This window comes from Roseateles toxinivorans (assembly GCF_004362525.1).
Classification (GTDB): Bacteria; Pseudomonadota; Gammaproteobacteria; order Burkholderiales; family Burkholderiaceae_C; genus Paucibacter; species Paucibacter toxinivorans.
The window spans coordinates 1,196,125-1,252,686 of sequence record NZ_SNXS01000001.1 but is presented as its reverse complement, the minus strand read 5'-3'; the positions used below and the strand labels follow the sequence as shown (position 1 = coordinate 1,252,686).

At 66.0% G+C, this 56,562-nt stretch carries 52 protein-coding genes and 6 tRNA genes (2 of these 58 cut by a window edge); 33 read left to right on the top strand and 25 right to left on the bottom strand.

Features of this window, described 5'->3' with window-relative positions; all coding sequences use genetic code 11:
• The 6 genes from DES47_RS05610 to DES47_RS05585 all read right to left on the bottom strand — a co-directional run.
• On the bottom strand, positions 1–467 hold the 5' portion of the coding sequence (locus tag DES47_RS05610; protein WP_133699627.1) for a pectate lyase family protein. The gene continues 841 nt to the left of window position 1, outside the view; 467 of the gene's 1,308 nt are visible here — the first part of the coding sequence; its start codon is at positions 465–467; its stop codon lies off the left edge, out of view.
• Positions 464–1,417 carry a sugar kinase gene (locus tag DES47_RS05605; RefSeq protein WP_133699626.1) on the bottom strand — a complete coding sequence of 318 codons (954 nt, stop codon included), beginning with the start codon at positions 1,415–1,417 and terminating at the stop codon, positions 464–466. Before DES47_RS05605 ends, DES47_RS05610 begins: the two co-directional genes overlap by 4 nt.
• Before the next feature lie 85 nt (positions 1,418–1,502).
• The gene (gene glxR, locus DES47_RS05600; RefSeq protein WP_243748187.1) at positions 1,503–2,399 is read right to left on the bottom strand and encodes a 2-hydroxy-3-oxopropionate reductase; all 897 of its coding nucleotides are present in this window, start codon (positions 2,397–2,399) and stop codon (positions 1,503–1,505) included.
• A 17-nt stretch (positions 2,400–2,416) separates the two neighbouring features.
• Positions 2,417–3,199, bottom strand: a complete 783-nt coding sequence (gene garL, locus DES47_RS05595) for a 2-dehydro-3-deoxyglucarate aldolase (protein WP_133699624.1) — start codon at positions 3,197–3,199, stop codon at positions 2,417–2,419.
• Positions 3,200–3,212: 13 nt separating this feature from the next.
• Positions 3,213–4,187, bottom strand: coding sequence for a Bug family tripartite tricarboxylate transporter substrate binding protein (locus tag DES47_RS05590; RefSeq protein WP_133699623.1), 975 nt, complete (start codon positions 4,185–4,187; stop codon positions 3,213–3,215).
• A 99-nt stretch (positions 4,188–4,286) separates the two neighbouring features.
• Complete coding sequence (locus tag DES47_RS05585; protein ID WP_133699622.1) at positions 4,287–5,054, bottom strand: FadR/GntR family transcriptional regulator; 768 nt, start codon at positions 5,052–5,054, stop codon at positions 4,287–4,289.
• 165 nt (positions 5,055–5,219) lie between these two features.
• On the opposite strand from DES47_RS05585, the gene DES47_RS05580 reads away from it, so the two are divergent.
• The 27 genes from DES47_RS05580 to DES47_RS05450 all read left to right on the top strand — a co-directional run bounded on the left by DES47_RS05580 (position 5,220) and on the right by DES47_RS05450 (position 29,481).
• The gene (locus DES47_RS05580) at positions 5,220–6,053 is read left to right on the top strand and encodes an NAD-dependent epimerase/dehydratase family protein (RefSeq protein WP_133699621.1); all 834 of its coding nucleotides are present in this window, start codon (positions 5,220–5,222) and stop codon (positions 6,051–6,053) included.
• An 11-nt stretch (positions 6,054–6,064) separates the two neighbouring features.
• Positions 6,065–6,961, top strand: coding sequence for an SMP-30/gluconolactonase/LRE family protein (locus DES47_RS05575; RefSeq protein WP_133699620.1), 897 nt, complete (start codon positions 6,065–6,067; stop codon positions 6,959–6,961).
• Positions 6,962–7,020: 59 nt separating this feature from the next.
• A complete protein-coding gene (locus tag DES47_RS05570) occupies positions 7,021–7,986 on the top strand; it encodes a TRAP transporter substrate-binding protein (RefSeq protein ID WP_133699619.1) in 966 nt (321 codons plus the stop codon).
• Positions 7,987–8,093: 107 nt separating this feature from the next.
• The gene (locus tag DES47_RS05565; RefSeq protein WP_133699618.1) at positions 8,094–8,582 is read left to right on the top strand and encodes a TRAP transporter small permease; all 489 of its coding nucleotides are present in this window, start codon (positions 8,094–8,096) and stop codon (positions 8,580–8,582) included.
• On the top strand, positions 8,573–9,856 hold the full coding sequence (locus DES47_RS05560; RefSeq protein ID WP_133699617.1) for a TRAP transporter large permease: 1,284 nt from the start codon (positions 8,573–8,575) through the stop codon (positions 9,854–9,856). Before DES47_RS05565 ends, DES47_RS05560 begins: the two co-directional genes overlap by 10 nt.
• 169 nt (positions 9,857–10,025) lie before the next feature.
• A complete protein-coding gene (locus DES47_RS05555; RefSeq protein WP_133699616.1) occupies positions 10,026–10,985 on the top strand; it encodes a LysR family transcriptional regulator in 960 nt (319 codons plus the stop codon).
• Positions 10,982–12,394 (top strand): 3-isopropylmalate dehydratase large subunit, encoded by a 1,413-nt coding sequence (gene leuC / locus DES47_RS05550; RefSeq protein WP_133699615.1) that lies wholly within the window; start codon positions 10,982–10,984, stop codon positions 12,392–12,394. Before DES47_RS05555 ends, leuC begins: the two co-directional genes overlap by 4 nt.
• A 12-nt stretch (positions 12,395–12,406) precedes the next feature.
• Positions 12,407–13,057, top strand: a complete 651-nt coding sequence (leuD, locus tag DES47_RS05545) for a 3-isopropylmalate dehydratase small subunit (RefSeq protein ID WP_133699614.1) — start codon at positions 12,407–12,409, stop codon at positions 13,055–13,057.
• A gap of 81 nt (positions 13,058–13,138) precedes the next feature.
• Positions 13,139–14,254, top strand: a complete 1,116-nt coding sequence (leuB, locus tag DES47_RS05540; RefSeq protein ID WP_133699613.1) for a 3-isopropylmalate dehydrogenase — start codon at positions 13,139–13,141, stop codon at positions 14,252–14,254.
• Between the two features lie 90 nt (positions 14,255–14,344).
• Positions 14,345–15,472, top strand: coding sequence for an aspartate-semialdehyde dehydrogenase (asd, locus tag DES47_RS05535; protein WP_133699612.1), 1,128 nt, complete (start codon positions 14,345–14,347; stop codon positions 15,470–15,472).
• Between the two features lie 226 nt (positions 15,473–15,698).
• Positions 15,699–18,278, top strand: coding sequence for a FimV/HubP family polar landmark protein (locus DES47_RS05530; protein ID WP_243748168.1), 2,580 nt, complete (start codon positions 15,699–15,701; stop codon positions 18,276–18,278).
• 38 nt (positions 18,279–18,316) lie between these two features.
• Positions 18,317–19,114, top strand: a complete 798-nt coding sequence (truA, locus tag DES47_RS05525) for a tRNA pseudouridine(38-40) synthase TruA (protein ID WP_133699611.1) — start codon at positions 18,317–18,319, stop codon at positions 19,112–19,114.
• A gap of 12 nt (positions 19,115–19,126) precedes the next feature.
• On the top strand, positions 19,127–19,774 hold the full coding sequence (locus DES47_RS05520; RefSeq protein WP_133699610.1) for a phosphoribosylanthranilate isomerase: 648 nt from the start codon (positions 19,127–19,129) through the stop codon (positions 19,772–19,774).
• Between the two features lie 15 nt (positions 19,775–19,789).
• Positions 19,790–21,076 carry a tryptophan synthase subunit beta gene (trpB, locus tag DES47_RS05515; RefSeq protein WP_133699609.1) on the top strand — a complete coding sequence of 429 codons (1,287 nt, stop codon included), beginning with the start codon at positions 19,790–19,792 and terminating at the stop codon, positions 21,074–21,076.
• Positions 21,073–21,894: a tryptophan synthase subunit alpha gene (gene trpA, locus DES47_RS05510; RefSeq protein ID WP_133699608.1), complete on the top strand. Its 822-nt coding sequence runs from the start codon at positions 21,073–21,075 to the stop codon at positions 21,892–21,894. The genes trpB and trpA overlap by 4 nt, the downstream gene beginning before the upstream one ends.
• Complete coding sequence (gene accD, locus DES47_RS05505; RefSeq protein WP_133699607.1) at positions 21,891–22,763, top strand: acetyl-CoA carboxylase, carboxyltransferase subunit beta; 873 nt, start codon at positions 21,891–21,893, stop codon at positions 22,761–22,763. The genes trpA and accD overlap by 4 nt, the downstream gene beginning before the upstream one ends.
• Before the next feature lie 64 nt (positions 22,764–22,827).
• Entirely contained in the window at positions 22,828–24,117 is a 1,290-nt protein-coding gene (folC, locus tag DES47_RS05500; protein WP_133699606.1) for a bifunctional tetrahydrofolate synthase/dihydrofolate synthase, read from the top strand.
• 104 nt (positions 24,118–24,221) lie between these two features.
• A complete protein-coding gene (locus DES47_RS05495) occupies positions 24,222–24,989 on the top strand; it encodes an SPOR domain-containing protein (RefSeq protein ID WP_133699605.1) in 768 nt (255 codons plus the stop codon).
• A gap of 7 nt (positions 24,990–24,996) precedes the next feature.
• A complete protein-coding gene (locus DES47_RS05490) occupies positions 24,997–25,491 on the top strand; it encodes a CvpA family protein (protein WP_243748167.1) in 495 nt (164 codons plus the stop codon).
• Between the two features lie 51 nt (positions 25,492–25,542).
• Positions 25,543–27,060, top strand: coding sequence for an amidophosphoribosyltransferase (gene purF, locus DES47_RS05485; RefSeq protein ID WP_133699603.1), 1,518 nt, complete (start codon positions 25,543–25,545; stop codon positions 27,058–27,060).
• Between the two features lie 50 nt (positions 27,061–27,110).
• The gene (gltX, locus tag DES47_RS05480) at positions 27,111–28,508 is read left to right on the top strand and encodes a glutamate--tRNA ligase (protein WP_133699740.1); all 1,398 of its coding nucleotides are present in this window, start codon (positions 27,111–27,113) and stop codon (positions 28,506–28,508) included.
• 86 nt (positions 28,509–28,594) lie between these two features.
• Positions 28,595–28,670, top strand: a tRNA-Ala gene (locus DES47_RS05475).
• Between the two features lie 51 nt (positions 28,671–28,721).
• Positions 28,722–28,797 (top strand) — tRNA-Glu (locus DES47_RS05470).
• Positions 28,798–28,879: 82 nt separating this feature from the next.
• Positions 28,880–28,956 (top strand) — tRNA-Asp (locus tag DES47_RS05465).
• Positions 28,957–29,075: 119 nt separating this feature from the next.
• Positions 29,076–29,151 (top strand) — tRNA-Ala (locus DES47_RS05460).
• 95 nt (positions 29,152–29,246) lie between these two features.
• A tRNA-Glu gene (locus DES47_RS05455) sits at positions 29,247–29,322 on the top strand.
• An 82-nt stretch (positions 29,323–29,404) separates the two neighbouring features.
• Positions 29,405–29,481: transfer RNA gene (locus tag DES47_RS05450), tRNA-Asp, on the top strand.
• Between the two features lie 77 nt (positions 29,482–29,558).
• Here DES47_RS05450 and DES47_RS05445 read toward each other — a convergent pair.
• Both DES47_RS05445 and lexA read right to left on the bottom strand, forming a co-directional pair.
• Complete coding sequence (locus tag DES47_RS05445; protein ID WP_133699602.1) at positions 29,559–29,852, bottom strand: helix-hairpin-helix domain-containing protein; 294 nt, start codon at positions 29,850–29,852, stop codon at positions 29,559–29,561.
• Between the two features lie 16 nt (positions 29,853–29,868).
• Positions 29,869–30,546, bottom strand: a complete 678-nt coding sequence (lexA, locus tag DES47_RS05440) for a transcriptional repressor LexA (protein WP_133699601.1) — start codon at positions 30,544–30,546, stop codon at positions 29,869–29,871.
• Between the two features lie 96 nt (positions 30,547–30,642).
• Between lexA and DES47_RS05435 the strand changes: the two genes are divergently transcribed.
• The gene (locus tag DES47_RS05435; RefSeq protein WP_133699600.1) at positions 30,643–31,581 is read left to right on the top strand and encodes an asparaginase; all 939 of its coding nucleotides are present in this window, start codon (positions 30,643–30,645) and stop codon (positions 31,579–31,581) included.
• A gap of 172 nt (positions 31,582–31,753) precedes the next feature.
• On the opposite strand, the gene DES47_RS05430 is transcribed toward DES47_RS05435, so the two are convergent.
• From DES47_RS05430 to queF, 10 genes are all read right to left on the bottom strand, one after another.
• Positions 31,754–32,179, bottom strand: coding sequence for an organic hydroperoxide resistance protein (locus DES47_RS05430; RefSeq protein ID WP_133699599.1), 426 nt, complete (start codon positions 32,177–32,179; stop codon positions 31,754–31,756).
• 60 nt (positions 32,180–32,239) lie between these two features.
• Positions 32,240–32,722, bottom strand: coding sequence for a MarR family winged helix-turn-helix transcriptional regulator (locus tag DES47_RS05425; protein WP_133699598.1), 483 nt, complete (start codon positions 32,720–32,722; stop codon positions 32,240–32,242).
• 138 nt (positions 32,723–32,860) lie between these two features.
• Positions 32,861–34,816: an ATP-binding cassette domain-containing protein gene (locus DES47_RS05420; protein ID WP_133699597.1), complete on the bottom strand. Its 1,956-nt coding sequence runs from the start codon at positions 34,814–34,816 to the stop codon at positions 32,861–32,863.
• Positions 34,813–35,682: a 50S ribosomal protein L3 N(5)-glutamine methyltransferase gene (prmB, locus tag DES47_RS05415; protein WP_133699596.1), complete on the bottom strand. Its 870-nt coding sequence runs from the start codon at positions 35,680–35,682 to the stop codon at positions 34,813–34,815. Before prmB ends, DES47_RS05420 begins: the two co-directional genes overlap by 4 nt.
• Entirely contained in the window at positions 35,676–36,824 is a 1,149-nt protein-coding gene (gene dapE, locus DES47_RS05410; RefSeq protein WP_133699595.1) for a succinyl-diaminopimelate desuccinylase, read from the bottom strand. Before dapE ends, prmB begins: the two co-directional genes overlap by 7 nt.
• 5 nt (positions 36,825–36,829) lie before the next feature.
• Complete coding sequence (locus DES47_RS05405; protein WP_133699594.1) at positions 36,830–38,011, bottom strand: PilT/PilU family type 4a pilus ATPase; 1,182 nt, start codon at positions 38,009–38,011, stop codon at positions 36,830–36,832.
• A gap of 26 nt (positions 38,012–38,037) precedes the next feature.
• Entirely contained in the window at positions 38,038–38,859 is an 822-nt protein-coding gene (gene dapD / locus DES47_RS05400) for a 2,3,4,5-tetrahydropyridine-2,6-dicarboxylate N-succinyltransferase (RefSeq protein ID WP_133699593.1), read from the bottom strand.
• A 40-nt stretch (positions 38,860–38,899) separates the two neighbouring features.
• A complete protein-coding gene (dapC, locus tag DES47_RS05395) occupies positions 38,900–40,120 on the bottom strand; it encodes a succinyldiaminopimelate transaminase (protein WP_133699592.1) in 1,221 nt (406 codons plus the stop codon).
• A gap of 20 nt (positions 40,121–40,140) precedes the next feature.
• Positions 40,141–40,566 (bottom strand): SET domain-containing protein, encoded by a 426-nt coding sequence (locus DES47_RS05390; protein ID WP_243748165.1) that lies wholly within the window; start codon positions 40,564–40,566, stop codon positions 40,141–40,143.
• Between the two features lie 7 nt (positions 40,567–40,573).
• Positions 40,574–41,005, bottom strand: a complete 432-nt coding sequence (gene queF, locus DES47_RS05385) for a preQ(1) synthase (RefSeq protein WP_425057407.1) — start codon at positions 41,003–41,005, stop codon at positions 40,574–40,576.
• A gap of 175 nt (positions 41,006–41,180) precedes the next feature.
• Between queF and smc the strand changes: the two genes are divergently transcribed.
• Positions 41,181–44,696, top strand: coding sequence for a chromosome segregation protein SMC (smc, locus tag DES47_RS05380; protein ID WP_133699589.1), 3,516 nt, complete (start codon positions 41,181–41,183; stop codon positions 44,694–44,696).
• A gap of 31 nt (positions 44,697–44,727) precedes the next feature.
• On the top strand, positions 44,728–45,789 hold the full coding sequence (locus tag DES47_RS05375; protein WP_133699588.1) for a cell division protein ZipA C-terminal FtsZ-binding domain-containing protein: 1,062 nt from the start codon (positions 44,728–44,730) through the stop codon (positions 45,787–45,789).
• Here DES47_RS05375 and DES47_RS05370 read toward each other — a convergent pair whose 3' ends face one another.
• Positions 45,790–46,551, bottom strand: coding sequence for an SDR family NAD(P)-dependent oxidoreductase (locus tag DES47_RS05370; protein WP_133699587.1), 762 nt, complete (start codon positions 46,549–46,551; stop codon positions 45,790–45,792). It lies immediately after the preceding gene.
• A 104-nt stretch (positions 46,552–46,655) separates the two neighbouring features.
• Here DES47_RS05370 and DES47_RS05365 point away from each other — a divergent pair, with 104 nt between their 5' ends.
• Entirely contained in the window at positions 46,656–47,567 is a 912-nt protein-coding gene (locus tag DES47_RS05365; protein ID WP_133699586.1) for a LysR family transcriptional regulator, read from the top strand.
• Here the strand turns inward: DES47_RS05365 and DES47_RS05360 are convergent.
• Entirely contained in the window at positions 47,564–48,769 is a 1,206-nt protein-coding gene (locus DES47_RS05360) for a multidrug effflux MFS transporter (RefSeq protein ID WP_425057406.1), read from the bottom strand. The two genes, DES47_RS05365 and DES47_RS05360, sit on opposite strands and share 4 nt — an antisense overlap.
• Before the next feature lie 162 nt (positions 48,770–48,931).
• Here DES47_RS05360 and DES47_RS05355 point away from each other — a divergent pair, with 162 nt between their 5' ends.
• The gene (locus DES47_RS05355; protein ID WP_133699584.1) at positions 48,932–49,738 is read left to right on the top strand and encodes a phytanoyl-CoA dioxygenase family protein; all 807 of its coding nucleotides are present in this window, start codon (positions 48,932–48,934) and stop codon (positions 49,736–49,738) included.
• Positions 49,739–49,844: 106 nt separating this feature from the next.
• Positions 49,845–51,896 (top strand): NAD-dependent DNA ligase LigA, encoded by a 2,052-nt coding sequence (gene ligA / locus DES47_RS05350; RefSeq protein WP_243748164.1) that lies wholly within the window; start codon positions 49,845–49,847, stop codon positions 51,894–51,896.
• A gap of 3 nt (positions 51,897–51,899) precedes the next feature.
• On the opposite strand, the gene DES47_RS05345 is transcribed toward ligA, so the two are convergent.
• The 5 genes from DES47_RS05345 to DES47_RS05325 form a co-directional block, all read right to left on the bottom strand.
• Entirely contained in the window at positions 51,900–52,781 is an 882-nt protein-coding gene (locus DES47_RS05345; RefSeq protein WP_133699582.1) for a DMT family transporter, read from the bottom strand.
• On the bottom strand, positions 52,778–53,284 hold the full coding sequence (locus DES47_RS05340; protein ID WP_133699581.1) for a methylated-DNA--[protein]-cysteine S-methyltransferase: 507 nt from the start codon (positions 53,282–53,284) through the stop codon (positions 52,778–52,780). The genes DES47_RS05345 and DES47_RS05340 overlap by 4 nt, the downstream gene beginning before the upstream one ends.
• A complete protein-coding gene (locus tag DES47_RS05335; RefSeq protein WP_133699580.1) occupies positions 53,281–54,816 on the bottom strand; it encodes an AlkA N-terminal domain-containing protein in 1,536 nt (511 codons plus the stop codon). Before DES47_RS05335 ends, DES47_RS05340 begins: the two co-directional genes overlap by 4 nt.
• A 103-nt stretch (positions 54,817–54,919) precedes the next feature.
• Positions 54,920–55,675 carry a LytR/AlgR family response regulator transcription factor gene (locus DES47_RS05330; protein ID WP_133699579.1) on the bottom strand — a complete coding sequence of 252 codons (756 nt, stop codon included), beginning with the start codon at positions 55,673–55,675 and terminating at the stop codon, positions 54,920–54,922.
• Positions 55,676–55,679: 4 nt separating this feature from the next.
• Positions 55,680–56,562 carry the 3' portion of a sensor histidine kinase gene (locus DES47_RS05325; RefSeq protein ID WP_133699578.1) on the bottom strand. The gene runs 245 nt beyond the window's last position, so 883 of the gene's 1,128 nt are visible here — the last part of the coding sequence; its start codon lies beyond the right edge, outside the window; its stop codon occupies positions 55,680–55,682.

Sequence of the window (56,562 nt, the reverse complement as noted above, 5' to 3'; positions counted from 1 at the left end):
CAGTGATCGACGATCACCCGGTGCGCACCCCCTATGGTGGAGATGCCGTCCTGGTCGGCGCCGCTCCTCTTGGCGCGGCCAAACTCGCCGGGGCGGAACATCAGGTGCTGGATGATCACATCGTGGGCGGCGATATTTGTCTCGGCCTTGATCACCGTGATGCCGGGGTCGGGCGCGGTCTGGCCGGCAATGGTCAGGAAGGGGTGCCTGATCGTCATGTTTCGGCCGCCCATGTCGATCACGCCGCCGACCTCGAACACGACGATGCGCGGGCCCTCGGCTTCGATTGCCTCGCGGTAGGAGCCCGGGCCAATGGCGTTCAGGTTCGTCACCTTGATGATGCGGCCGCCGCGCCCGCCGCGGGTCTCGGCGGCCCAGCCGGAGTGATCGTAGGTGGCGCGGTTCAACTGGGCATCGGCCGGGCCGAACAGCAGCAGGGTGGCGCACAGCGCCAGGCGCCTGCTCATTGCGGGCTTGCGATCAGGTCGCGCATCAGCTCGGGGGCGATCAGCGCGCCGCGGTGTTGTATGACGCGAGCCGCCAGCCGGTTGCCGAAGGTGGCGGCCTCGAGCGCGCTGGCGCCTTGCAGCCGGCGACTCAGATAGCCGGCCGCAAAGGAATCGCCGGCCGCGGTGGTGTCCACGACGCGCCGCACGGTCTCGGTGGGTGCCAGGCGCCAGCCATCACCTTGGCCTCGCACCAGGGTGGCCAGGGCGCCGCGCTTGATCAGCAGCTCGGCCGGGGCCAGGTCTTGCGCCGCGGCCACGCCCTCGTCCAGTGTGCGAAGGCTCAGCAGGGCCTGATGGTCATCGGCGGTCACCAGCGCGATATTGGCCAGCTGATAGGCGCGGGCATAGCAGCGCCGGGCTTCGGCGATATCGGGCCACAGGCGAGGGCGGTAGTTGTTGTCGAACACGACGGCGGCACCGCGTTCGCGCAGCTGCTGCATCAGCGCGAACAGGCGCTCGCGGCCGGCGTGCGGCAGTATGGCCAGGCTGATGCCGCTGAGGTACAGCGCGTCCCATTGCCCGGCCGTGGCTTCCAGCGGCGTGCTCTCGACCTCGAAGTAGGCCTTGGCGGCGCTGGTGTCGCGCCAGTAGCTGAAGCTGCGCTCGCCTTCGGGGTCGACCTCGATCAGGTACAGGCCCGGCATGCGGCCCGGGATGCGCCGCACCAGGCTCAGGTCAAGCCCCTCGGCGGCCCAGCGCTGCATCAGGCCGGTGCTAAGCGAATCTTCACCGAGGCCGGTGGCATAGGCCACCTGCAGGCCCGCGGCTGCGCCGCAGCGGTCCAGATAGACTGCGGTGTTGAGCGTGTCGCCGCCGTAGCTCTGCTGCATGGCCCCGAAGGACTGGCCCTGCAATTCCAGCATGCACTCGCCGATCAGCGCGACCTTTTTCCCTGCCTGCCCAGTCATGAAGTCCCTATCTTGAAACGCTGTTTCGATATTCTATCGATGGCTTGTTTCAAGGGGCAGCAGGGCTCACCCTGAGTGGCGGCACTCAGGTGGCGGAGGTGTCGCTCAATTCATGGTCGGCCAGCAGCTCCAGCGCGCGCACCAGGGCCGAGTGGTCCAGGTCGCCCATGCCGTGCGCCGCGCAGGCCTGCATCAGCTGGGCGGCATTGGCCGTTTGCGGCAGGGCCACGCCCAGCTCGCGGGCGCCGCTGAGCGCCAGATTCAAATCCTTCTGGTGCAGCTTGATGCGAAAACCGGGCTTGAAGGTGCGCTTGATCATGCGCTCGCCATGCACCTCGAGGATACGGCTGGCCGCGAAGCCGCCCATCAGCGCCTGGCGCACTCGGGCCGGGTCGGCGCCGGCCTTGCTGGCAAACACCAGCGCCTCGCTGACGGCCGCGATGTTCAGCGCGACGATGATCTGATTCGCCACCTTGGTGGTCTGGCCGTCGCCGTTGCCACCGACCAGGGTGATGTTCTTGCCCATCAGTTCGAACAGCGGCTTGACGCGTTCGAACGCGACTTCGGGGCCGCCGACCATGATGGTCAGCGAGGCGGCCCTGGCGCCGACCTCACCGCCGGACACTGGCGCATCCAGATAGTCGCAGCCCAGCGCATTGATCTTCTGCGCGAACTGCTTGGTGGCCATCGGCGAGATCGAGCTCATGTCGATCACCGTTTTACCGGCGCTCAGTCCGGCGGCGACGCCCGCGGCACCGAACAAGACGCTCTCCACATCGGGCGTGTCCGGCAGCATCAGGATGATGACCTCGGCCTGCTGGGCCACGGCCTGGCTGCTGTCCAACCTTGTCACGCCCAACTCCACGAGATCCGGCGGCGTGGCGCTGCGTGTGTAGACGAACAGCTCATGCCCGGCCTTGCGCAGATTCGCCGCCATTGGCGTGCCCATGATGCCCAGGCCTATGAAGCCGATTTTCTTGATGCTCATGTCGAAATCCCTCAGACTTTGAATTTGTCGCACAGCGCCTGCGTGGCGGCGCGGAACAGGCCCAGGTCGCTGCCCACGGCCACAAAGGTTGCGCCCATGGCCAGGTAGCGGCGCGCATCGGCTTCGACGCCGGCCAGTATGCCGACCGGCTTGCCGGCGGCCCGCACGGTGCCGAAGACGCTGGCAATCGCCGCCTGCACGTCCGGGTGGTTGGCATTGCCCAGATGGCCCATGCCGGCGGCCAGATCGGACGGACCGATGAAGATACAGTCCACGCCGTCGACGGCCGCAATCTCGGCCGCGGCAGCCAGGCCGGCGCGGCTCTCGATCTGCACCGCCACGCAGATCTGTTCGTTGACGCCCTCGAAATAGCCCGGCACGCTGCCATAGCGGTTGCTGCGCTGCGACACCGACACGCCACGTATGCCCTGCGGCGGGTAGCGGGTGGCGGCCACCGCGCGGCGGGCGTCATCGGCGCTCTCGACAAAGGGCACGAGGAAGTTGTAGAAGCCGGCGTCCAGCAGCCGCTTGATCTCGACCGAGTTGTTGCTGGCCGGGCGCACCACCGGCGCGCTGGGGCTGTCCTTCAGCGCCATCAGCTGCGGGATGAAGCTGATCACGTCATTGGGCGAATGTTCGCCATCCAGCAGCACCCAGTCGAAGCCGGCCACGCCCAGCACCTCGGTGGTGATGGCATTGCCCAGCGAGCACCAGCAGCCGATCAGCCGCTCGCCGGCAGCCAGGCGCTGGCGCAGGGTGTTGGGGAAGGGGCTGTAGGCGGTGGTGGTGCTCATGGGATGCCCTTGATCAGTCGAGTTTTATGCCAGCCTTGGTGACGACGGCCGCCCAGTTCTTGCGCTCCCGCTCGAAGAAGGTGCTGAAGTCGGCTGGTGACATCGTATGCACCTCGGCGCCCTGGGCGCTCAGACGTGCGCGCACCTCGGGCGAGCGGATGATGCGCACCAGCTCGGCCGAGAGCTTGGCCAGCACGGCCGGCGGCGTGTTGGCCGGCATCAGCATGCCCTGCCAGGTGCCCGACTCGAAGCCCGGTGCGCCCTGCTCGGCGATCGTCGGCACATTGGGCAGCAGCGGCACGCGGGTGGCCTTGGACACGCCCAGCACCTTCAGCTTGCCGGTCTGTACAAAGGGCAGGGTGGCCAGCATGCCGTTCATCAGCACCTGGGTCTGGCCGGCGATGGTGTCGGTCACCGCCTGCGAGCCGCCCTTGTAGGGGATGTACTCCCACTTCGCACCGGTGGCGGCCGCCACGGCCACGCCGGCCAGGTGGGCGGTGCTGCCCATGGCGGTGACGGCAAAGTCCAGCTTGCCGGTCTTGGACAGGGCGACCAGCTCCTTCAGATTGTTCGCCGACACCGAAGGATGGACGACCAGCAGGTGCGGCGAATAGGCCAGCATCGTCACGCCGCGCAGGTCCTTGGTGGGATCGAAGGGCAGCTTGGTATAGACCGAGGGGCTGATCGCCAACGCCGTCACGTCGCACAGCAGCATCGTGTGGCCGTCATTGGCCTTGCTGACCATGTCGGCACCCATATTGCCGCTGGCGCCGGGCTTGTTCTCGACGATCACGTTCTGCTTCAGCGCCTCGGACAGCGGTTGGCTGATGGCGCGGGCAATGATGTCGGACGACCCGCCCGGGGTGTAGGGCACGATGATGCGCAGCGGCCGGCTGGGCCAAGCCGCCGGGGCTTGTGCGCAGGCCAGGCCGGACAGCAGTGCTGCGCCGAGCACACCTAGGCGCTTGAGGGATTCGATCTTGGACATGGCTTGTCTCCGCCTGTGTGTGGAATGTTGTCGGTCATCGTACAACATGATGTAAGGCAAGGCAATGCCTACGAGGCGCGGCGATCCGGCGGCGCCGGACTATTGGCTGGCGGCTTCCTGGGCGCGGCGCAGGCGCTCGCGGCTGTTGGACAGGTGCGTGCGCATCGCCGCCCTGGCGGCCTCGGGGTCCTGGTTGGCAATGGCGTTGACGATGCTCTCGTGCTCGGTGTGCACGCGCTTCAGATAGTCACGCCGGTCCTCGCCGGCGACGCTGGCGGTGTTCAGCCGGCTGCGCGGAATCAGCATCGTGCCCAGATAGGTCATCAGATCGACGAAGTGCACGTTCTGCGAGGCGCGGGCGATTTCCATATGCAGCTGAAAGTCAGAGGCCACAGCATCGGTGCTCTGGGCGATGGCATTGGCAAAGGCGTCCAGCGTGTCACGCATCACCGCCAGGTTGTGTTCGCTGCGGCGCAGGGCGGCCAGGCCGGCGGCCTCGGACTCCAGGCCTATGCGCAGCTCCAGCACGGCGATCACTTCGCGCAGCGTGGCTAGCTGTTCGGGGGCGATGCGGAAGTTGGCGCCCTGGCCGGTGCCGATCACAAAAGTGCCGATGCCATGCCGCGTCTCGACCAGTCCGGCCGCCTGCAGCTTCGACAGGGCCTCGCGTACGACGGTGCGGCTGACGCCGAACTCGCCCATGATGGCCGCCTCGGTGGGCAGGCGGTCGCCGATCTGCATCTGCCCCTCGCGGATGCGCTGGCCCATGGCATCGACCAGTCCGGCCGCCAGATTGCGTGGCCTTCGCGGTGTCGTGGTGTCGGCAGAGGAGGGGTGGGCCGGGGCGCCTGGACTAACAGTGGACATGTGCGGGGGTATTCCCTGGTGCTGCGGTTCTTGACGGCCGGGGCGGGCTCGACGACCATTGCTTATGTTGTATGACGACGGATGACGTATCTCCGTTGATGACAGACTGTAGCAAACCCCAGCCGCAAGTCCAAGCATCCTTCAAAACCTTCTCGCAGGACCCCGATGACCGTTCCCCTGGCTCCCGGCTCGCTGACGCCGATACGTTTTCAGCGCCTTTTGCTGACCGGCGCGGCCGGCGCCCTGGGGCGTGTGATGCGTCCCCGGCTCTTGGCTTATTGTCAGCGGCTGCGCCTGTCGGACCGTGCCGATCTGGGTGAGGCGGCCGAGGGCGAGGAGCTGGTGCCGGCCGAGTTGCAGGATCGCGAGGCGATGCTGTCCCTGCTGGAGGGGGTGGACGCGGTCGTGCATCTCGGAGGCGTCTCGGTCGAGGCCGCCTTCGACCCCATCCTTCAGGCCAATATCGTTGGCGTGTTCAATCTCTACGAGGCGGCGCGCAAGCAGGGCGTCAAGCGCGTCGTGTTCGCCAGCTCGAACCATGTGACCGGCTTCTACCGCCAGGACGAGGTGATTGACGCCCGCGCCCCGGCAAGACCCGACACCCTGTACGGTGTCAGCAAGGCCTTCGGCGAGAACCTCTCGCGCATGTACTTCGACCGCTACGGCATCGAAACCGTCTGCCTGCGCATAGGCTCCAGCCTGGCCGAGCCCTATGACCGCCGCACCCTGGCCAGCTGGCTGAGCTTCGACGATCTGGAGCGGCTGGTGATCGCGGGTCTGACCGCGCCGCTGGTCAGCCACAGCGTGATCTTCGGCATGTCGGCCAACCCGGCCACATGGTGGGACAACCGGCTCGCCGCCCATCTGGGCTATGCGCCGCAGGACAGCTCGGAGCGCTTTCGCGCCGCGCTGGAGGCCGCCCAGCCGTGGCCCGACGCTACCGATCCGGTCACCCTCTACCAGGGCGGCGCCTTTGTGCGCCTGGGCCCGTTCGATTGAGGGCCGCGGCGATGCTTGAGGCCAGGCTGCTCTGCCACACCCACGATCAGGTCGGCGAAAGTCCGCTGTGGAGCGTGGCCGAACAGGCGCTGTTCTGGGTGGATATCGAGGGCCGTGCGGTGCGCCGGCTGGATGCGGCCACCGGTGCGCTGCGCAGCTGGGCGGTGATCGAACGCATCGGCTGCATTGCCCTGCATGCCGAGGGCGGCCTGATCGCGGCGATGGAGACGGGCATTTTCCGCCTTGAACTGGGCGATGGTCCTGCAGCCGAATCGACGTTGCTGCATGCGGTGAGTTTCCCTCGCGAGGGCATGCGCTTCAACGACGGCCGCTGCGACCGCCAAGGCCGCTTCTGGGTCAGCAGCATGCTGCGCGACATGGCACAGGCGTCACCTGTCGGTGCGCTGTATTGCCTGGATGGTCAAGACCTGACCCAGCCTATCCCCGATGGCCTGATCACCGGCAACGGCCTGGGCTTCGCAGCGGACGGCGGCTCGATGTGGCTGTCTGACTCGCACCCATCGGTGCAGAAGGTCTGGCGCTTCGACATCGACGCCGAGGGCCGCCCGCTGGAGCGCCGGCTGTTCGTTGACATGATGGATCTGCCCGGCCGGCCTGACGGCGCCGCCGTGGACGTCGAGGGCGGCTACTGGATCTGCGCCAATGACGCTGGCCTGGTGCACCGCTTCATGCCGGATGGCCGCCTGGACCGCTCGATCAGCCTGCCGGTCAGCAAGCCATCGATGTGTGCCTTTGGCGGCCCCGCATTGGACCGCCTGTTCATCACTTCGATCACCCCCGCACGGCCCGCTCCCGGCTTCGATGCCGAGCTGGACGGCGCCGTGTTCGTCTGCGAGCCCGGCGTGCCCGGACTTGCCGAAATTGCATTTGTTCCCGGACGGGCCTGACCTACGTGCAATGCCTTGCCACATCACCACCCGCAAAAATCTGACGGAGACAAAACGCCATGAAACTCGTTCCCCACCTGCTGACAGGCCTGCTGGCCGCCATGAGCTTGAGCGCCCAGGCCACCGACTTCCGCTCGACCGACATCCACCCCGACGGCTACCCAACCGTCGATGCCGTCAAGTACATGGGCCAGGTGCTGAACAAACTCAGCAACGGCAAGCACAGCATCAAGGTGTTCAACAACAGTGCGCTGGGCGCCGAGAAGGATACGATCGAACAGACCAAGATCGGTGCCATCGCGATGACGCGCGTCAATATCGCGCCGATGAACAATATCTGCCCGACCACGGTCGTGCCGACGATGCCCTTTCTGTTCCGCTCCAAGGAGCATATGCGCGCGGTGCTGGACGGCCCCATCGGCGAAGAAATCCTGAAGAGCTGCGAAGCCCAGGGCTTCATCGGCCTGGCCTATTACGACAGCGGCGCACGTTCGATGTACACGGTCAAGAAGCCGATCAAGACCCTGGCCGATGCCAAGGGCATGAAGGTGCGCGTGCAGCAGTCCGACCTGTGGGTTTCGCTGCTGGAGGCGATGGGCGCCAATGCCACGCCGATGCCCTTCGGCGAGGTCTATACCGCGCTGAAGACCGGCCTGGTGGACGCCGCCGAGAACAACTACCCCTCGTTCGAGAGCTCGCGTCACTTCGAGGTGGCCAAGTTCTATTCGAAGACCGAACATTCGATGGCGCCCGAGATGCTGCTGTTCTCGAAGAAGATCTGGGACGGCTTGACGCCCGAGGACCAGAAGCAGATCCGCCAGGCCGCCAAGGAGTCGGTGCCCTATATGCGCAAGCTGTGGGACGAGCGCGAAGAGAAGTCGCTGGCGACGGTGAAGGCAGCCGGCGCGCAGATCATCGACGTGGACAAACCCAGCTTCCAGGCCGCGATGAAGCCGGTCTATGACAAGTTCATCAGCGACGCGAAGCTGAAGGATTTGATCAAACGGATTCAGGACACCAAATAGGGCATGGCTTCGGGGCCGCGCTCATCGGCCGGCCCCTGACTTCGTCCGGGCTACCCGAAGTTTCGTAGCCCGGATGCAATCCGGGGTCCAACAGTCAAGGAAATCCGATGTTCACGAGAATTTGCGCCGCCATCGCGCGGGCCTGCTTGCGCCTGGGCGTGGCCGGCCTGGTGCTGCTGATCGCGGCGGTCAGCTACCAGGTGTTCGGCCGCTATGTGCTGAACAACACCCCCACCTGGGCCGAGAGCCTGGCCCTGCTGCTGGTGCTTTACGTGACGATGCTTGGCTGCGCCGTCGGCGTGCGCGACGCCGGCCATATCGGCATGGAGTTGCTGGGTGGGTTGATCCCCACCCGCTGGCATCACTCGCTGGCCGTGCTGATCCATCTGCTGACGATGCTGTTCGGCGCGCTGATGGCCTGGAATTGCGCCGAGATGTTTGTCTCGGTGCGCGGCTACATGATCCCGACGCTGGGCGTGTCCGAGTCTCTGCGCTATGTGCCCATGGTGCTGGCTGGCCTCTTGATCGTGCTGTTTTCGATTGAACATATCGTTGCCCTGCGGCGCGGCGAAGAGGTGGTCCCGGCATGGCACTGACGATTCTTTGCATCTCCTTCTTCGGCCTGCTGATACTGGGCGTGCCGGTGGCGTTTGCCATCGGCCTGTCGGCCCTGGCGACCATACTGTACGAAGGTCTGCCGATGGCGGTGATCTTCCAGCAGATGACCTCGGGCATGAATGTGTTCTCGTTCCTGGCCATCCCCTTCTTCATCTTTGCCGGCGAGCTGATGCTGTACGGCGGCATTGCGGACAAGATCGTCGACTTCGCCAAGAACTTGGTCGGCCATGTGCGCGGTGGCCTGGGCATGTCCAATGTGGTGGCCTGCACGCTGTTCGGCGGTGTCTCGGGTTCGCCGGTGGCCGATGTGTCGGCGATGGGCGCGGTGATGATCCCGATGATGAAGAAGGAGGGCTATGACGCCGACTACGCCGTCAACGTGACCACGCACGCGGCACTGGTCGGCGCGCTGATGCCCACCAGCCACAACATGATCATCTACACGCTGGCTGCGGGCGGCAAGGTGTCGATTGCCAAGCTGATTCTGGCCGGCCTGATACCGGCGCTGCTGCTGACCGTCTGCAACCTGACCGCCGCCTATCTGGTGGCCGTCAAGCGCGGCTACCCGGCCGGCAGCTTCCCCGGCTGGGCCATCGTGGCGCGCAGCTTCGCGGCCTCGCTGCCGGGCATGTTCGTCGTCGTGCTGATATTGGGCGGCATCCTGTCCGGCGTGTTCACGGCGACCGAATCGGCAGCGGTGGCCGTGCTCTACGCCTTGTTCCTGTGCGTGGTGATCTACCGGTCCCTCAAGTGGGAGCAGTTCCTGAAAGCGGCGGCCAAGGCGGTCAAGACCACCGGCGTGGTGCTGCTCTTGATCGGCATCTCGGCGGCCTTCGGCTACATCATCAGCCTCTACGAGGTGGCCGACCTGACCGGCAAGGCGCTGTCCAGCATCACCTCCAGCCCCTGGCTGATCTTCCTGCTGGTCAACCTGATCCTGTTCGTGCTCGGCACATTTCTGGACATGGCCGCCACCATCCTGGTCTGCACGCCGATCTTCCTGCCGATCTGCATGAAATACGGCATGGGCGAAATCCAGTTCGGCATGGTGCTGCTGATCAACTGCGCGCTGGGCCTGAACACGCCCCCCGTGGGCACGACGCAGTTCGTCGGCTGCGCCATCGGCGGGGTATCGGTCGGCACGGTGATGAAGACCATCTGGCCCTTCTACGGCGCGCTGATCGCGGCGCTGATGCTGGTGACCTATGTGCCGGCCTTCTCTCTGTGGTTGCCCGGCCTGGTCTTTCCGTGATTCCCTGCGTTGCTGGGTGCTTGACTTCGTGTGGCGCGAAGCCTAGATTCCAAAATCACGGAACTGCCGCTTGCTTGCGAAGGCTAACCTTGCGGCCTGTTGGATAGTCACACGTCCTCCTGGGCCGCTGCGGCATTCCGATCTGTCTCTAGAAAGCCAGCCTGCCGCCATGCGCCTTGATCTGACCACGCTGAACCTGGTACTCGCCGTCGCCGAGACGCGCAGCATCACGCGTGGCGCCGAGCGCGAGCATCTCGCGCTGGCGGCGGCCAGCAAGCGCCTGTCCGATCTGGAAGCACGGCTGGGTGTGAACCTGTTCGATCGCCATGCCCGCGGCGTCGAGCAGACCGATGCCTGCCGCGCGCTGGTGCGCCATATCCGCTCGCTGCATGCCTCGCTGCATGCGCTGGAGAGCGAGGTCGGCGAGTTCGCCCGCGGCATCAAGGGCCATCTGCGCATTGCCGCCAACACCGGCTCGATCGCCGAATGCCTGCCGCCCGATCTGGCGGCGTTCTCGCAAGCCCATCCGCAGATACGCGTCAGCCTCGAAGACCTGACCAGCAGCGAGGTTCAGGCGGCGGTGGCCGAGGGCCGGGCCGATCTGGGCGTGTTCACACCGCCCATCCAGGACAACCGGCTGACGACCTGGCGCTACCGCACCGGCGAGCTGGCCGCGCTGGTGCCCCTGTCGCATGAACTGGCGGGCCGTGAGCAGGTGAGCTTCGAAGACCTGCTGGCCTATGACATCGTTGGCCTGCATGCCGGTGCGGCGGTCGAGGAGCAGATGCGCGAGCGCGCGCTGGAGCTGGGCCGCACATTGAATGGCCGGCTGCAGGTGCGCGGCTTCGACGCCATCGCTCAACTGGTCGAGGCAGGGCTGGGCGTGGCCATTCTGCCGGCGGTGCCGGCGGCACGTTTCGCCCAGGTCTTCAAGGTCAAGGTCCTCAGGCTGGACGAGGCCTGGGCCACCCGCGACTATCTGCTGGCCGTGCGCAGCCAGGACGTGCTGCCGCACGTGGTGCGCCGCTTCGTCGACGCGCTGTGCCCGGGTCAGGAACCCATGCCGGCAGCGCTGACAAACCCATCCCGGACAATCCCTACATCCTCTACCGCAAAGAGCAAAGCATGAGCGCACGCACCCTGTACGACAAGCTGTGGGACGAGCACGTCGTCCACACCGAGGAAGACGGCACCGTCACCCTCTACATCGATCGCCACCTGGTCCACGAGGTCACCAGCCCGCAGGCCTTCGAGGGCCTGGATCTGGCGCAGCGCAAGGTCTGGCGACTGTCGGCCAATCTGGCCGTCAGCGACCACAATGTGCCAACCACCGACCGCAGCCAGGGCATCAGCGACCCGATCTCCAAGCTGCAGGTCGACACGCTGGACGCCAACTGCGACCGCCATGGCGTGACCCAGTTCAAGATGAATGACAAGCGCCAGGGCATCGTTCACGTGATTGGCCCGGAGCAGGGCGCGACCCTGCCGGGCATGACGGTCGTCTGCGGTGACAGCCACACCTCGACGCACGGCGCCTTCGGCGCGCTGGCCCATGGCATAGGCACCAGCGAGGTCGAGCATGTGCTGGCCACGCAGACCTTGTTGGCGCGCAAGGCCAAGAACCTCTTGATCAAGGTCGAGGGCAAGCTGCCCGCCGGCTGCGGCGCCAAGGACATCGTGCTGGCCATCATCGGCAAGATAGGCACGGCCGGCGGCACCGGCTACACGATAGAGTTCGGCGGCAGCGCCATCCGTGCGCTGAGCATGGAAGGACGGATGACGGTCTGCAATATGGCGATCGAGGCCGGCGCCCGCGCCGGGCTGATCGCGGTGGACGACACGACCATCCAGTACGTCAAGGGCCGGCCATTCACGCCGGTGGGCGTCGAGTGGGATCTGGCGGTCAAGTACTGGAGCACCTTGCAGTCCGACCCCGGCGCGCACTTCGACCTGGTGGTCGAGCTGGACGCGGCACAGATCCAGCCGCAGGTCACCTGGGGCACCTCGCCCGAGATGGTGCTGTCCATCAACGACCGTGTGCCCGACCCCGACAAGGAGCGCGACGCCTCCAAGCGCGGCGCCATCGAGCGGGCGCTGCAGTACATGGCGCTGGAACCGAACAAGCCCATCTCCGACATCGTCATCGACAAGGTCTTCATCGGCTCCTGCACCAACAGCCGCATCGAGGACATGCGCGAGGCCGCCGGCATCGTCAAGCGGCTGGGCGGCCGCATCGCGGCCAACGTGAAGCTGGCGATGGTCGTGCCGGGCTCGGGTTTGGTCAAGGAACAGGCCGAGCGCGAGGGCCTCGACCTGATCTTCAAGACCGCCGGCTTCGAATGGCGTGAACCCGGCTGCAGCATGTGCCTGGCGATGAACGCCGACCGCCTGGAGCCCGGCGAGCGATGCGCCTCGACCAGCAACCGCAATTTCGAAGGCCGGCAAGGGGCAGGGGGGCGCACCCACCTGGTCAGCCCGGCGATGGCGGCGGCTGCTGCCATGGCCGGCCACTTCGTTGACGTCCGCAGAATCAGCTGAGCGAGAAACACCATGGAAAAATTCACTCTCCACAAGGGTCTGGTCGCTCCGCTGGACCGCGACAACGTCGACACCGACGCGATCATTCCCAAGCAGTTCCTTAAGTCGATCAAGCGCAGCGGCTTCGGCCCCAATCTGTTCGACGAATGGCGCTATCTGGACCATGGCGAGCCCGGGCAGGACCCCGCCACCCGCCGCGCCAACCCCGACTTCGTGCTGAACCAGCCGCGCTACAAGGGCGCCTCGGTGCTGCTGACCCGCGCCAACTTCGGTTGCGGCTCCAGCCGCGAGCACGCGCCCTGGGCACTGGACCAGTACGGCTTTCGCGCGCTGATCGCGCCGAGCTTTGCCGATATCTTCTTCAACAACTGCTTCAAGAACGGCCTGCTGCCGGTGGTGCTGCCCGAGTCGGCGATTGCCCAGCTGTTCGACGAGGTCAAAGCCTTCCCGGGCTATCAGTTGGTGATCGATCTGCCGCGCCAGGTGGTGATCAAGCCCGATGGCGCCGAGATTCCGTTCGAGGTCCAGCCCTTCCGCAAGTTCTGTCTGACCAATGGCTTCGACGACATCGGCCTGACCCTGCGCCATTCCGACAAGATCAAGGCCTTCGAAACCGAGCGCCTGGCGCAGAAGCCCTGGCTGAACAACCGCCTGATCGGTTGACCTGATTCGTAGCCCGGATGGAATCCGGGAACAAGCAAACTCCACAAGCCCCGGATTGCATCCGGGCTACAAGGATTCAAGATGAAGATTGCAGTTCTGCCCGGTGACGGCATCGGCACCGAAATCGTCGCCGAGGCGATCAAGGTTCTCAAGGTTCTCGATCTGCCCTTCGAGCTGGAAGAGGCCAAGGTCGGCGGTGCCGCCTACGAGGCCGATGGCCATCCGCTGCCGGACGCGACCTTGAAGCTGGCCCAGGCGGCCGACGCAGTGCTGTTCGGCGCCGTCGGCGACTGGAAATACGACAAGCTGGAGCGCTCGCTGCGCCCCGAGCAGGCCATCCTGGGCCTGCGCAAGCACCTGGGCCTGTTCGCCAACTTCCGCCCGGCCATTTGCTACCCGGAGCTGACCCATGCGTCCAGCCTCAAGCCCGAACTGGTGGCAGGTCTTGACATCCTGATCATCCGCGAGCTGACCGGCGACATCTACTTCGGCCAGCCGCGCGGCCGCCGCGTCGCCGTTGACGGCCATTTCCCCGGCGCCGAGGAGGCCTTCGACACGATGCGCTACTCGCGGCCCGAGATCGAGCGCATCGCGCATGTCGCCTTCCAGGCCGCACGCAAGCGCAGCAAGCGCGTCACCAGCGTGGACAAGGCCAATGTGCTGGAGACCTTCCAGTTCTGGAAGGACGTCGTCACCGAGGTCCATGCCCAGTACCCGGACGTGGAACTGGACCATATGTATGTGGACAACGCTGCGATGCAGCTGGTCAAGGCGCCCAAGAAGTTCGACGTGGTGGTGACCGGCAATATGTTCGGCGACATCCTGTCCGACGAGGCGGCGATGCTGACCGGCTCCATCGGCATGCTGCCCTCGGCCTCGCTGAATTCTGCCAACAAAGGCTTGTATGAGCCCAGTCACGGCAGCGCACCTGACATCGCCGGCAAGGGAGTGGCCAATCCTCTGGCTACAATACTGTCAGCTGCCATGATGCTCAAGTTCTCCCTCCAACAAGCCGACGCTGCCGACCGTATCGAGTCCGCGGTGAGCGCTGTGCTGGCTGCCGGGCTGCGTACGCCCGACATCTGGTCCGAGGGCACCCAAAAAGTGGGCACGCGCGAAATGGGTGATGCCGTGGTTGCCGCGATCGTCGGCAGCACCGCATCGACCACCACCAAAACCATTACCAAGAAGAGCTAACAGCTCCGGTTCGTCTCGCCCCTACCCCCCAGGCGATTCGAGCCGGGGGGAAGCAAATTTCAACACTGTGTGACTGAAAGGGCGATAGAGATGGAACTCGTAGGACTGGTTGGATGGCGCGGCATGGTCGGCTCAGTGCTGATGGACCGCATGGAAGCTGAACGCGATTTCGAACTGATCGAGCCGCTGTTCTTCAGCACCAGCAACTCGGGCGGCAAGGCCCCGAAGTTCGCCAAGAACGAAACCACGCTGCAGGATGCGTACAACATCGAGGCGCTGAAGCGCTGCAGCATCATCATCACCGCCCAGGGCGGCGACTACACCAGTGAGGTCTACCCCAAGCTGCGCGCCGCCGGCTGGAACGGCCACTGGATCGACGCGGCGTCCACGCTGCGCATGAACGGCGATGCCGTCATTATCCTTGACCCGGTCAATCTGCCGGTGATCAAGAACGCCCTGAGTGCCGGGGGCAAGACCTGGGCCGGCGGCAACTGCACCGTCAGCTGCATGCTGATGGGCGTGGGCGCGCTGTACAAGGCTGGCCTGGTCGAGTGGATGTCCACCCAGACCTACCAGGCCGCCTCGGGCGGCGGTGCCCAGCATATGCGCGAGCTGCTGACCCAGTACGGCACCCTGAACGCCGAGGTCCGTGCGCTGCTCGACGATCCGAAGAGCGCCATCCTGGAGATAGACCGCAAGATCATCGCCAAGCAGCGTTCACTGAGCGAGGCCGAGACTGCCAACTTCGGCGTGCCGCTGGGCGGCTCCTTGATCCCCTGGATCGACAAGGATCTCGGCAACGGCATGTCCAAGGAAGAGTGGAAGGGCATGGCCGAGACCAACAAGATCCTCGGCCTGGGCGAGGGCTTCGGCACGCCGGCCATTCCGGTCGATGGCTTCTGTGTGCGCGTCGGCGCAATGCGCTGCCACAGCCAGGCGCTGACCTTCAAGCTCAAGAAGGATGTGCCCGTGGCCGATATCGAGGCGATGATTGCCGCCGACAATGCCTGGGTCAAGGTTGTGCCGAACAACAAGGAAGCGACGCTGCGTGACCTGACCCCGGTGGCCGTGACCGGCACGATGGACATTCCCGTCGGCCGCATCCGCAAGCTGGCAATGGGCCCGGAGTATGTCGGCGCCTTCACGATCGGCGATCAGCTTTTGTGGGGTGCGGCCGAGCCGCTGCGCCGCATGTTGCGCATTCTTTTGGCAGCCTAAGGTAATCCCTGTGATCCGTTGCCGGCAAGCCACAGCCGGTAACGGAGTTGTGTCAGCGGCGGCCCGGTAGGTATTTCAGCCAAAGCATGAGCTTGTCAACGTATCTACCTGCTGTTATTGTGATTTCACATCAAGATGGCCTTGCACAGACCATGCTGAACACAACAAATTTTGCAGTACCTGGCGGGTGCCTGACGGCCCCCGCCTCGTCGCTTTGGGGAACGCCTTGAATCTGACTGTCTCAGCCTTCGGGCGTTTCACCTTGACGCGTGTGGCCGTGGCCGTGTTGGGCCTTGCCGCCAGCGGGGCCTGGGGCCTGGGCCTCGGCCGGCTGAATGTGCAGTCCGCCCTCGGCGAGGGCCTTCGTGCCGAAATCGACATCACCAGTCTCAGCCCCGAGGAAGCGGGCACCCTGAAGGTCCGTGTCGCGCCGCCCGAGGCCTACCGCGCCACCGGTGTTGACTACAACATGGTGCTCAGCGGCACGCAGGTCTCACTGGCACGACGCAACAACGGCCAGCCTTATCTGCGCATCAACAGCGACCGGGTGGTGCAAGAGCCCTTTGTGGACCTGATCCTGGAGATCAACTGGGCCAGCGGGCGCCTGGTGCGCGAATACACGCTGCTGTTCGATCCTCCGGTCAACCGCGCCCCGGCTCCAGCCGCCGTGGCGACCGCGCCGGTGATTTCACCTGCGCCGGCCGCGCCAGCACCTGCACCCGCTCCGGCACCTGTGCCATCGGCCGCCCCTGCAGCCACCGCACCGGTTCGTACGTCACCCCCGGCCGAGGCACCTGCGCCCAGGCCTGCCCCGGTGCAGGCCCGCCCGGCACCCGAGCCCGCACCGAAGCCTGTGGCCGCCAAGCCTTCGCCTAGCGCCGCCTCCGAATATGAGGTCAAGCCGGGCGACAATCTGTCGCGCATCGCCTCCAAAACGCAGGCCTCCGGCGTGTCGCTGGACCAGATGCTGGTCTCGCTGTACCGCGCCAACCCGGACGCTTTTGTCGAGAACAATATGAACCGCCTGAAGGCGGGCGCGACCCTGAAGGTGCCTGGCAGCGACGAGGCCGGCGGCCTCAGCAACGCCGAGGCGCGCCAGATCATCCAGGCCCAGAGCGCCGATTTCGACGCCTACCGCCAGCGCCTGGCCAGCGGCGCGCCGCTGATTGCCCGCAAGGATAGCGAGCGCCAGTCGGCTGGTAAGGTGCAGGCAGCGGTCGAGGACCGCAAGGCTGCCGCGACAACGCCCGACAAGCTGACCTTGAGCAAGCCCGGCACGGCCGGTGCACCGGCCGAGGCCAAGGTCTCCAAGGACACCGAGAAGAAGGATTCGGCCGCTCGCGTGGCTGAGCTGACCCGCAATGTCGAGGAGTTGAAGAAGCTCTCGACGGTCGCCTCTGGCGCAGTGTCGGGCAAGGCCGCGCCGGCGCCAGCCCCGGCTCCCGTTGTGGCTGCTCCCGCGCCAGCAGCGGCTCCCGCGCCAGCACCTGCACCCGCGGTGGAGGTGACGGCCAAGCCGGTCGAGCCGGTGGCGGCATCGGCTGTTGCGGCTGCGCCAGCGCCGGTGGCATCCGCCCCTGCACCCGCGTCCGCCCCGAAGCCGCCCGTGACCGCCCCCGCCCCGGTCGAGGAGCCCGGCCTGCTGTCGCAGCTGATGGACAACTCTCTGGTCCTGCCGATCTCGGCCGTGGTGCTGGCCCTGCTGGCCGGCCTGGGCTGGTACCGCCTGCGTGGCCGCGGCGGCAACAAGAATGCTGCCGGCGAGACCGCCTTCAGCGAAAGCCGCCTGCAGCCCGATTCGTTCTTCGGCAATACCGGCGGCCAGCGGGTCGACACGCGCGATGGCTCCGGCCAGGCCTCGTCGATGAGCTATTCGCTGAGCCAGCTGGATGCGATTGGTGACGTCGATCCGGTTGCCGAGGCCGATGTCTATCTGGCCTATGGCCGCGATCTGCAGGCCGAGGAAATCCTCAAGGAAGCACTGCGCGCCACACCGGAGCGCCGAGCCATCCGCGTCAAGCTGCTGGAGGTCTATGCCAAGCGCCGCGACACCAAGGGCTTCGAGCAGCTCGCGCTGCAGATGTACGGCGAAACCCAGGGGGAGGGTGAGGATTGGCTGAAGACTCAGGAGCTGGGCCGCCAGATCGATTCGGACAATCCGCTCTACCAGCCGGGTGGTGTGCCGGCCGCCGGTACCAATATGGACTCGGCGCGTGAACCCCTGGGTGCCAGCACCATGCCGCAGAGCGTGATGCCCGGCAACAGCATGTTCGACACCCAGCCGCAGCCGAGCTACCAGCCCGACACGCAGGTGAACGGCGAGTTCCTGCCCAGTGGGCTGGACCTCGATCTGGACCTGGATCTGGACGCACCGGCTCCGGCTTCCTCGATGGAGGCCACACAGGCGGTCGCGGTATCGGTCGAGCGCGCGCCGATGGAGATGGATTTCGACATCTCGCTGCCCGGTGAGGAGGCGCCCGATCTGACGCCTCGCAACGACCCCGCGCCGATGGACTTCGATCTGTCGTCGATCGATCTGGATCTGGACTCCGAGCCCACCGCGCCGCCGCCGCCGGCCCCGGCGCTGGACAGCCTGCCCGATCTGGGCGGTGATCTGGGCCTGGAAGACAACTTCGACGACGAAGACGATGGCAGCGACCCGCTGGCACGCAAGATCGAGCTGGCCGACGAGTTCCGTCAGATCGGCGATGTCGAGGGCGCGCGTGATGTGCTGATGGAAGTCGTCAGCAAGGCCAGCGGTGCGACGCTGGAGCGGGCCCAGGCCATGCTCAAAGAGATCGGCTGAAGCCTGGTGCGGGATGTTGCAACGGGTGAAGGCCCGGCATGACGCAACGGGTTGCGCTGGGCCTCAGCTACCGCGGCTGGGCCTACAAGGGTTGGCAGAGCCAGCCCGGCGGTGACACGGTACAGGATCATCTGGAGCGCGCGCTGGCGCGCTTCGCCGATGTGCCCTTGGGCCACCTGCGCACGCTGTGCGCCGGACGCACCGACGCCGGCGTCCATGGCCTGAATCAGGTCGTTCACTTCGATACCGAGATCGTCCGCGACAGCTTCTCCTGGGTGCGCGGCACCAACCGCTACCTGCCCAAGGACATCGCGGTGCAATGGTGTGCGTTCCCCGAGGCGGGCTTTCATGCACGCAACTCGGCGCGGGGCCGGCGTTACGTCTATCTGCTGCTCGAATCGCCGGTGCGGCCGTCGATCGAGGATGGGGTGGCCGGCTGGGTGTTCCGTCCGCTGGACCTGGCCGCGATGCAGGCCGCGGCAGCCCAACTGATCGGCGAGCATGACTTCAGCGCCTTCCGCTCTTCGGAATGCCAGGCCGCCTCGCCGGTGAAGACCCTGCGCCGCATCTCGATTGAGCGCCGCGGCGCCTACTGGCGCTTCGAGTTCGATGGCTCGGCCTTTCTGCACCACATGATCCGCAACCTGATGGGCTGCCTGCTGGCCATAGGCACGGGCACGCGGGTCGTGCCCTGGATGGGCGAGATCCTGGCCGGGCGCGATCGCAAGTTGGCCGCGCCGACATTTCCCGCCGATGGGCTGTACTTTGTCGGTCCGTACTACGATGCTGTCCATGGCATACCCGAACGTACCCCCCCAATGGATTGGCTGCCCTAGAGGTGGTCTGTAGTGAGCACCCGTACCCGCATCAAGATCTGCGGCCTGACCCGCGAGGCCGATGTGCTGGAGGCCGTCAAGGCCGGTGCCGACGCGATAGGCCTGGTGTTCTACGAGCGCAGCCCGCGGCATGTGAACCTGGCCCGTGCGGCGGAATTGGCCAGGCTGCTGCCGCCCTTCGTCACGCCGGTCGGCCTGTTCGTCAATGCCTCGAAGGAGCAGGTGGCCGAGGCCGTGGCGGCGATCCCGCACCTGCTGCTGCAATTCCATGGCGACGAGACGCCCGAGCAGTGCCGGCACGGCGGCCGGCCCTATCTGCGCGCAGCGCGCATGACGCCTGATTTCAATTTGCTAGACTTCGCCCATCAGTTTCATGATGCCGCAGGCTTGTTGCTCGACGCCCATGTCGAGGGCTATGGCGGTGGTGGAAAGGTTTTCGATTGGTCACTCATTCCAGCAAACGTGCACTATCCAGTCGTTTTGTCTGGTGGGTTGCATGCGCAAAATGTGCTGACCGGGGTGCTTCAGGTACGGCCCTGGGCCGTTGATGTGAGCTCGGGCGTGGAGGCCGGCAAAGGCCTCAAGGACGCCGAGTTGATGCGTCAATTTTGTGCTGCGGTGCGTGAGGCGGATGCCCGCGTTGCGGCATCACCCACCTGAAGAGGATGATCGATCATGTTTGAATACCACCAGCCCGATGTGCGCGGGCATTTCGGCCCCTACGGCGGTAGCTTTGTATCCGAAACCCTGGTCCATGCGCTGGACGAGCTGAAAGAGGCCTACGAGCACTACCGCAAGGACCCGGACTTCATCGCCGAATTCCAGAGCGAGCTGGCCCATTTCGTCGGCCGCCCCAGCCCGATCTATCACGCCGCGCGGATGAGCCGCGAACTCGGCGGCGCGCAGATCTACCTGAAGCGCGAAGACCTGAATCACACCGGCGCGCACAAGGTCAACAACACGATCGGTCAGGCGCTGCTGGCCAGGCGCATGGGCAAGAAGAGGGTCATTGCCGAGACCGGCGCCGGACAGCATGGCGTGGCCACGGCCACCATCTGCGCCCGCTACGGCATCGAGTGCGTGGTCTATATGGGCAGCGAAGACGTCAAGCGCCAGTCGCCCAATGTCTACCGGATGAATCTGCTGGGCGCCCGCGTCGTGCCGGTCGAGTCGGGCAGCAAGACCTTGAAGGACGCGCTGAACGAGGCGATGCGCGACTGGGTCACCAACGTCGAGTCGACCTTCTACATCATCGGCACCGTCGCCGGCCCGCACCCCTATCCGATGATGGTGCGCGACTTCCAGCGCGTCATCGGCGATGAGTGCCTGGTGCAGATGCCCGAGATGGCCGGGCGCCAGCCCGACGCGGTGATTGCCTGCGTCGGCGGCGGCAGCAATGCCATCGGCATCTTCTACCCTTACATCCCGCACGACAAGACCCGGCTGATCGGTGTCGAGGCCGCCGGCCTTGGCCTGGACAGCGGCAAGCATGCCGCTACGCTGAGCGCCGGCACGCCTGGCGTGCTGCATGGCAACCGCACCTATCTGCTGCAGGACGCCAACGGCCAGATTATCGAGACGCACTCGGTCTCGGCAGGCCTGGACTATCCCGGCGTCGGCCCCGAGCATGCCTATCTGAAGGACATCGGCCGCGCCGAGTACGTCAGCATCACCGACACCGAGGCGTTGGCCGCCTTTCACCACCTGTGCCGCACCGAAGGCATCATCCCGGCGCTGGAGTCCAGCCATGCGGTGGCCTATGCGATGAAGCTGGCGCCGACTCTGGCGCCCGACCAGCATCTGCTGGTCAATCTGTCCGGGCGTGGCGACAAGGACATCGGCACCGTCGCCGATCTGTCGCATGCCGATTTCTACTGCCGGCCCTCCTGCCGCGGGCAATCGGTCAAGGGTGGCGACTCACCCGTGTCTGCGCCTGTGACACAGAAAGGCGGTGCAGCATGAGCCGCATCCGGGCCCGCTTCGAGTTGTTGAAAGCCGAGGGCCGCAAGGCCTTGATTCCCTACGTCACCGCCGGTGACCCGTACCCTGCACGCACGGTCGAGCTGATGCTGGCCCTGGCCGGTGCCGGCGCCGATGTGATCGAGCTGGGCGTGCCGTTCTCTGACCCAATGGCCGACGGGCCGGTGATACAGCGTGCCGCCGAGCGGGCCGTCGCCAAGGGCGTGGGCCTGCGCGATGTGCTGGCCTATGTACGGGCCTTCCGGCAGCAGGACGCCGACACGCCGGTGGTGCTGATGGGCTATGCCAACCCGATCGAGCGCTATGGCGTCGATGCCTTCGTGACGGACGCCAAGGCCGCCGGTGTGGATGGCGTGCTGGTGGTGGACTATCCGCCCGAGGAGTGCGAGGTGTTCGCGGCCGCGCTGCAGAAGCAGGGGCTGGACCCGATCTTCCTGCTGGCGCCCACGTCCACCGAGGCGCGCATGGCCATGGTCGGCCGTATCGCCAGCGGCTATGTCTACTACGTGTCGCTCAAGGGCGTGACCGGCGCCGGCCATCTGGACACGGCCGCCGTGGCCGCGATGATCCCGCGCATACGCCAGCATGTGAAGGTGCCGGTCGGTGTGGGCTTCGGCATCAGCAATGCCGAAACGGCCAAGGCGGTGGGTGAGGTGTCGGACGCCGTGGTGATCGGTTCAAGGCTGGTTCAGCTGCTGGAAGTCGAGCAGCCGGAGAACGTGGCCGCAACTGGTGCAAAATTCATGGCTGAGATCCGGTCCGCACTGGACAGCATCAAACCAAAGGAGCCCGACGCATGAGCTGGCTTGAAAAACTTCTCCCGCCCAAGATTCAACCGACCGATCCGAACGAGCGGCGCACCATCCCTGAAGGCTTGTGGATCAAGTGCCCGTCCTGCGAGACGGTGCTGTACAAGACCGACCTGGAGCAGAACGTCAATGTCTGTCCCAAGTGCAGCCACCACCACCGCATCGGCGCGCGGGCGCGGTTGAACGCCTTCCTCGACAACGAGGGTCGCTATGAGCTGGGCCAGGAAGTGCTGCCCGTCGACGCGCTGAAGTTCAAGGACAGCAAGAAATACCCCGACCGGCTGAAGGAAGCGCTGGAGAACACCGGCGAGACCGATGCATTGGTCGTGATGGGTGGCGCGGTGATGAGCGTTCCGGTGGTCGTGGCCTGCTTCGAGTTCGACTTCATGGGCGGCTCGATGGGCTCGGTGGTCGGCGAGCGCTTCGTGCGCGGCGTCGAGACGGCGATCGAGCAGAAGGTGCCCTTCATCTGCTTCACCGCCACCGGCGGAGCGCGCATGCAAGAGGGCCTGCTGAGCCTGATGCAGATGGCCAAGACCAATGCGGCGCTGACCCTGCTGGCCAAGGCAAAACTGCCCTACGTCAGCGTGCTGACCGACCCGACGATGGGTGGCGTGTCGGCCAGCTTTGCCTTCGTCGGTGACATCGTCGTCGCCGAACCGAAGGCCCTGATCGGCTTTGCCGGCCCGCGAGTGATCGAGAACACCGTGCGCGAGAAGCTGCCCCCAGGCTTCCAGCGCGCCGAGTTCCTGGTCGAGAAGGGTGCCGTCGACATGATCGTCGACCGCCGCGAACTGCGCGCCACGATAGCCCGTGCGCTGGCGATGCTGCAGCGCCAGAGCGCCGACGCCGTCGCCTGATTCCGACCATGCTTGACGCGGCCAAGCCCACAAGGCTTGGCCGTATTCATTAGGCCCGACCCAAATGCCCAAGACCCTGCCCGAGTGGCTTGACCACTGCCTGGCCCTGCACCCCAAAGAGATCGACATGACCCTGGCGCGCACGATCGCGCTGCGCGACCGGCTGGGCCTGAAGTTCAAGGTGCCGGTAGTGATGGTGGCCGGTACCAATGGCAAGGGCTCGACCTGCTCGATGATTGAGATGATCGCGCTGCAGGCCGGCTACAGGGTGGGGCTGTACATCAAGCCGCATTTCGTCCACTTCGAGGAGCGCTGCCGCATTAACGGCGCCTCGGTGGCGGCCGAGAGCCTGCTGCCACACTTCGAGGCGGTCGAGGCCGCACGCGGCGATGTGGCGCTGACCTTCTTCGAGTTCACCACGCTGGCCATCATGCTGCGCCTGGCCGAGGAGCCGCTGGACCTGGTGATTCTGGAAGTGGGCCTGGGCGGGCGACTCGATGCGGTGAACGCCATCGACGCCGATTGCTCGGTCATCACCAGCATCGATCTGGACCATATGGACTATCTGGGGCCGGACCGTGAGTCCATCGGCCTGGAGAAGGCGCAGATCATGCGCACCGGCCGCCCGGCCATCGTGAGCGACCCGATGGCGCCGCAAAGCATCATCGACCATGCCCGCGAGATCGGCGCCGACCTGCGCCTGATCGGCCGCGACTTCAACTACAGCGGAGACCGTCAGCAATGGAGCTGGGGCGGGCGTGAACGGCGCTTCAATGCGCTGGCCTATCCGGCGCTGCGTGGCGCGAATCAGCTGCTCAACGCCTCGGGCGCGCTGGCGGTTTTCGAGGCCTTGTTCGACCGGCTGCCGATCAGCGCCCAGGCGGTGCGCAGCGGGCTGGCGATGGTGGAGCTGCCCGGCCGCTTCCAGATCGTCCCTGGCCAGCCGGCCCTGGTGCTGGACGTCGCGCACAACCCCCACGCGGTGGCCGCGCTGGCACAAAACCTGGACCAGATGGGCTACTTCCCCTGCACCCACGCGGTGTTCGGCGTGATGGCCGACAAGGACATCGTGTCCATCTTCAAGCGCATGGCGCCGCTGGTGGATCGCTGGTACTTCACCGACCTGGAGATACCCCGCGCCGCCACGGCCGCCCAGCTTGATCAGCAGTTCCAGGCGCTGCAGGGCCTGGAGGGCTTCAAGCCGCCGCCCGGCTTGCGCTTGAGCCGCCACGCCGACCCGCAGTCGGCGCTGGACGCCGCGGCGGCCGAGGCCACCCCCGCTGATAGAATCGTGGTCTTTGGATCCTTCCACACCGTGGGTGGCGTGCTGAAAAACGGTGTGCCGCGCCTCTAGGTCGCAGGCTGCACACCGAGGCCCGGCACGCGCGCCAATCGGACTCTCAATAGGCCGCATGCCGGCCGTAAAACCGGGCACTCCAACGCTCCCTACACGCCGATATGGGTCTGCTGTCCATCTTCAAGCGCAATACCGAGGGGCGCGAGGCGCCCGCCGCCAAACCCGTCACCGATTCCGCCGATGCTGTGCAACAGCTGCGCGTGCGCGCCCGCCGCCGCCTGATCGGCGCGGCCGTGCTGGTGGCCATAGGCATCATCGGCTTCCCTCTGGTGTTCGAGACTCAGCCACGACCGATCCCCGTCGATTTGCCGATCGAGATCCCGCGCAAGGAGGCCGCCACACCGCTGCCCATGCCCGCCGCGCCGCAGCCTGTGGCCAGCGAGGCTTCAGGCAAGCCTGCCATCATCACCGAGACGCGCGACGGCGACGAGGCGCCGCTGGTGGCGAAGACCGAGCCGGTGGCGCAACCGGCGGAGAAACCGGCCTCCAAGCCGGCGCCGAAGGTGATCGACAAAGCGGCAGACAAAGTGGTGGAGAAATCGGTGGAGAGGGCCAAGCCCGCCGAGGCCGCCCGGGTGCAGGCCCTGCTGGAGGGCAAGGCAGCAGCCAGTGCCGCCGACAAGAAAGCCTCGGACGCCGCCGGCCGTTTCATCGTGCAGGTTGGCGCCTTCGGTGAGGCCAATGCTGCCCGCGAGGCCAGGCTCAAGGTCGAGAAGCTGGGCCTGAAGACCTATACGCAAGTCATCGAGAGCGCCGAGGGCAAGCGCACCCGGGTGCGCGTCGGCCCCTTCGCCACCCGCGAGGAGGCCGACAAGGCCTCCGGCCGTATCCGTGCCGCGGGCCTGCCTGCCGCCATCCTGACGCTGTGAGTCGCTGATGTTCCTGGGCTGGGTCGATATCGCGATGGCCTGCGTGCTGCTGTTCTCGCTGCTGGCCGGCGTGTGGCGCGGCCTGCTGTTCGAGGTGCTGTCGCTGATGGGTTGGGTAGTGGCCTACTTTGGTTCTCAGATGTTGGCCCCATATATCTCGCACTGGGTGCCGGTGGGCGCCGAGGGTTCGACCCTGCATCAGGTCAGCACCCTGGTGCTGGCCTTTGTGTTCTTGCTCCTGCTGTGGGGCCTGGGCGCACGCCTGGTGCGCATGCTGGTGCAGGCCTCACCGCTGAGTGGGCTGGACCGCCTGCTGGGCGCCGGTTTTGGATTGATTCGAGGGCTCTTGATCTGCCTGCTGGCGGTGTTGGTGGTGGGCATGACGCCCGCGGCCCGCTCCGCGCAATGGCAGGATTCGGAGCTGGTTCCCTGGATGCAGGTGGTCTTGCATGGGCTCAGGCCCCTGCTGCCGCCCAGCATGGTGCAGTACGTCGGGTCCTGAGCATCAAGCTCCAAGGATTTGGCGAGCCAAGTTTGAACAAGGAAGTAGCTTATGTGTGGCATCGTCGGGGTGATTTCCAAGGCGCCGGTCAATCAGCTGATCTATGACGCCCTGCTGCTGCTGCAGCATCGCGGCCAGGACGCGGCCGGCATCGTCACCATGCTGGACAACAAGTGCTTCATGCACAAGGCGCGCGGCATGGTCCGAGACGTGTTCCGCACTCGCAATATGCGCGCGCTGCCCGGCAATGTGGGCCTGGGCCAGGTGCGTTACCCGACGGCAGGCAACGCTTACAGCGAAGAAGAGGCGCAGCCCTTCTACGTCAACGCACCGTTCGGCATGGTGCTGGTGCACAACGGCAATCTGACCAATGCCACCGCGTTGAAGAAGGAGTTGTTCGACGTCGACCGCCGCCACATCAACACCGAGAGCGATTCCGAGGTCCTGCTCAATGTGCTAGCCCACGAGTTGGAGCTGGCAGCCCGCGACCTGCCGCTGACGCCGGCCGAGGTCTTCAAGGCGGTGCGCGCTGTGCACAAGCGCATCAAGGGCTCGTACGCGGTGATCGCCTTGATCGCCGGTCATGGACTCTTGGCCTTCCGCGACCCCTTTGGCATCCGTCCGCTGGTGTACGGCGAATCGGGCACCGGCGATGTGATGGTGGCCAGCGAGAGCGTTGCGCTCGAAGGCACCGGCAACAAGCTGACCCGCGATGTCGCTCCGGGCGAAGCCATCTTCATCGACACCCATGGCCAGATCCATGCCGAGCAGTGCGCCGACAACCCGAGCCTGAACCCCTGCATGTTCGAGTTCGTCTACCTGGCAAGACCTGACTCCGTGATGGACGGCGTGTCGGTCTATCAGGCGCGGCTGAACATGGGCGAGACGCTGGCCCAGCGCCTGATCTCGACAATGCCGCCGAGCGATATTGATGTGGTGATCCCGATCCCCGAATCCAGCCGTCCGTCGGCGATGCAGCTGGCCCACAAGATCGGCAAGCCCTACCGCGAGGGCTTTGTGAAGAACCGCTATGTGGGCCGCACCTTCATCATGCCGGGGCAGGGCGTGCGCAAGAAGTCGGTGCGCCAGAAGCTCAATGCGATCGGCCTGGAGTTCAAGAACCGCAATGTGCTGCTGGTCGATGACTCGATCGTGCGCGGCACCACCTCCAAGGAAATCGTGCAGATGGCCCGCGAGGCCGGAGCCCGCAAGGTCTATCTGGCCTCGGCCGCGCCTCCGGTGCGCTACCCGAATGTCTACGGCATCGACATGCCGACGCCGACCGAGCTGATCGCCCACAACCGCAGCATCGAGGAGATCCGCGAGTTCATCGGTGCCGATGCCTTGATCTACCAGGATGTTGCGGCGATGAAGCGCGTGGTTGCGGCGCTCAACCCCAAGCTCAACGGCTTCGAGGCCTCCTGCTTTGACGGTGTCTACATCACCGGCGACGTCAGCAAGGAAGACTTCGAGACCATGCGCAGCCAGCGCTCCGCCCAGGGCAGCGACGAGGAGGACGGCCCCGGGCGGGGACGCCTGGCCATACCGAATGCATCGGAGCAGGGTTGATGCCCGAGCCCGAGATCGGCCCGGTCGAGATACTGAAAACCCAGCACACCATGACCCGAAAAATCCGCACCCGCATCGCCCCGTCGCCCACCGGCTTTCTGCACCTGGGCACGGCCCGCACGGCCCTGTACTCCTGGGCCTATGCCCGCCACTACGGCGGTGAGTTCATCCTGCGCATCGAAGACACCGACGTGGCCCGCTCCACCCAGGACTCGGTCGATCAGATCCTGGCCGCGATGAAGTGGCTGGGCCTGGACTACGACGAGGGCCCGATCTACCAGATGCAGCGCCTGGACCGCTACAACGCGGTGATCGAGCAGATGATCGCCGCTGGCACGGCCTACCGCTGCTACTGCACGCCACAGGAACTGGAGGCGATGAAGGCCGGCCAGGAGTCGCGCGGCGAGAAGCGCCGCTATGACGGCACTTGGCGCCCGGAGCCTGGCAAGACGCTGCCGCCGGTGCCTGCAGGGCTCAAGCCGGTGGTGCGCTTCAAGAATCCGCTTGACGGCGACGTGACCTGGAACGACCTGGTCAAAGGCCCTATCACCATCAACAACCGCGAGATCGACGACCTGATCATCGTGCGGCCCGACGGCATCCCGACCTACAACTTCTGCGTCGTCGTTGACGACTGGGACATGAACATCAGCCACGTCTTCCGTGGCGACGAGCATGTCAACAACACGCCCTGGCAGATCAATATATTCAACGCGCTGGGTGCGCCGTTGCCGCTGTTCGGTCATGTGCCGGTGATTCTTGGCGACGATGGTCAGAAGCTCTCCAAGCGCCGCGGCGCGGTCAGCGTGACAGCCTACGAAGAGGGCGGCTATCTGCCCGAGGCAATGCTGAACTATCTGTCGCGCCTGGGCTGGAGCCATGGCGACGACGAACTGTTCTCACGCGAACAACTGGTGCAGTGGTTCGATGGCGAGCATCTGTCCAAGAGCCCGGCGCAGTGGGATCCGGCCAAGCTGTCCTGGGTCAATGCCAGCTATATGAAGCTGGCCAGCGACGAACGCCTGGCACATCTGGTGCTGCCGCATCTGGCCAAGCTGGGCATTGAAGCGCAGGCCGATGGCTTGCTGGAGCAACGAGTGGCCCTGTTCAAGGACCGCTGCGCGACCCTGGTGGAACTGGCCGATTGGCTGAAGAGCTACTTCCAGCCTGTGGAGGCCACCGAGGCCGATCTCGCGCAGCACGTTACCGAGGCGATTCTCCCGGCGGTCGCTGCTCTTGCCGACAAGCTGGAGTCACTGACAGCATGGGACAAGGCGGCCGTGCAGGGGGCGATCAAGGAAGTCATCACCGCTCAGGGCATCAAGATGCCGCAACTGGCAATTCCAGTGCGCGTGCTGGTCTTCGGCCGCGCGCAAACGCCGTCGCTCGATGCGGTGCTGGCCCTGTTCGAGCAAAAAGTTGTCGTCGAGCGCTTGCGCGGCGTTTGAAAACCGTCATATAATCATTGTCTCGCTTGAACAGCGCGACACTCATAGAGTGAAATTTCTGAGGTAACTTTGAAATTGAATTCGACGGGGGTATAGCTCAGCTGGGAGAGCGCTTGCATGGCATGCAAGAGGTCAGCGGTTCGATCCCGCTTACCTCCACCAATATCTCGCAAGAGATGGAGGCGGCGCGATGTTCAAGACGGTGAAGGATTTGTCCCCTTCGTCTAGAGGCCTAGGACACCACCCTTTCACGGTGATTACAGGGGTTCGAATCCCCTAGGGGACGCCAGATTTGCCGGTATAATGCAGGCGAGTATGGAAAACGAGTTGGCAAGACTCGGCAGAGTAATCTGTGAATATTGCCACCACGCGGAGTGGTAGTTCAGTTGGTTAGAATACCGGCCTGTCACGCCGGGGGTCGCGGGTTCGAGTCCCGTCCACTCCGCCAAGTTTATCGTGCAGCATGGCTTGCCATGATGTGCAACGAATAAGCGACCCGAGGGTCGCTTGTTTTTTGGTTGTCTTGCCCGAACGGCACGGCTGCTCGACGAGAACAGAAAATTCTCTGGGGGTATAGCTCAGCTGGGAGAGCGCTTGCATGGCATGCAAGAGGTCAGCGGTTCGATCCCGCTTACCTCCACCACCCATCTTAGGATGTGTGAATTTGCGGCAGCCGGTTCGGGCGTTGATATTGAACGCGGGTATTGAGAGATATCAGCGCTGGTTTGAAAGAGATTTGTCCCCTTCGTCTAGAGGCCTAGGACACCACCCTTTCACGGTGATTACAGGGGTTCGAATCCCCTAGGGGACGCCAGATTTGCCGATATCATGCCGGCGAGTATGGAAACGAGTTTGGCAAGACTCGGCAGAGCAATCTGCGAATATTGCCGCCACGCGGAGTGGTAGTTCAGTTGGTTAGAATACCGGCCTGTCACGCCGGGGGTCGCGGGTTCGAGTCCCGTCCACTCCGCCAAGTATCAAGAAGAAAAGCCCCAGCAATATCAGTTGCTGGGGCTTTTTGCGTTTGGCTCTGTGGGGCCGAGCTCGCCTTCAGATCTGGCCGTACAGCGCCTTGCGCTGCGGCGTGTAGTGCCACCAGGGCGCAGCCGGCGCGCCGCGCATGAAGTCGGTGGCGGCCATGAAGGTGTCGAGTACGCAGGGGTCATGTCTTGCCCCCGTCACGGCGCACAGCTCCTGGTACAGCACGAAGGCATCGCGGCCGTTCAGTTCGCGGGGATGCTTGATGCCGATCAGCCGCAAATCATTGGCCAGCGACGGGCCGATATTCGGTATGTGCTCGAGTTCATGGCACTCGCTGGCCTCATTGGCTTTCAGGACTTTCATCGGACCTCGGTGTCTCTCACATCAGCATATTGCTGCGTATCAGGCCGACGGCCAGGCCTTCGATCTCGAAGTCATCGACGCCGGCCTGCACGATGATGGGCTCGAAGTCGGCGTTCTCGGGTCGCAGCTCTATCGTGTTGCGGGTCTTGTGGAAGCGCTTCACGGTGACCTCGTCGCCGAGGCGGGCGACGACCACCTGGCCGTTCTTGGCCTCGCGGGTCTTTTGCACGGCCAGCAGATCGCCATCCATGATGCCGATGTCGCGCATGCTCATGCCTTTGACCTTCAGCAGGAAGTCGGGCTTGCGGGCAAACATGCTGGCCTCGACCACATAGGTCTGGTCGATATGCTCCTGGGCCAGGATGGGGCTGCCGGCAGCGACGCGACCGACCAGGGGCAGGGTCAGCTGAGCAAAGCCGGGCAGGGGCATCGAGAATTGGCGGCCGCGGGCCTCGTTGAGCGCACGCAGCGTGTCGGATTTCAGGCGTATGCCGCGGGAAGTGCCGCCGACCAGTTCGATCGCGCCCTTGCGGGCGAGCGCCTGCAAATGCTCTTCGGCAGCATTGGCCGATTTGAAGCCCAACTCGGTGGCAATCTCGGCGCGGGTGGGCGGTGAGCCGGTGCGTTCGATGGCGCTTTGCACCAGGTCCAGGATCTGCTGCTGACGGGCAGTGAGTTTGGGGCTGTCGTCCACGGGCACCTCGTTGCGGCATATGCAGCTGCGGCACAATGCGCGCAGACTGACTGAACATCTATCCAGTAGCTGTATTTTCATCCAGCAAACTCAAAAATGCAAAGAACTTCGCAAACCATTGTCATCCTGGGCACCGGCGGCACGATTGCGGGCACGGCGGCCGATGCTTCCGACAACGTCGGCTACACCGCAGGCCAGATTGGCGTGGCGCAACTGGTCGCCGCCGTGCCGCCGCTGGCTGCGGTGCCGCTGGAATGCGAGCAGGTGGCCCAGCTCGATAGCAAGGACATGGACCATGCGACCTGGCAGCGCTTGGCACAGCGCGTGGCCCATCATCTGGCGCGACCCGAGGTGGCCGGCATCGTCATCACCCACGGCACTGACACGCTGGAAGAGACGGCCTATTTTCTGCACCGAGTGCTGGCACCGAGCAAGCCCGTGGTGTTGACGGCCGCAATGCGGCCTGCCACGGCGCTGTTGACGGATGGCCCGCAGAATCTGCTGGATGCGGTGACCGTCGCGTCCGCGCCGGGTGTGCAAGGTGTGGTGCTCGCCTTTGCCGGCGCCGTGCATGGCGCCATTGACGTGCGCAAGCGCCACAGCTATCGCATCGATGCCTTCGGCTCCGGTGATGCCGGCCCGCTGGCCTTGCTGGAGGAGGGCGCACTGCGCCAGCTTCGTGCCTGGCCCACCGGCGATGCCATCGGCCTCGATTGCCTGGCCCGGGACAGCTCCGCCTGGCCTCGCGTCGATGTGATCACCAGCCACGCCGGTGCTGACGGCCGCCTGGTGCAGGCCTTGCGCGGGCTGGGTGCGCAGGGCCTGGTGGTGGCGGCCACCGGCAATGGCACGGTGCACCAGTTGCTGGAAACCGCGCTGCAGGAGGCTCAGCGCGAGGGCGTGCCGGTCCTGCGCGCGACGCGATGCGCGGACGGCGCCATCGTCGGCGAAGCCCCCGGCGCCTTGGCTTCCGCCATGGCACTGAGCCCGGTCAAGGCCCGGGTGGAATTGCTGCTGCGCCTGCTGCAATCCTGACGAAAAAAACCCCAGACCTGCGAAGGGCTGGGGAGTGACAAAGGCAACAGTCGCTGCCCTTGAGTGTCGCGGTGAACTATGACCGAGGGATGACGTGCCTCAGCCTTGCGGCTTGTATCGCCGCGAGTCGCAACGCCCGCCGGGTCAAGGCTTCCACCTTGCCCGTCCGGGCTCAGACCAGGTTCAGCGCCACATCGATATTGCCGCGCGTCGCGTTCGAGTAGGGGCAAACCTGGTGGGCGGCGTGCACCAACTGTTCGGCGCTGGCCTTGTCCATGCCCGGGATGCTGATGTTCAGCGCGACCTGGATGCCGAGGCCGGCGGGGATGGGGCCGATGCTGACGTCGGCAGCGATCGACGTTTCGGCCGGCAGTGCGAGCTTCATCTTGCTAGCGACGACCTTCATCGCGCCGATGAAGCAGGCCGAGTAGCCGGCGGCGAACAGCTGCTCGGGATTGGTGCCGGGGCCGCCCGCGCCGCCCAGCTCCTTGGGCGTGCTGAGGGTGAGGTCAAGCACGCCGTCGGAGGAGCGTGACTTGCCTTCGCGGCCGCCGGTGGAAGTGGCATGGGCGGTGTACAGAACTTTGTCGAGAGCCATGATGGTTTCCTTCAAGTGAGCGCCGCAGCGCGTGGTGGGTGGGGGTGAATAATTCGGTGATCAAGCCGCCTGCTGCGTCTTCTGCAACTGGTCGCGCAAACGGCTCAGCCGCTGGGTCAGGTCGGTCAATTCGGTCAGCGAGCAGGCGGTGGCGCAGGCCAGCTGCTCGGGGATGTTCTTGGCCCGCGCCTTCATCTGTCGGCCCTCGGGCGTGAGCCGGACCTCGACCCGGCGCTCGTCGTCCTGGGCGCGTTGCCGAGTCAACCAGCCCGCCGCCTCCATGCGCTTGATCAGGGGGGTCAGGGTGCCCGAATCGAGGTGCAGGCGCTCGCCCAGTGCGGAGACGCCAAGGCCGTCTTGCTGCCAAAGCACCATCAGCACCAGGTACTGCGGATAGGTCAGGCCCAGCGGGTCCAGCATAGGCTTGTAGAGCTTGGTCATCGCCAGCGAGGACGAGTACAGCGCGAAGCACAGCTGCACATCCAGCGTCTGCCAGTCCGCTGCGGGTGCTGCTTGCTTGATGGGTGTTGCGATGTGTGCCATGGGGTGAATAGTGGCATGCAATTAGATTGTGAGCAACCTAATTATCGGAGACATCACCCGCAATGGGGTGATGTGGGTGGCGTCGTCGAGTGGCGCCGGTTTATGGCACTCGCGCGTGAGGCGCGCTGACCGGGCTGGTTACAGCGCCGCGGCGGTCGTCAGCGCCTCGATTTCTTCGTTCAGCTCCAGCCAGCGGGCCTCCAAGGTCTCGACCTCCTCGTTGACCTGCTTCAGCCTCCGGCCGCGCTCGGCCATCTGCGGCGGCGTCAGCGCGCGGGAGGCCAGGGCGACCTCGAGCTGGCTGCGCTCGGTGGCCAGGGCGGCCATCTGCTGGTCCAGTCGCTCGACCTCCTTGCGCAACGGGCGGGTGGCCTCGGTCAGGCGCTTTTTCGCCTGGGCCTGGGCCTTGCGATCGCTATGCTTGTCGTTCGAGGACTTGGCGCCGTCGGTGGTGGCGCGCACCGGGCGTGCGGCTTCCTTCTGCGCACGGGCCATCTCGCGCGATGTCTCCAGCAGCCACTTCTGGTAGTCGTCCAGATCGCCATCGAACGGTTCGACCTTGCCATCGGCCACCAGCCAGAACTCGTCGCAGACCTCGCGCAAGAGCGCGCGATCGTGGCTGACCAGCATCACCGTGCCCTCGAACTCGTTCAGCGCCATCGACAGCGCTTCGCGGGTCGTCAAGTCCAGGTGGTTGGTGGGCTCATCCAATAGCAAGAGATTGGGGCGCTGCCAGACCAGCATCGCCAGCACCAGGCGGGCCTTCTCGCCGCCCGACAAGGAGCCGACCTCCTGGCTGACCATGTCGCCGATGAAGCGGAAGCGCCCGAGGAAGTCGCGCAACTCCTGCTCGCGGGCCTGGGGGCTGACCTCCTTGGCCAGGCGGATCATGTGCTGCAGCGGGCCTTCTTCCAGGCGCAGCACGTCCAGCTCCTGCTGGGCGAAGTAGCCGATCGACAGGCCCTTGCCCTCGGTGATCTCGCCGCCCAGCGCCTTCTGCATACGCGCGACGGTCTTCACGAGCGTGGACTTGCCCTGGCCGTTGGCGCCCAGGATGCCGATGCGCTGGCCGGCCAGCACCGAGCGGCTGATATGGCGCACGATGATGTTGTCACGCCCTTCAGTCTGGTACCCGCAGGCCACGTCATCCAGCGTCAACATCGGATTGGGCAGACTCAGCGGCTCGCGGAACTCGAATTCGAAGTCGGCGGACGTCAGCACCGGCCCCAGCTTTTCCATCCGCTCGAGTGCCTTCACGCGGCTCTGCGCCTGCTTGGCCTTGCTGGCCTTGGCCTTGAAGCGGTCGATGAACTTCTGCAGATGCGCCATGCGCTCCTGCTGCTTCTCGTAGGAGGCCTGTGCCTGGACCATGCGCTCGGCGCGCATCATCTCGAAGGCCGTGTAGTTGCCGGTGTAGCGGGTCAGCTTGGCCTCATCGAGGTGCAGCGTGACGCGGGTGATCGCATCGAGGAATTCTCGGTCGTGGCTGATGACGATCATCGTGCCTTCGTAGCGCTGCAGCCAGGCTTCCAGCCAGACCAGGGCGTCCAAGTCCAAGTGGTTGGTCGGCTCGTCAAGCAGCATCAGATCGGCCGGGCACATCAGCGCGCGGGCCAGCTGCAAGCGCATGCGCCAGCCACCCGAAAAGCTGTTCACCGGCGCATCGACCTGCTCGCCGCGGAAACCCAGACCCATCAGCAACGCCTGCGCGCGGGCTCGGGCGTCGAAGCTGCCGGCGTCGGTCAGGTGCATATGCGCCTCGGCGATCGCATGACCGTCGCCGCTGGCCTCGGCCGCGACCAGATCGGCCTCGGCGGCGGCCAGGCGCACATCGCCTTGCAGCACATAGTCGGTGGCCGAGTCTTCGGTTTCCGGCATCGATTGGGCGACCTCGCCGACGGTCCATTGCTTCGGAATGTCGGCGTCGCCCAGGTCGCTTTGCAGGCGGTGGGTCAGCAGCGCGAACAGGCTTGACTTGCCGGCGCCGTTGCGCCCGACCAGGCCGATCTTCTCGCCGGGCTGCAGGGTCACGCTGGCATCGTCCAGCACAACCTTGGTGCCGCGGCGCAGGGTGACGTTCTTCAAAGTAATCATGACTGCAACAAAGCCTCTCGTGTCACCAGCAGGACCTGGTCATCGCCAGCGCTGGTTTCCAACCAAACAACATCCAAACCCGGAAAGGCCTGCTCGAAAAATTCACGTTCATTGCCGATCTCCAGCACCAGCACGGCGTGTTCGCTCATGCAGCGTGGCGCATCGGCCAGCAGCTGGCGCACGAAGTCCATGCCGTCGGCACCGCCAGCCAGCGCCAGCTCGGGCTCGGCCCGGTACTCAGCCGGCAGCTTGGCCATTGAGCCTGCATTGACGTAGGGCGGGTTGCACAGGATCAGGTCCCAGGGACCAGGCACAGCCTTCAGACCATCGCTCTCGACCAGGCTGATCTGGTCTTGCAACGCATGCCGGTCCACATTGATGCGTGCCACGGCGAGTGCCTCGGGGGACAGGTCTGCACCGGTGACCTGGGTCTCCGGCCAGGCCATCGCGGCCAGCACGGCAAGGCTGCCGTTGCCGGTGCACAGGTCCAGAATCTTGCGGGTGTCTTCGCCCAGCCAGGCGTCGAAGGTGCCCTCGGCAATCAGCTCGGCGATGAAGCTGCGCGGCACGATGGCCCGCTCGTCGACGTAGAAGGGCACGCCCTGCAGCCAGGCTTCCTGGGTCAGGTAGGCAGCAGGCTTTCGGGTGGCGATGCGCTGCTCGACCAAGGCGGCAATCTGCGCCTGCTCATCGTCGCTAAGTTCGCGCTCGGCATGATCATCCAACTCATCCAGCGGCAGCCCGAGGCGCCACAGCACCAGCCAGGCGGCCTCGTCAAAGGCATTGGACGTGCCATGGCCAAACGAAACGCCCGCCTGGGTCAGGCGGGCGGAGTGAAGCTCGATGCAGTGAATCAGTTTCAAGATATCAAGGTTTCCAACGTGCGTCGATAGACATTCTTCAGCGGCTCGATCGCGGCCACCTCCACGTGTTCATCGATCTTGTGAATGGTGGCATTGCGCGGACCGAACTCGACCACCTGCTTGCAGATCTTGGCGATGAAGCGGCCGTCCGAGGTGCCGCCGGTGGTGGACAGCACCGGCGTCTTGCCGGTCTCGGCTTGAATGGCGCCGCTCAGCGCTTCGCTCAAGGTGCCGACCGGTGTCAGGAACGGTTCGCCGCCCAAAATCCAGCTCAGCTCGTACTCGAGGCCATGCTTATCCAGCAGTGCAGTGACGCGCTGTTTCAGGCTGTCAGGTGTTGACTCGGTCGAAAAGCGGAAGTTGAAATCCACCACCATCTCTCCCGGGATCACATTGCCGACGCCGGTGCCGGCATGCACATTGGAGATCTGCCAGGTGGTCGGCGGGAAGTAGCTATTGCCCTCGTCCCAGGTCGTGGCGGCCAGCTCGGCCAGGGCCGCTGCGCCCTGGTGCACCGGGTTGCGGGCCAGATGCGGGTAGGCCACGTGGCCCTGTATGCCCTTGACCGTCAGCTTGGCCGTCAGCGACCCGCGCCGGCCGTTCTTGATCATGTCACCAAGCACATCGACCGAGGTCGGTTCGCCGACGATGCAGTAGTCCAGCCGCTGCCCGCGTTCACGCAGTTTGTGACAGACGACGACGGTGCCGTCCAGCGCCGGGCCTTCCTCGTCGCTGGTCAGCAGGAAGGCGACGCTGCCCTGGTGATCGGGATGGGCGGCGACGAATTCCTCGGCGGCGACGACCATGGCCGCGACCGAGGTCTTCATGTCGGCAGCACCTCGGCCGTACAACTGGCCATTGCGGTGCGTCGGCACGAAGGGGTCGCTGGACCAGGCCGTCAGCGCGCCGGTGGGCACGACATCGGTGTGGCCGGCGAACACCAGCACGGCGCCGTCGGCTGAGCGACCCTGCTTGATCGCCCACAGATTGCTGACGCGGAAGTTGTCCGGCCCGCTGTCGATGCGCTCCAGCGTGAAGCCGGCCGCTGCCAGGCGTGTGCCGATCAAGTCCAGGCAGCCGGCGTCATTCGGCGTGAGGGAAGGGCGCGACAGCAGCGCTTCAACAAGACTCAGCGTGTCGGACATGGGGTTCAATTGGGTGACAGAGGCATATGGCTGCTGTCCGTGCGCACGTCCAGCATGATTTCGGTGAAGCTGGCGCCATCGGTCGCGGTTTCTTCCTTCTTTGCGGCCGGCTTGCTGGTCGGTGACACATCGTTCTGCAACCGCCACAGCAGGTTGGTCGGAGAGTCGGCAAAGGCCAGGCCCTCGTCGCGGGTGATGGTGCCGTCGGTGATCAGGCGGGCGAAGTGCTCTTCGAAGGTCTGCGAACCCTCGGCGATGGACTTGGTCATCGCCTCCTTGATGCCGCTGAAATCACCCTGTTCGATCAGCTCCGAGATCAGCTTGGTGTTCTGCAGCACCTCGACCACGGGCACCCGGCCGCCGGCCGTGGCGCGCACCAGGCGCTGCGAGATCACCGCTTTCAGGCCGGCCGAGAGGTCGTTCAGCAGAGCCGCCCGTGACTCGGTCGGATAGAAGGACAGTATGCGGTTCAGCGCATGGTAGCTGTTGTTGCCGTGCATCGTGGCCATCACCAGGTGGCCGGATAGCGAGTAGGAAATGGCCGCCGTCATCGTCTCGCGATCGCGGATTTCGCCTATCAGTATGCAGTCGGGCGACTGGCGCAGCGCATTGCGCAGCGCGACCTGCAGCGAGGCGGTGTCGCGGCCGATCTCGCGCTGATTGACGACCGAGCGCTTGTTGGTGAACAGGTACTCGACCGGGTCTTCGATGGTCAGGATATGACCCGACATATTCTGGTTGCGCTGCTCCAGCATCGCCGCCAGCGTGGTCGATTTGCCGGTCCCTGTCGCGCCCACCATCAGTATCAGGCCGCGCTTTTCCAGCACCATCTTGCCCAGCGAGGCGGGCAGGTTCAGGCTGTCCAGAGAGGGAATGTTGTGCGGGATGTGGCGGAACACCGCGGCGATGCTGCCTCGCTGCTTGAAGCCCGAAAGGCGAAAGCTGCCGACCTTGGAGACCGACACCGCCAGGTTCAGCTCGCCTGTGCTTTCCAGTTCGGCAATCTCGGCCTCGGTCAGCACCTCGGCGATCAGTTGCTTGGGCTGGGCCGGCGTCAGCAACTGGTCGGACAGCTGAAGCACCTGGCCGTTGATGCGAATCAGCACCGGCATATTGGCGGACAGATAGACGTCGGACGCGCCCTTGTCTGCCATCAGACGCAGGATCCGTTCCATGTTTCCGCTCATACCGATGCCTCCCTTGCTGCGCTCGATCAGGCGCGCAGCAGATCGTTGATGCTGGTCTTTGCGCGCGTCTGTGCATCGACACGCTTGACGATCACGGCGCAATACAGGCTGTGGCTGCCGTCGGCGCTCGGCAGCGATCCGCTGACGACGACCGAGCCCGAGGGGATGCGGCCGTAGGTGATCTCGCCGGTGGCGCGGTCATAGATCTTGGTGCTCTGGCTGATGTACACGCCCATCGAGATCACCGAGTTCTCTTCTACGATCACGCCCTCGACGACTTCGGAGCGGGCGCCGACGAAGCAGTTGTCTTCGATGATGGTCGGGCTGGCCTGCAGCGGTTCCAGCACGCCACCGATGCCGACGCCGCCGGACAGGTGCACGTTCTTGCCGATCTGCGCGCAGGAGCCGACGGTGGCCCAGGTGTCGACCATGGTGTTTTCATCGACATAGGCGCCGATGTTGACGTAGGAGGGCATCAGCACGACGTTCTTGCCAATGAAGCTGCCGCGGCGGGCAACGGCCGGGGGCACCACGCGCACGCCGGTTTCGCGCATTTCCTGCTCGCTCAGGTGGGCGAACTTGGTCTGCACCTTGTCGAAGAAGCCCAGGTCGCCGGCACGCATCAGCTGGTTGTCCTTCAGGCGGAAGCTCAGCAGCACGGCCTTCTTGACCCACTCGTTGACCGTCCACTGGCCCACGCCCTGGCGCTCGGCCACGCGGATGCGGCCGGCGTTCAGGTCGGCGATCACATGCTCGACGGCCTCGGCCACTTCGGGTGCGGAGGCGGCACTGATCTGGGCACGGCCTTCCCAGGCGAGGTTGATGATGTCTTGCAGCTGTTGTGTCATGGTGGAGAAACTCGCAGAGGAAAGAGAAGGAATCGGTGGGTCAGAGACCGCGTTTGTATTCAGCGGCGAATGCGACGATGCGTTGCGCCGCCTCCAGGCATTCGGCCTGCTCGGCCACCAGGGCCAGGCGCACACGGCCCGCGCCCGGGTTCACGCCATGGGCTTCGCGCGCCAACAGGCTGCCGGGCAGCACGGTGACATTGTATTGAGCCAGCAGCTGAAGCGCGAACGCGACGTCATCGCCCCCGGGCACGCCGCACCACAGATAAAACCCTGCGTCGGGCAGGGCGACGTCGAGCACCTCAGCGAGCATCGGCGTGATGCGCCCGAACTTGGCGCGGTACTGCTCGCGGTTGGCCACCACATGGGCCTCGTCGTCCCAGGCCGCCAGGCTGGCCGCCTGCACGATGGGGCTCATCGCGCTGCCGTGGTAGGTGCGGTAGAGCAGGAACTGCTTGATCACCTGGGCGTCGCCGGCCACAAAGCCCGAACGCATGCCGGGCACATTGGAGCGCTTCGAGAGACTTGTGAAGGCAATCAGATTGCGGAAGTCGCTGCGGCCCAGCTTGACGGCCGCTTCAAGCCCACCGAGCGGCGCTTCTTCGCGGAAATAGATCTCCGAATAGCACTCGTCGCTGGCGATGATGAAGCCGTGGCGGTCGCTCAGTTCGAACAGCATCTGCCACTCTTCCAGCGGCATCACCGCGCCGGTCGGGTTGCCCGGCGAGCAGACGTAGAGCAGCTGGGTCTTGGCCCAGGCGGCCTCGTCAATCTCGGCCCAGTTGGCCGCGAAGTTGCGCTTGGGGTCGCTGTTGGCAAAGGCCACCTGCGCGCCGGCCAGCAGCGCGGCGCCTTCGTAGATTTGATAGAACGGGTTCGGGCAGACGACCGTGGCACCGGGGCGCGTGGGATCGATCACCGTCTGCGCCAGCGCGAACAGTGCCTCGCGCGAGCCGTTGACTGGCAGGATCTGCGTCGCGGCATCGACGTCAATCGCGTAGCGGCGCTTCAGCCAGGCGCTGATGGAGGCGCGCAGGCCCGGATCACCGGCGGTGGCCGGATAGCCCGACAGGCCTTTGAGATTGGCCAGCAGGGCCTGCTCGATCAGCGCCGGGGCCGGGTGCTTGGGCTCGCCTATGCCCAGGCTGATGGGCGTGTAGGCCGGGTTCGGCGTGACGCCTTTCTGCAGCGCGCGCAGGCGCTCGAAGGGGTAGGGATGGAGCTTGTCCAGCAGCGGGTTGTGAGGGGCCTGAGCGTTCATAGCGGGGATCATAGCCAGAGCTACAGCCAACCACAGCAGCCTGGCTGGGCACAGCGGCAGGCCAATCGGCCTTCGTGGTGGGTGGCGCCGTAGCCGACGGTGATTTCGTCACCGGGGGCTAGCGCCCGCAGGGCAAAGAATTCGACCTGCCCGTCCTGCACCGAGATGCGTGCGTTGGGCGAACAGGAGTGATTGGTGAAGCGCATCGGGTCGGATGAACGGCTGGCGTCGATCGCCCGGCTGCTGGAGAGCTCGACCAGCATGATGCGGCTCAGCCCCTGGGCGCGGCGCCGTGCCTCGGCCACGGTGATGGCCTCGCCGGTCAGCTCGCCGAGCTTGGTGCCGGCTGGTACCGGCTCGTCGGCGAACACGCCAAAACCGTCGATGCGGCTGCGCCGCACGTTGACGGCAACGAGTTGATGGGCGGGGCTGAACGCAAGGGCCAAAACCGGTTTACCGCAACAGGCCGGATTCGGCTCCGTGCACCGGCAAATCGACACGCGGTGCGGGCTTCCAGCCCTTCTTGGCCTGTTCCACCACCACATTGGTGTAGATGCCGCCGCGCACAAACCATTTGGCCGTGATGCGGATGAAGCGCGGGTTTGTGGCCTTGATGATGTCGTCCATGATTGTGTTGGTCACCTTTTCATGGAAGGCGCCCTCGTCGCGGTAGCTCCACATATACATCTTCAGGCTCTTCAGCTCGACGCAGTGCTTGTCGGCAATCATGTCGATGGTGAAGTGGGCGAAGTCGGGCTGGCCGGTCAACGGGCAGTGGCAGGTGAACTCCGGGATCTGGAACTGGATCACGTAGTCGCGTTCCGGCGCCGGATTCGGAAACACGTGCAACTCTTTGCTCGGACGCGAGGGCGGGTTCGGAGGCATCTCACGTTGCTTGGGAGCTGCTTTGGACGGGGTTTTGGCCATGATGAGGTGATGCTGGCGCAGGCGCCGATGTGCAAAACCTCGATGGTATCATCCAGGCCATTCAAAGCGCCTTGTCCGGGCGCTTTTCTTCAGGAAAATCAACGGCTTAGATGGTTTCAAGGCACTCGCGTCCATGCGTCTGAATTCGATCAAGCTTTCGGGTTTCAAGAGTTTTGCCGAGCCCACCAACTTCCAGCTGCCCGGGCAGCTGGTCGGCGTGGTGGGTCCGAACGGCTGCGGCAAGTCCAACATCATGGATGCCGTGCGCTGGGTGCTGGGCGAGTCGAAAGCGTCCGAGCTGCGCGGCGAGTCGATGCAGGACGTGATCTTCAATGGCTCGGGCCTGCGCAAGCCGGCCAGCCGCGCCAGCGTCGAGCTGGTGTTCAGCAATGAAGATGCCCGCGCCGGTGGCCAGTGGAACCAGTTCACCGAGATCGCCGTGAAGCGCGTGCTGACCCGCGACGGCACCAGCAGCTACTTCATCAACAACCAGCCGGTGCGCCGCCGCGATGTGCAGGACGTGTTCCTGGGTACGGGCCTGGGCCCGCGCGCCTACGCGATCATCGGCCAGGGCACGATCAGCCGCATCATCGAGAGCAAGCCCGAAGAGCTGCGCATGTTCCTCGAGGAGGCTGCCGGCGTCTCGAAGTACAAGGAGCGCCGCCGCGAGACCGAGAACCGGCTGCGCGACACGCGCGAGAACCTGACCCGCGTCGAAGACATTCTGCGCGAGCTCAACAACAACCTCGACAAGCTGGAGAAGCAGGCCGAGGTCGCCGCCACCTACCGCGGCTTGCAGGACTCGGGCACCCTGAAGCTGCACCAGCTGTGGTTCCTGAAGCACCGCGATGCCTCTGGCGAGCAGGAGCGGGTGAAGAAGGAAGCGTCCGACGCCACCATCGCGCTGGAGGCCCGGCTGGCCGAGCTGCGCCATGTCGAGGCCGAGCTGGAGACGGTGCGCCAGGCCCATTACGCCGCCGGCGACGAACTGCACGCCGCCCAGGGCCGCATGGCCGAGGCCGCGCTGGAGGTCAGCCGGCTGGAGGAGCGCATCCGCTACGTCGTCGAAGGGCGCCAGCGCGTCGAGCAGCGCCTGATCGAGCTGAAGACCCAGACCGAGAGCTGGGAAGAGCGCCAGGCTCAGGCCGACGAGGAGCTGGAGAACATCGCCATCCAGATCGCCACGGCCGAGGAGCAGAGCGAGATCATGGCCGCCCAGGCCGAAGAGCAGGCGATGAACCTGCCAAATCAGGAAGACGCGGTGCGCGCAGCGCAGGCCAAGGCCAATGAGCAGCGCACGCTGGTCACCCAGGTGCAGCAGCAGATCCAGGTCTTGGCCGCCGACAGCCGCAATATCGACGAGCAATCACGCCAGCTGCGCGGCCGCCGCGAGCGCCTGGCCACCGAGCGCCAGGGCCTGGCAACACCTGACACCGCCAAGCTGCAGGATCTGCAACAGCAGACCGCAGCCGCCAGCGAAGCGCAGGAAATGGCCGACGCCCGCCTGCACGAGCTGACCGAGGAAGTGCCGGCGCTGGACGAGGCGCGCAAGGCCAAGCAGGCCGACGCCAACACGCAGCTGGCCCGGCAATCCGACCTGTCCGCACGTCTCGAAGCGCTGCGCGCGCTGCAGGAAAAGGTCCAGACCGAGGGCAAGCTCAAGCCCTGGCTCGCCAAGCATGGGCTGGACGGCCTGCAAGGTCTGTGGACCAAGCTGCACATCGAGACCGGCTGGGAGAACGCGCTCGAGGCGGCGCTGCGCGAACGGATGGGCGCGCTGGCCGTGGGCCGACTGGAAACGGTGCGCGCCTTCGCCGCCGACGCGCCGCCGGCCCGCTTCGCCTTCTACACGGCGCCCGAGGCCGCGATTGCCAATACGCACGAGACGCTGTCCAAGCTCAGTGACCTGCTGCGCCTGAATGATGCGGGCTTGAAGGCGCTGATGAACGATTGGCTGGAGGGTGTCTACACCGCCGCCCACATCGACGAGGCGCTGGCCAACCGCGCCAGGCTGACCCATGGCGAGGTCATCATGACCCGCGAAGGCCATGCGGTGAGCCAGTTCGCCGTCAGCTTCTACGCGCCCGATTCCGAGCAGGCAGGCCTCCTGGCCAGGGCGCAGGAGATCGAGAATCTGGAGCGTGAGGTGAGGGCTCAATCCTTCATCGCGGAGGATGCCAAGAGCGCGCTGATACGCGCCGAGGCCGCTTACACCGAGGCCTCGCAACGCCTGGTCGGCGTGCGCCGCGAGGCCACCGAGGTGCAGACCCGCGCGCACCAGCTGCAGGTCGAGCTGCTGCGGCTGACACAACAGGCCGAGGCCTCCAGCACGCGCCGCAAGCAGCTCGAAGACGAGTTGTTCGAGATCGACGCGCAGGCGGAAGGCCTGGCCGAGCGCCGCGCCACCGGCGAGGGCCGCTTCGAAGAGCTGGACATCCAGCTGGGCAATACGCAGGAGCGCCACGCCGAGCTGGAAGATGCGGTGATCGCCGCCGAGCGTCGCCTGACAGACGCCCGCGAGCAGCAACGCGCGCTGGAGCGCAAGGCGCAGGAGGCGCAGTTCAGCGCCCGTGCCCTGGCAGCGCGCCGGGGTGAGCTGCAGCGCGCGCTGGAGACCGCGGCCCAGCAGATGGCCACCAATGCACAGACGGCGGAAGCCTTGCAGCAGGAGCTGACGACGCTCAACGACGCCGCCGCCCAGGCCGGTCTGCAGGATGCGCTGGCCGTGAAGCTCGACCGCGAAACGGCCCTGGCCGCCACACGCAGCAGCTATGACGACCTGACCCTGCGCCTGAAGCGGGCCGACGAGCAGCGCATGGAATTCGAGCGCAGCCTGGAGCCGCTGCGCGCGAGCATCACAAAGCTGCAGCTGGAAGAGCAGGCGGCCCAGCTCGGTGGTGCGCAGTACATGGAGCAGCTGACGGCGGCCGAGGTCGATCTTGAAGCGCTGGCCAAGTCGATCGAAGAAGGCAGCGTCAAGCTCTACGGACTGCAGGGCGAGATCGACCGCATCAACCGCGAGATCGCGGCCCTGGGCGCTGTCAATCTGGCCGCGCTCGACGAGCTGACCGCAGCGCGCGAGCGCAAGCATTTCCTCGATTCGCAGACGGCCGACCTGACCGATGCGATGAAGACGCTGGAAGACGCGATCCACAAGATCGACCTCGAAACCCGCGATCTGCTTGGGAATACCTTCCGCCAGGTCAACGAGCATTTCGGCCGCATGTTCCCGATACTGTTCGGCGGCGGCAACGCCCGGCTGCAGATGACCGGTGACGAGATCCTGGATGCCGGCGTGCAGGTGATCGCCCAGCCGCCGGGCAAGAAGAACAGTTCCATCCACCTGCTGTCCGGTGGCGAGAAGGCGCTGACGGCGATTGCGCTGGTGTTTGCGATCTTCCAGCTGAACCCGGCGCCGTTCTGCCTGCTGGACGAGGTCGACGCGCCGCTGGACGATGCCAACACCGAGCGCTATGCGAAGCTGGTGTCGCAGATGAGCGAGAGCACGCAGTTCCTGTTCATCTCGCACAACAAGATTGCGATGGAAATGGCCAAGCAGCTGATCGGCGTGACGATGCAGGAGCAGGGCGTGTCGCGCATCGTGGCCGTCGATATGGACGCTGCGCTGTCGCTGGCCGAGGCGGCATGAGCCACAACTACACAGAAAAGAGGATGGCTAGATGACCTTGACGATAGCCCTGGCCATATTGGGAGGCCTGGTACTCGCCGCCGTGATCGCCCATGGCGCCTGGACGGCGCGCAAGGCCGGCCCGCGCCGTGCCGATGAGCAGCTCGAGCCGCAGATGCGTGAGCCCAGCCTCGGCGAAGCCGCCAGCTCGGCCGAGGCCGCGGCGCTGGAGCCCAGCCTGGAGCAGGACGACAACAGCCGTGTCGCACTGAAACCGGTGGCGCGCAAGCCCTCGCAGCGGCTGGACGCGCTGATCGACGCCATCGCCACCTTGACCCTGGACGCACCGCTCAGCGGCGAGGTCGCCCTGGCCCACTACCCGCCGACCCGCCGCGCCGGCACCAAGCCCTTTCACATCGAGGGGCTGAACACCGTCACCGGCGAGTGGGAACTGCCCGCGCCTGGCCAGCATTACGGCGAGTTCCAGGCCGGCGTGCAACTGGCCAACCGCAATGGCGCGCTGAACCAGATCGAGTACTCGGAGTTCGTGCAGAAGGTCGAGGGCTTTGCCGAGGGGCTGGGCGCCTTCGCCCAATTCCCGGATATGGCCGACGTGGTCGGCCGCGCCCGCGAGCTCGACCAGTTCGCCAGCGAACATGACGCCCAGCTGGCCGTCGTGCTGCGTTCGCGAGGTGCGGCCTGGACGGTGGGCTATGTGCAGCAGATGGCGGCGCGCCACGGCTTTGTGCCAGGCGCCGTGCCCGGCCGACTGGTGATGGCTTCCGAGGAAGAGGGCGCGCCGCCGCTGCTGGTGCTGAGCTTCGACGCCCAGGCCGCGCTGGCCGAAGACCCGCAGCAGAGCTCGGTACGCGAGCTGAGCCTGAGCCTGGACGTGCCGCAGACGCCCGAGGCCGCCGAGCCGTTCGCCGCCTGGCAGCATGCGGCGCGCTCGATCGGCGCGGACATCGGCGCCGAAGTCACCGACGACCGCGCCCAGCCGGTCAATCTGCATGCCTTCGCCAGCATCGGTCAGGAACTGGGCGTGCTGTACCACGCGCTGGCCTCCCGCGACCTGGCGGCCGGCACCCTGGCCGCGCGCCGGCTGTTCAGCTGATCACAAGAACATACCGCCCGAGGCCTCAATGCGCTGGGCATTGATCCAGCGGTTGGCCGGCGCCAGCAGCGAGGCGATCACGCCGCCGATATCGTCCGGCAGGCCGACTCGGCCCAGCGCCGTCTGCGAGGCGACGAACTGGTTCAGCTGCGCGTTGTCACGCACGGCGCCGCCGCCGAAATCGGTCGCTATGGCACCGGGCGCCACCACGTTGACGGCAATGCCGCGCGCGCCCAGCTCCTTGGCCATGTATTTGCTCAGCACCTCGATCGCGCCCTTCATCGCCGCATAGGCGCCATAGCCGGGCAGGGCGAAGCGGGTCAGGCCGCTGGAGATATTGACGATGCGGCCGCCGTCGGCCAGCAGCGGCAGCAGCTGTTGCGTCAGGAAGAACACGCCTTTCAGGTGGATGTTGACCATGTCGTCGAACTGGGCCTCGGTCGTTTCCATCAGGCTGGCATGGGCGCCGGCGCCGGCGTTGTTGACCAGCGCATCGAAGCTCTCGCGCTGCCAGACGGTGGCCAGTTGCTGACGCACCTGCGCAGCAAAGTCGCCGAAGCCGGCGCTTTTGGCCACATCGAGTTGCAACGCCACGGCGCGGCGGCCCAGGCCTTCGATTTCAGCGACGACGGCGTCAGCCTCGGCACGGGCGCTGCGGTAGGTCAGGATCACGTCGCTGCCTTGGCGGGCCAGATGCAGGGCGGTGTTCTTGCCCAGGCCGCGGCTGCCGCCGGTGACGAGGGTGATGGGTGCTTGGTTCATGACTTGCACTTTCAGGGTGGGTTGCGATGAAGAGAAGTCTATTGAGCAAGCCGTTTCACATAAACTAGCTGATTCTGATTTGTTTGTTCTTAAATGCCAGAACAATGAGCCCACTCGAACGCATACAGATCTTCCATCGCGTGGCCGAGTTGGCCAGCTTCAGCCAGGCAGCGGCCAGCCTGGGTCTGCCCAAGGCCAGCGCGTCAACCGCCGTCCAGCAGCTCGAAAGCCAGCTGGGTGCGCGCCTGCTGCACCGCACGACCCGGCGCGTGCAGCTGACGCAGGATGGCCAGGCCTTCTATGAACGCAGCAAGGACGTGCTGGCCGATATGGACGAGCTGCAGGCGATGTTCCAGCAGCATGGCGCCACCGGGCTGACGGGCCGAGTAAGGCTGGACATGAGCAGCGGCTTTGCGCGCCACATCGTCATTCCCCGCCTGCCCGAGCTGCTGGCACAGCATCCGCTGCTGGCCGTCGAGCTGAGCAGCACCGAGCGCCGGGTGGACCTGGTGCGCGAGGGTTTTGATTGCGTGCTGCGTACCGGCAACGTGGTGGACACCAGCCTGATCGCCCGGCCGCTGGGTGCTGTACGCCTGCTGAACTGTGCCAGCCCCGCCTATCTGCAGGCCTTCGGCGTGCCACAGACGCTGGACGACCTGGCCCGGCACCGGTTGGTCCACTTCGTCGGCACGCTGGGCGCCAAGTCGGGAGGCTTCGAATACGTCGATGAGGCCGGCGCGCCGCAAAGCATCGCCATGGCAGGCGCGGTGACCGTCAACAACGCCGAGTCCTACTCCGCAGCCTGCCTGGCGGGCCTGGGCATCATCCAGGTGCCCTGGATTGGCGCGGCCGACCCGCTGCGCGATGGCAGGCTGGTCGAGGTGCTGCCTCAGTTCTCGGCACCGGCCATGCCGCTGAACCTGCTCTATGCCAACCGGCGCAATCTGTCCCGGCGGGTGCGGGTGGTGATGGACTGGCTGGCCGCGGTCGTAGCCGACGCACGGATTGACGGTTAGCCAGCCTGCGCCAGCCGGGGCGCCCGCTGGCCACCCAGGGTCAGCCAGGTCAGCGCCAGCGCGATGAAGGCACCGCCGGCCATGCCCACCACCATGGGTAGTGGCTTGTTGCCGATGAAGGGGCCGCTCACGGCCATCAGCACCGCGCCGGTCAGCATCTGCAGTGTGCCCAGCAGAGCCGAGGCCGTGCCGGCGATGGCGCCATGGTCCTCCAGCGCCAGCACCGAGGTGCTCGGTATCACCAGGCCCATGAAGGCACTGGCGACGAAATACAGGCCTATCAACACCGCCAACTCGTCGCCGCCGGCCAGGTAGTAGCCGAGCAGCAGCACCAGCGGCACGGCACTGGCGATGGCCGCCACCTTGACCACCGGCACCAGGCCGAAACGCTCGCTGAGGCGGCCGGTGAACTGCGACATGCCGATGAAGGCTGCGGCATTCAACGCGAAGGCCAGGCTGTACTGCGTGGGCGTCAGGCCGTAGTGGTCGATCAGCACAAAGGGCGAATTGGCCAGATAGATGAAGAAGCCGCCCATCGCAAAGCTGCCGATGAAGACCAGGCCCAGATAGTGCCGGTCGCGCAGCAGCAGCGCATAGCCGCGCAGTGCGCTGCCCAGGCTGCTTTCCAGCCGCGCCGCGGGCGGCCGGGTTTCCTTCAGCACCGAGCCGGTCAGCACCAGGCCGATCAGCGCCGCGATCGTCACGGCCCAGAACACGCCACGCCAGCTGCTCAGCGCGATCACCGCGCTGCCGGCCAAGGGCGCAAGGATGGGCGAGACGCTGAACACCAGCATCAGCAGCGACATCAGCTTGGTCGCCTCGGTGCCAGTGTGCAGATCGCGCACGATGGCGCGCGGTATTGCCATGCCGGCGGCCGCGCCCAGACCCTGCAGCAGGCGCAGGACGATCAAGGTGTCGATATCGGTGGCCAACGCGCAGCCAACGCTGGTCAACGCGAACAGGCCCAGGCCGAAATACAGCGGCGGCTTGCGCCCCACCATGTCCGATACCGGGCCGTAGAGCAGCTGGCCCAGGCCCAGCGAGAGGAAGAAGGCGGTCAGGCTCATCTGCACACCGCTGCTGTTGGCGCCCAGGCTCGCGCCGATGGCGGGCAGGGCGGGCAGGTACATATCGATGGCAAACGGGCCGATGGCCGAGAGCAGGCCCAGCACGAGGGCTATCTTGAAGAAGCGTGAGGTCATCAAGCAATTGTCCCAGAGCGGGCCGAAGGATGCTTGCCGCCCGCAGCATGAACCGGGCGGGCGACCGGCTTCGGACGCGCGTTCAGCGGCTTTCATATGATGGCGGCTACTTGACAGGTTCTGTCACGCTAGCCCTCGCGGCCCTTCCAGGAGATTCGAGTCATGCATGCAACTGCCATCGAGCAGCTGAGAGAAGAGTACGAGCGCCATGGGGTCGTTTGCCTGCGCGGCGTGCTCAAGCCCACCGAGGTTGACCGCCTGCGCGAAGGCATAGACGCCAACCTGGCCACGCCGAGCCCTCGCGCCAAGGTGGCCAGCCGGCCCGACGATCCCGGCTTCTTCATCGAGGACTTTTGCAACTGGCAGGAGAACGCCGCTTATCGGGAAGTCATCACCCAGTCGGCGCTGGCCGCCCTGGCCGCGCAGCTGACCGGCAGCAGGACGATTCGCCTCTATCACGACCATATGCTGACCAAGGAATCAGGCACGCAGCAGCGCACGCCCTGGCACCAGGACCAGCCCTATTACAACGTCGAGGGCAGCCAGAACGTCAGCTTCTGGATTCCGGTGGATCCGGTGTCGCGCGCCTCCACGCTTGAGTTCGTCGCGGGCTCGCACCGGGGGCCGTGGCTGATGCCGCGAACCTTCATGAGCAACGAGGCCAGATGGTTTCCCGAGGGCAGCCTCGCCGATCTGCCCGATATCGAGGCCGATCGCGCGGCCTACGACATCCTCGGCTGGGCCATGGAGCCCGGCGATGCCCTGGCCTTCAATATGCTGACCTTGCATGCTTCGGCGGGGCTTGAGCCCGGCAGAAGGCGGCGGGCCTTCTCGGTGCGCATGCTGGGCGACGATATGCGGCACGCACCCCGCCGCTGGAAGACGTCTCCGGATTTCCCAGGACTGACCGATCAGCTGCCGGAGGGGGCGCCTATGGATCACCCCCTGTTCCCGGTGCTGTGGCCTTGATCGATCGCCGGCGGTGCGCCGGCAGGCAGGACGCGCCTCCACCATGGCATCTCCATGCCGGCGAAGCCGTGCGGCCGGGTGCCGCTGTGTGGGCACAATGATGCCCATGAGCCAGACCGAAAATCCAGAAATCGCCGCCGCCCGCGCCGCAGCGCTGCGCGAGCAGATCCATCGCCACGCTCAGCTGTACTACGTCCAGGACGCTCCGGAACTGCCCGATGCCGAGTACGACAAGCTGTTCCAGGAGCTGCAGGCCATCGAGGCCGCACACCCGGAGCTGCTGACGCCCGACTCACCGACGCAGCGGGTCATCGGCAAGGTGCTGGACGGCTTCACGCCGGTGCGCCATGCGGTGGCCATGCTGAGCATACGCACCGAGACCGATACCGAGGCCAGTGGCGCGCGCAGTTTCGATGAGCGGGTACGCCGGGAGCTGAAGCTGGGGGCGGACGCGCCGCCGGTCGAATACGCCGCCGAGCTGAAGTTCGACGGCCTGGCGATGAATCTGCGCTACGAGCGGGGCCTGCTCGTGCAGGCGGCCACGCGGGGCGACGGCGAGACCGGCGAGGACGTGACGCAGAATGTGCGCACCATAGGCCAGATACCGCTGCGCCTCAGTGGCTGCACGGCGCCGGTGCTGGAGGTGCGCGGCGAGGTCTATATGCGCCGCGATGACTTCGAGGCGCTGAACGAGCGCCAGCTGGCGGCCAACGAGAAGACCTTTGTCAACCCGCGTAATACCGCTGCCGGCGCCATCCGCCAGCTCGACCCGGCACTGGCCGCACAGCGGCCGCTGAGCTTCTTCGCCTACGGCCTGGGCGAGGTGCAGGGCTGGGACGTGCCGGCCACCCACAGCGCGATGCTCGATGCGCTGCAAACCTTCGGCCTGCCGGTCTGTGCCGATCGCGCCGTCGTGCAGGGCGCCGAGGGCCTGGTCTCCTTTCACCAGGCGATGGGCGCCAAGCGCGACCAACTGCCCTTCGACATCGACGGCATCGTCTACAAGGTCAACAGCCTGGAGCTGCAGCGCCAGCTGGGCTTTGTGACGCGCGAGCCGCGCTGGGCGGTGGCGCACAAGTACCCGGCCCAGGAGCAGGTCACGCGCCTGAACGGCATCGACATCCAGGTCGGCCGCACCGGCAAGCTTACGCCGGTGGCCAAGCTGGAGCCGGTGTTCGTCGGCGGCACGACGGTCAGCAATGCGACGCTGCACAATCTGTTCGAGCTACGCCGCAAGAAGGTGCGCGTCGGCGATCAGGTGATCGTGCGCCGCGCCGGTGATGTGATTCCGGAGATCGTCGGCGTGGTTCCGGGTGTGCGCCCGAGCTATGTGCCCAACTTCCGCATGCCCAAGGCCTGTCCGATCTGCGCCAGTGCCGTGGCCCGGGAGCGGGGCGGCATCGATCACCGCTGCACCGGCGGCCTGTTCTGCCCGGCCCAGCGCAAGCAGGCGATGCTGCATTTCGCCGGTCGCCGTGCGCTGGACATCGAGGGCCTGGGCGACAAGCTGGTCGATCAGTTGGTCGATGCAGGCATCGTCACCAGCCTGCCGGGCCTGTACAAGCTGGGCGTGGCCAAGCTGGCGGCGCTTGACCGCATGGCCGAGAAGAGCGCGCAGAACATCGTCGATGCGCTGGAGAAGAGCAAGAACACGACGCTGGCGCGCTTTCTGTTCGGTCTGGGCATACGCCAGATCGGCGAGGCGACGGCCAAGGATCTGGCGCGGCATTTCGGCAGCATGGACCGCATCATGGACGCCAGCGTCGAGCAGCTGCTGGAGGTGCGCGACGTCGGTCCCATCGTCGCGCAAAGCATCCACCAGTTCTTCCAGCAGCCGCACAACCGCGAGGTCGTCGAGCAGCTGCGCGCGGCCGGCCTGAGCTGGGAGGAGGGCGACGGCGCCGGCGAGCAAGGCCCGCGCCCTCTGCTGGGCAAGACGCTGGTGCTGACCGGCACGCTGCCGACCCTGAGCCGCGATGCGGCCAAGGACATGATAGAGGCCGCCGGCGGCAAGGTCAGCGGCTCGGTGTCGAAGAAGACCCACTACGTCGTCGCCGGCGACGAGGCCGGCTCCAAGCTCGACAAGGCCCGCGAGCTGGGCCTGGTGGTGCTGGACGAGGCTGGGCTGCTGGCCTTGCTGGAGCAGCCGCCCACCTGAAGCTCAAGGGTTCTTGGCGCCGATCAGGCCAACGGCCAGCGCCGTGCCCGCCAGCACGATGGCGCAGCCGATGGCCATCTGCAGATTGAAGGCTTCGCCTAGGAAGGCGAAGCCCCAGACAACGGCGAACACCGGGATCAGAAAGGTCACGGCAATCGTGTTGGTCGGGCCGACCCTTGACATCAGCCGGAAGAACAGGATGTAGGCCACCCCGGAGCACAGGAGGGCCAGCAGAGTCACGCCCATCCAGGCCTGGGCGCTGGGGTTGACGGCGGGCCACAGCAGGGCCGCCGGCACGGCCAGGGTCAGGGCCGAGAACATCTGGCTGCCGGTGGCCACGGCGAGCGGGGCCACATGGCTCAGATAGCGCTTGTTGAAGATGGCCGCCACACCATAGCTGGCCGCCGCCACCAGGCAGGCGACGATGGCCCAGCCGCTGCCGCCGGTCTTGAAGCTGGCCTTGTCCCAGGCGAGAAAGATCACGCCGGCAAAGCCTATCGCCAGGCCCAGCATGCGCAGCGGGCTCAGGCGTTGGCTGAGCCAGATCCAGGCGACGATGGCGCCAAACAGCGGCGTGGTCGCATTCATGATGCTGGACAGGCCGGCCGTGATCGACAGTGCGGCATAGCTGAAGCAGATGAAGGGCAGGCTGCAATTCATCAGGCTGACAAGGAACAGCGGCCGCCAGGCCGTGCGCAACTGGCCCAGGCCGGCTTGCCCCGAGCGCAGGGCCAGCAGCGGCAGCAGCATCAGGCTGGCGCCGGTGACGCGCATCGCCGCCATGGCGATGGGCCCGAACTCATGGGCGCCGAGACGCATGAACAGAAACGAGGCGCCCCAGATCGCCGCCAGCAGGGTCAGCTCGCCAAAATCGAATGCCTTCATGCGTCGGCTGGCGCCAGCACGCCCTCCAGTTCCAGCAGCGCGGTCTTGCGCTCCAGGCCACCGGCATAGCCGGTCAGGTCGCCATCACGGCCCAGCACGCGGTGGCAGGGCACGACGATGGACAAAGGGTTGCGGCCCACCGCCGCGCCGACGGCACGCACCGCGCTGGGCGCATGCACGGCCTCGGCCAGTTCGCCATAGCTCAGGGTCGTGCCGCAGGGGATCTTCAGCAGGCCGGCCCAGACGGCCTGCTGGAAGGTCGTGCCCTCCAGCGCCAGCGGCAGCTCGAAGCGCTTGCGCTGCCCGGCAAAGTACTCGCCCAGCTGGCGGGCCGCTTCATTGAGCAGCGGGTCGTGCTCATCGACCTCGGCCTGCAACACCCCTGGATGGTGCTTCTGCTCGGCAAACCAGATGCCCGACAGGCCCTGCGCGCTGCGCGCCACCGTCAGTGCGCCCAGGGGGGTCAGGACTTGCCGTTGCTTGCTGTGATGACTGGTGTTCATGAGAGCTCGGTGGAAGAAGGGGCCGTCGCGCGCCAAAGACGCATTACCGCATAGCTGCGATAGGGCTGCCAGGCTTGCGACAATTCCAGCACCCTTTTAGGGCTGGGCAGGGGTTCACCGGGCGTGGCCAGCTGCTTGCGCAGGACCACATCGCCGGGCAAGAAGGCGTCGGGCCAGCTCCAGATGCGCATCAGCATATAGCTGGCCGTCCAGGGGCCGAGGCCGGGCAGGGCAATCAATTCCTGCTGCGCGGCCTGATGGGTGATCTGGCTGGCATGGGGTTGGTTGATCAGCAGCCTGGGCCAGGCCTCGGCCAGCAGCCTCAGCGCATCGGCACGGCGGGCAATGACGCCCAGGCTGGCGATGTCGTCGCGCGAGGCCGCGGCGATCTGTTCAGGCTCGGGGAACAAGCGCGTCAGGCCCTCGGGAGCGGCCTGCGCCAAGGGCGTGCCGAAGCGCTGGACGAAGCGGCTGGCCAGCGTGCGAGCGGCCGCCACCGTGACCTGCTGGCCCAGCACGGCACGCACGGCCAGCTCGAAGCGGTCCACACAGCCGGGCAGGCGCACGCCGGGCTGCTGGCAGGCATGGGCGGGCAGGGTGGCCAGGGCCGCGTCGATCTGCAGCGGGTCGGCATCTAGGTCCAGCCAGCGCCGCACCAGGGGCAGTATCGTGGCCGTGGCCGGCACCAGGCCCTCGCTGAGGCTCAGGCGCACCTGGGGCCGGTTGGCATCGAAGGTCACTTCGAGCCAGCCCTCACAGGACTTCCCTGCCTGGCCGGCCTGCCCTAGGCGCAGGCTGCGCCGGATGCTGCGTCTGGCCCTGTCAACCCGCTCGATGCCGGCGATGGCGCGGCGCTCCAGAAACTCCAGCAGCGCCTCCACATGGTAGGGCGGGCGGTAGGCCAGCAGCAGGGCCGAAGGCGTGTCAGCGGCCTCGGCCTTGCCCTCGCGGCGCAGGGCCGTGGGTTGCAGCCGGTAGTGTTCGATGAAGGCGGCGTTGAAGCGGCGCAGGCTGGCAAAGCCGGACTGCAGGGCGACCTGGGTGACGGGCAGGGCCGTGTCGGTCAGCAGGTGCTTGGCCAGCAGCAGGCGGCGCGTCTGCAGATACTGCAGCGGCGTCACCCCATGCTCGGCGGCAAATATGCGGCGCAGGTGGCGGCTGGTGATGCCCAGGTGGGCGGCGAGGTCCTCGACGCTGGCCTCGGCCTGGGTCTGGCCGTCGAGCCAGGCGGCGGCCTGCTGGGCCAGGGTCCTGGACGCATCCATGACAGACCAGCGCAGCGCGCCGCCCGGCGCCAACTCGGGCCGGCACTTCAGGCAGGGCCGGAAGGCCGCCGCCTCGGCCTGGGCCGCATGGGCGAAGAACACGCAGTTCTCGCGCTTCGGTGCGCGGACGCGGCAGATCGGCCGGCAATAGATGCCGGTGGACGTGACGCCGACGTACATCTTGCCGTCAAAGCGCGAGTCGCGAGCCTGGAGGGCGGCGTAGCAGGCGTCTGGCGAGAGTGGCAGCGAGGTCGGCAGGGAGTCCATGGGGCCATGATAGGCCTATGGGGTAGCCATTTTCGGACCTGTCGGTCCGGCATTCCTGCGGAATGAGCGGACCTGTGGGTCCGGCATGGCGGGCGGCCCGTTGCTACATGGCCTTGAACTGGTGGACGTAGGCGCGGCTGACGGGCAGCTCGCGCTCCAGGCCCCTGAAGCGGACGAACAGACGGCTGGCCTCATCACGCCGAGTGCCGGCCAGGTGGTCGAGGTTGATCAATGTGGCGCGGTGGACCTGAAGAAAGCGCGCCGGGTCCAGCTGGGGCAGCAGTTCGACGATGGAGGTACGTATCAGGTACTCGGCCGTCGCCGTCTGCACGCAGGTGTATTTTTCGTCGGCATGGAAGAACAGCACCTCGCCAATGGGAATCTGGTGCATCAGTTCGCCCTGGCTGGCGCGGACGTAGCGCAGCACCGGAACGGCTGCCGTGCCGCCCATCAGCCGCTGCAGGGCATGGGCCAGGGCCGCATCGGGCTCGGCCGCTGGCGCCGTCAGGCCGGCCTTGACCCGGGCCAGCGCCTTGGCCAGGCGCTCGGCCTTGACCGGCTTCAGCACATAGTCCAGCGCGGCATGTTCGAAGGCCTCCAGCGCGTACTCGTCATAGGCGGTGACGAAGACGACCCGCGTGGCCCCCTCGATGCCCTGGGCCACCTCCAGGCCCGTCAGGCCGGGCATCTGTATGTCCAGAAAGGCCAGGTCGGGCTGCAGCTCGGCAATTCGCGCGGCGGCCTCGACGCCGTTGCGGGCGACGTGGACGATCTGCAGCTCGGGCCACAGCAGGGCGAGCTGGTCTTTCAGGTACTGGGCCAGATGAGGTTCGTCGTCAGCGATCAGGGCTGTTGTCATGAGCTTACTTGAGTTGATAGGGGAGATCCAGGACCGCCTCGGTGCCCGGCCGGCCGGGGGTCAGGCGAAGGCTGGCCAGACCGTCATAGCGGGTCCGCAGGCGCTCGCGGATATTGTTCAGCGCCAGACCCGAGCCGCGGCGGCCGGGGCGGGGCTGGGCGTCCACGCCCATGCCGTCGTCGGTCACCGTGATGTGCAAGCGGCCCTGGGCCACCCTTGCTGTGATGCGCACCATGCCACCTTCTATCTTGGGCTCCAGGCCATGGTGGATGGCGTTCTCGACCAGGGGCTGCAGCAGCAAGGGCGGCACGGTGGCGGCCCGGGCCTCCGCACCGGCCTCGATGGCGTAGCTCAGGCGCCCGTCCATGCGCGTCTGCAGCAGGACCAGGTAGCTGGCGACCGTCTCCAGCTCCTGCTCCAGCGTGCAGTCGTCGCGGCGCAGGTTTTGCAGGCTGGCGCGCAGGTAGTCGGTGAAACTCTCCAGCATCTTCTTGGCACGGGGCGTGTCGTAGTCGATCAGGCTCTGCACATTGGCCAGGGTGTTGAACAGGAAGTGAGGCTCGATCTGGGCCTGCAGGAGTTTCAGCTGGGCTTCGGTCGCCTTCAGCTGCAGGGCCTGCTGCTTGGTGTGCACCCGCCACCACAGCCACTGGATCAGCGACAGCAGCACCGAGATGGCCAGGAACTGACCCCAGGCGCCGCGGCTGCTCATGAAGTGGCGCAGGATGTCGAGCTGCCAGATCAGGTCGACCAGGCGCAGGCCCAGCAGAACGCCCAGCGTGCCGCCGAGCATCCCTATCGCCGTGTAGAACAGGGCGGCGCGCCAGTCACGCCAGGTGCCGATGGCGGCAACCCAGGGTGCCGGCAGGCCCAGTTCCAGGCCACGA

Excerpts from the sequence above, each read along its gene's own strand:
- DES47_RS05605 (WP_133699626.1), bottom strand. The coding sequence starts at position 1,417 with ATGACTGGGCAGGCAGGGAAAAAGGTCGCGCTGATCGGCGAGTGCATG.
- garL (WP_133699624.1), bottom strand. The coding sequence starts at position 3,199 with ATGAGCACCACCACCGCCTACAGCCCCTTCCCCAACACCCTGCGCCAG.
- DES47_RS05590 (WP_133699623.1), bottom strand. The coding sequence starts at position 4,187 with ATGTCCAAGATCGAATCCCTCAAGCGCCTAGGTGTGCTCGGCGCAGCA.
- DES47_RS05585 (WP_133699622.1), bottom strand. The coding sequence starts at position 5,054 with ATGTCCACTGTTAGTCCAGGCGCCCCGGCCCACCCCTCCTCTGCCGAC.
- DES47_RS05580 (WP_133699621.1), top strand. The coding sequence starts at position 5,220 with ATGACCGTTCCCCTGGCTCCCGGCTCGCTGACGCCGATACGTTTTCAG.
- DES47_RS05575 (WP_133699620.1), top strand. The coding sequence starts at position 6,065 with ATGCTTGAGGCCAGGCTGCTCTGCCACACCCACGATCAGGTCGGCGAA.
- DES47_RS05570 (WP_133699619.1), top strand. The coding sequence starts at position 7,021 with ATGAAACTCGTTCCCCACCTGCTGACAGGCCTGCTGGCCGCCATGAGC.
- DES47_RS05565 (WP_133699618.1), top strand. The coding sequence starts at position 8,094 with ATGTTCACGAGAATTTGCGCCGCCATCGCGCGGGCCTGCTTGCGCCTG.
- DES47_RS05560 (WP_133699617.1), top strand. The coding sequence starts at position 8,573 with ATGGCACTGACGATTCTTTGCATCTCCTTCTTCGGCCTGCTGATACTG.
- DES47_RS05555 (WP_133699616.1), top strand. The coding sequence starts at position 10,026 with ATGCGCCTTGATCTGACCACGCTGAACCTGGTACTCGCCGTCGCCGAG.
- leuC (WP_133699615.1), top strand. The coding sequence starts at position 10,982 with ATGAGCGCACGCACCCTGTACGACAAGCTGTGGGACGAGCACGTCGTC.
- leuD (WP_133699614.1), top strand. The coding sequence starts at position 12,407 with ATGGAAAAATTCACTCTCCACAAGGGTCTGGTCGCTCCGCTGGACCGC.
- leuB (WP_133699613.1), top strand. The coding sequence starts at position 13,139 with ATGAAGATTGCAGTTCTGCCCGGTGACGGCATCGGCACCGAAATCGTC.
- asd (WP_133699612.1), top strand. The coding sequence starts at position 14,345 with ATGGAACTCGTAGGACTGGTTGGATGGCGCGGCATGGTCGGCTCAGTG.
- truA (WP_133699611.1), top strand. The coding sequence starts at position 18,317 with ATGACGCAACGGGTTGCGCTGGGCCTCAGCTACCGCGGCTGGGCCTAC.
- trpB (WP_133699609.1), top strand. The coding sequence starts at position 19,790 with ATGTTTGAATACCACCAGCCCGATGTGCGCGGGCATTTCGGCCCCTAC.
- trpA (WP_133699608.1), top strand. The coding sequence starts at position 21,073 with ATGAGCCGCATCCGGGCCCGCTTCGAGTTGTTGAAAGCCGAGGGCCGC.
- accD (WP_133699607.1), top strand. The coding sequence starts at position 21,891 with ATGAGCTGGCTTGAAAAACTTCTCCCGCCCAAGATTCAACCGACCGAT.
- folC (WP_133699606.1), top strand. The coding sequence starts at position 22,828 with ATGCCCAAGACCCTGCCCGAGTGGCTTGACCACTGCCTGGCCCTGCAC.
- DES47_RS05495 (WP_133699605.1), top strand. The coding sequence starts at position 24,222 with ATGGGTCTGCTGTCCATCTTCAAGCGCAATACCGAGGGGCGCGAGGCG.
- DES47_RS05490 (WP_243748167.1), top strand. The coding sequence starts at position 24,997 with ATGTTCCTGGGCTGGGTCGATATCGCGATGGCCTGCGTGCTGCTGTTC.
- purF (WP_133699603.1), top strand. The coding sequence starts at position 25,543 with ATGTGTGGCATCGTCGGGGTGATTTCCAAGGCGCCGGTCAATCAGCTG.
- gltX (WP_133699740.1), top strand. The coding sequence starts at position 27,111 with ATGACCCGAAAAATCCGCACCCGCATCGCCCCGTCGCCCACCGGCTTT.
- DES47_RS05445 (WP_133699602.1), bottom strand. The coding sequence starts at position 29,852 with ATGAAAGTCCTGAAAGCCAATGAGGCCAGCGAGTGCCATGAACTCGAG.
- DES47_RS05435 (WP_133699600.1), top strand. The coding sequence starts at position 30,643 with ATGCAAAGAACTTCGCAAACCATTGTCATCCTGGGCACCGGCGGCACG.
- DES47_RS05430 (WP_133699599.1), bottom strand. The coding sequence starts at position 32,179 with ATGGCTCTCGACAAAGTTCTGTACACCGCCCATGCCACTTCCACCGGC.
- DES47_RS05425 (WP_133699598.1), bottom strand. The coding sequence starts at position 32,722 with ATGGCACACATCGCAACACCCATCAAGCAAGCAGCACCCGCAGCGGAC.
- DES47_RS05420 (WP_133699597.1), bottom strand. The coding sequence starts at position 34,816 with ATGATTACTTTGAAGAACGTCACCCTGCGCCGCGGCACCAAGGTTGTG.
- dapE (WP_133699595.1), bottom strand. The coding sequence starts at position 36,824 with ATGTCCGACACGCTGAGTCTTGTTGAAGCGCTGCTGTCGCGCCCTTCC.
- DES47_RS05405 (WP_133699594.1), bottom strand. The coding sequence starts at position 38,011 with ATGAGCGGAAACATGGAACGGATCCTGCGTCTGATGGCAGACAAGGGC.
- dapD (WP_133699593.1), bottom strand. The coding sequence starts at position 38,859 with ATGACACAACAGCTGCAAGACATCATCAACCTCGCCTGGGAAGGCCGT.
- dapC (WP_133699592.1), bottom strand. The coding sequence starts at position 40,120 with ATGAACGCTCAGGCCCCTCACAACCCGCTGCTGGACAAGCTCCATCCC.
- queF (WP_425057407.1), bottom strand. The coding sequence starts at position 41,005 with ATGCCTCCGAACCCGCCCTCGCGTCCGAGCAAAGAGTTGCACGTGTTT.
- smc (WP_133699589.1), top strand. The coding sequence starts at position 41,181 with ATGCGTCTGAATTCGATCAAGCTTTCGGGTTTCAAGAGTTTTGCCGAG.
- DES47_RS05375 (WP_133699588.1), top strand. The coding sequence starts at position 44,728 with ATGACCTTGACGATAGCCCTGGCCATATTGGGAGGCCTGGTACTCGCC.
- DES47_RS05370 (WP_133699587.1), bottom strand. The coding sequence starts at position 46,551 with ATGAACCAAGCACCCATCACCCTCGTCACCGGCGGCAGCCGCGGCCTG.
- DES47_RS05365 (WP_133699586.1), top strand. The coding sequence starts at position 46,656 with ATGAGCCCACTCGAACGCATACAGATCTTCCATCGCGTGGCCGAGTTG.
- DES47_RS05360 (WP_425057406.1), bottom strand. The coding sequence starts at position 48,769 with ATGACCTCACGCTTCTTCAAGATAGCCCTCGTGCTGGGCCTGCTCTCG.
- DES47_RS05355 (WP_133699584.1), top strand. The coding sequence starts at position 48,932 with ATGCATGCAACTGCCATCGAGCAGCTGAGAGAAGAGTACGAGCGCCAT.
- ligA (WP_243748164.1), top strand. The coding sequence starts at position 49,845 with ATGAGCCAGACCGAAAATCCAGAAATCGCCGCCGCCCGCGCCGCAGCG.
- DES47_RS05345 (WP_133699582.1), bottom strand. The coding sequence starts at position 52,781 with ATGAAGGCATTCGATTTTGGCGAGCTGACCCTGCTGGCGGCGATCTGG.
- DES47_RS05340 (WP_133699581.1), bottom strand. The coding sequence starts at position 53,284 with ATGAACACCAGTCATCACAGCAAGCAACGGCAAGTCCTGACCCCCCTG.
- DES47_RS05335 (WP_133699580.1), bottom strand. The coding sequence starts at position 54,816 with ATGGACTCCCTGCCGACCTCGCTGCCACTCTCGCCAGACGCCTGCTAC.
- DES47_RS05330 (WP_133699579.1), bottom strand. The coding sequence starts at position 55,675 with ATGACAACAGCCCTGATCGCTGACGACGAACCTCATCTGGCCCAGTAC.